Source organism: Streptomyces sp. NPDC002265 (assembly GCF_040296125.1).
Classification (GTDB): domain Bacteria; phylum Actinomycetota; class Actinomycetes; order Streptomycetales; family Streptomycetaceae; genus Streptomyces.
In genome coordinates, this window is the sequence record NZ_JBEOWS010000043.1 from 1 (window position 1) to 41,393 (window position 41,393).

At 70.0% G+C, this 41,393-nt stretch carries 25 protein-coding genes; 18 read left to right on the top strand and 7 right to left on the bottom strand.

Going from position 1 to position 41,393, the window contains the following annotated elements; all coding sequences use genetic code 11:
• Positions 1 to 471 precede the first annotated feature (471 nt).
• Positions 472 to 1,950, top strand: a complete 1,479-nt coding sequence (locus ABT085_RS10775; RefSeq protein ID WP_351604528.1) for a HAMP domain-containing sensor histidine kinase — start codon at positions 472 to 474, stop codon at positions 1,948 to 1,950.
• Between the two features lie 42 nt (positions 1,951 to 1,992).
• On the opposite strand, the gene ABT085_RS10780 is transcribed toward ABT085_RS10775, so the two are convergent.
• On the bottom strand, positions 1,993 to 2,682 hold the full coding sequence (locus tag ABT085_RS10780; RefSeq protein ID WP_351604486.1) for an SMI1/KNR4 family protein: 690 nt from the start codon (positions 2,680 to 2,682) through the stop codon (positions 1,993 to 1,995).
• A gap of 220 nt (positions 2,683 to 2,902) precedes the next feature.
• Here ABT085_RS10780 and ABT085_RS10785 point away from each other — a divergent pair, with 220 nt between their 5' ends.
• The 3 genes from ABT085_RS10785 (at position 2,903) to ABT085_RS10795 (ending at position 8,118) form a co-directional block, all read left to right on the top strand.
• A complete protein-coding gene (locus tag ABT085_RS10785; protein WP_351604530.1) occupies positions 2,903 to 3,988 on the top strand; it encodes a lytic polysaccharide monooxygenase auxiliary activity family 9 protein in 1,086 nt (361 codons plus the stop codon).
• 373 nt (positions 3,989 to 4,361) lie between these two features.
• The gene (locus ABT085_RS10790) at positions 4,362 to 7,652 is read left to right on the top strand and encodes a GH92 family glycosyl hydrolase (protein WP_351604488.1); all 3,291 of its coding nucleotides are present in this window, start codon (positions 4,362 to 4,364) and stop codon (positions 7,650 to 7,652) included.
• 79 nt (positions 7,653 to 7,731) lie between these two features.
• Positions 7,732 to 8,118 carry a hypothetical protein gene (locus ABT085_RS10795; protein ID WP_351604490.1) on the top strand — a complete coding sequence of 129 codons (387 nt, stop codon included), beginning with the start codon at positions 7,732 to 7,734 and terminating at the stop codon, positions 8,116 to 8,118.
• Between the two features lie 75 nt (positions 8,119 to 8,193).
• Here the strand turns inward: ABT085_RS10795 and ABT085_RS10800 are convergent, their stop codons facing one another.
• Positions 8,194 to 11,997, bottom strand: a complete 3,804-nt coding sequence (locus ABT085_RS10800; RefSeq protein ID WP_502982707.1) for a GH92 family glycosyl hydrolase — start codon at positions 11,995 to 11,997, stop codon at positions 8,194 to 8,196.
• Between the two features lie 349 nt (positions 11,998 to 12,346).
• Here ABT085_RS10800 and ngcE point away from each other — a divergent pair, with 349 nt between their 5' ends.
• The 10 genes from ngcE (at position 12,347) to ABT085_RS10850 (ending at position 26,090) form a co-directional block, all read left to right on the top strand.
• Positions 12,347 to 13,795 (top strand): N-acetylglucosamine/diacetylchitobiose ABC transporter substrate-binding protein, encoded by a 1,449-nt coding sequence (gene ngcE / locus ABT085_RS10805; protein WP_351604492.1) that lies wholly within the window; start codon positions 12,347 to 12,349, stop codon positions 13,793 to 13,795.
• 73 nt (positions 13,796 to 13,868) lie between these two features.
• Complete coding sequence (locus tag ABT085_RS10810; RefSeq protein WP_351604494.1) at positions 13,869 to 14,804, top strand: carbohydrate ABC transporter permease; 936 nt, start codon at positions 13,869 to 13,871, stop codon at positions 14,802 to 14,804.
• A gap of 18 nt (positions 14,805 to 14,822) precedes the next feature.
• Positions 14,823 to 15,746 (top strand): carbohydrate ABC transporter permease, encoded by a 924-nt coding sequence (locus tag ABT085_RS10815; protein ID WP_351604496.1) that lies wholly within the window; start codon positions 14,823 to 14,825, stop codon positions 15,744 to 15,746.
• Positions 15,747 to 15,937: 191 nt separating this feature from the next.
• Positions 15,938 to 17,137 (top strand): ROK family protein, encoded by a 1,200-nt coding sequence (locus tag ABT085_RS10820; RefSeq protein ID WP_162468295.1) that lies wholly within the window; start codon positions 15,938 to 15,940, stop codon positions 17,135 to 17,137.
• 121 nt (positions 17,138 to 17,258) lie between these two features.
• Complete coding sequence (locus ABT085_RS10825; protein WP_351604498.1) at positions 17,259 to 18,359, top strand: sugar ABC transporter substrate-binding protein; 1,101 nt, start codon at positions 17,259 to 17,261, stop codon at positions 18,357 to 18,359.
• A gap of 247 nt (positions 18,360 to 18,606) precedes the next feature.
• Complete coding sequence (locus tag ABT085_RS10830; RefSeq protein ID WP_152886235.1) at positions 18,607 to 19,398, top strand: ATP-binding cassette domain-containing protein; 792 nt, start codon at positions 18,607 to 18,609, stop codon at positions 19,396 to 19,398.
• Entirely contained in the window at positions 19,395 to 20,717 is a 1,323-nt protein-coding gene (locus tag ABT085_RS10835; protein ID WP_351604504.1) for a sugar ABC transporter permease, read from the top strand. The genes ABT085_RS10830 and ABT085_RS10835 overlap by 4 nt, the downstream gene beginning before the upstream one ends.
• Before the next feature lie 243 nt (positions 20,718 to 20,960).
• Positions 20,961 to 22,880, top strand: coding sequence for a 1-deoxy-D-xylulose-5-phosphate synthase (dxs, locus tag ABT085_RS10840; RefSeq protein WP_351604506.1), 1,920 nt, complete (start codon positions 20,961 to 20,963; stop codon positions 22,878 to 22,880).
• A 176-nt stretch (positions 22,881 to 23,056) separates the two neighbouring features.
• Positions 23,057 to 24,568, top strand: coding sequence for an amino acid permease (locus ABT085_RS10845; protein WP_351604508.1), 1,512 nt, complete (start codon positions 23,057 to 23,059; stop codon positions 24,566 to 24,568).
• 73 nt (positions 24,569 to 24,641) lie between these two features.
• Positions 24,642 to 26,090, top strand: coding sequence for an ArnT family glycosyltransferase (locus tag ABT085_RS10850; protein WP_351604510.1), 1,449 nt, complete (start codon positions 24,642 to 24,644; stop codon positions 26,088 to 26,090).
• Positions 26,091 to 26,102: 12 nt separating this feature from the next.
• On the opposite strand, the gene ABT085_RS10855 is transcribed toward ABT085_RS10850, so the two are convergent.
• Positions 26,103 to 26,480 (bottom strand): PIN domain-containing protein, encoded by a 378-nt coding sequence (locus tag ABT085_RS10855; protein WP_351604512.1) that lies wholly within the window; start codon positions 26,478 to 26,480, stop codon positions 26,103 to 26,105.
• A 71-nt stretch (positions 26,481 to 26,551) separates the two neighbouring features.
• Between ABT085_RS10855 and ABT085_RS10860 the strand changes: the two genes are divergently transcribed.
• Complete coding sequence (locus ABT085_RS10860; protein WP_351604514.1) at positions 26,552 to 27,568, top strand: DUF8189 domain-containing protein; 1,017 nt, start codon at positions 26,552 to 26,554, stop codon at positions 27,566 to 27,568.
• A gap of 52 nt (positions 27,569 to 27,620) precedes the next feature.
• Here the strand turns inward: ABT085_RS10860 and ABT085_RS10865 are convergent, their stop codons facing one another.
• Positions 27,621 to 28,715 carry an LCP family protein gene (locus tag ABT085_RS10865; protein WP_351604516.1) on the bottom strand — a complete coding sequence of 365 codons (1,095 nt, stop codon included), beginning with the start codon at positions 28,713 to 28,715 and terminating at the stop codon, positions 27,621 to 27,623.
• 367 nt (positions 28,716 to 29,082) lie between these two features.
• On the opposite strand from ABT085_RS10865, the gene ABT085_RS10870 reads away from it, so the two are divergent.
• From ABT085_RS10870 to ABT085_RS10880, 3 genes are all read left to right on the top strand, one after another.
• Complete coding sequence (locus ABT085_RS10870) at positions 29,083 to 32,949, top strand: bifunctional glycosyltransferase/CDP-glycerol:glycerophosphate glycerophosphotransferase (protein ID WP_351604518.1); 3,867 nt, start codon at positions 29,083 to 29,085, stop codon at positions 32,947 to 32,949.
• 162 nt (positions 32,950 to 33,111) lie between these two features.
• Positions 33,112 to 34,596, top strand: coding sequence for a hypothetical protein (locus ABT085_RS10875; protein ID WP_351604520.1), 1,485 nt, complete (start codon positions 33,112 to 33,114; stop codon positions 34,594 to 34,596).
• A gap of 32 nt (positions 34,597 to 34,628) precedes the next feature.
• Complete coding sequence (locus tag ABT085_RS10880) at positions 34,629 to 35,777, top strand: hypothetical protein (protein WP_351604522.1); 1,149 nt, start codon at positions 34,629 to 34,631, stop codon at positions 35,775 to 35,777.
• 107 nt (positions 35,778 to 35,884) lie between these two features.
• On the opposite strand, the gene ABT085_RS10885 is transcribed toward ABT085_RS10880, so the two are convergent.
• The 3 genes from ABT085_RS10885 to ABT085_RS10895 form a co-directional block, all read right to left on the bottom strand.
• Positions 35,885 to 38,023 carry a 3-hydroxyacyl-CoA dehydrogenase NAD-binding domain-containing protein gene (locus tag ABT085_RS10885; protein ID WP_351604524.1) on the bottom strand — a complete coding sequence of 713 codons (2,139 nt, stop codon included), beginning with the start codon at positions 38,021 to 38,023 and terminating at the stop codon, positions 35,885 to 35,887.
• The gene (locus tag ABT085_RS10890) at positions 38,020 to 39,237 is read right to left on the bottom strand and encodes an acetyl-CoA C-acyltransferase (protein WP_162468301.1); all 1,218 of its coding nucleotides are present in this window, start codon (positions 39,235 to 39,237) and stop codon (positions 38,020 to 38,022) included. The genes ABT085_RS10885 and ABT085_RS10890 overlap by 4 nt, the downstream gene beginning before the upstream one ends.
• A gap of 818 nt (positions 39,238 to 40,055) precedes the next feature.
• Positions 40,056 to 41,345, bottom strand: coding sequence for an HRDC domain-containing protein (locus ABT085_RS10895; protein ID WP_351604526.1), 1,290 nt, complete (start codon positions 41,343 to 41,345; stop codon positions 40,056 to 40,058).
• Positions 41,346 to 41,393: the final 48 nt, after the last annotated feature.

Sequence of the window (41,393 nt, forward strand, 5' to 3'; positions counted from 1 at the left end):
CGCCCTACCCCCCAACCGGCGCCACCTGGCTGCTGGGGGGGCCCCACCTCCCCCCCACGTCGCCCCCGCCCCACGGGCTGCGGCCCCAACCCCCCCCCCGGGTTTTGCCGCCCGCCCCCGCGTCCGGCCGTCCGCGTGGTCCGGCCGGCTCCGTGGTCCGGGCGTCCCGTCCGGTGAGGTCATCGCCGGCCCTCAGGGTGAACACAGGGTTCCCCCAGCGGACCGGGACAGGATCGCTACATGACTGGCACCTCCGGGCTCCGAAGCGGCCGTGTCCGTGTGCGGACCGTCGACGACGAGCCCCCGTTCGACCTGCCCGGCCGCTTGCCAGGCCGTCGGCCCAGCCGATTGCCCGGCAGATTGTCCGGCAGATTGTCCGGCCGTCTGCCCGGCAGGCCGTCCGGCCGCCGCTCCCTCCGGGACCGGCTGCTCCTGTTCATCTGCGCCACCCTCGCCGCCGTGTGCGCCGCGATGGCACTCACCACCGTCCTGGTCCAACGCGCCTATCTGCTGGGGAACCTGGACGACCGGGTCACCGACGCCGCCGAACACAGCCTGGGCGGGGCCGCGCTCCACCCGGAGCTCGACCGGGACCTGACGTTCCTCGGCGAGCGCGGGCACCCGGCCGGGATGCTCGCCGCCCGGCTCGACGGCCACGGCCGCGTGCTGGCCGCCGCGCTGGTGGACGAGGGCGCGCCGCCACGGAACCTCACCGGCGCCCAGAGCGCGGCCCTGGCGCACCTCGCGGCCGACGGCTCCCCGCACACCCGCAGCGTGCCCGGTCTCGGCACCTACCGGGTCACCGCCCTGGAGGCGGACGGCGTCCGGGTCCTCGCCGGACTGCCGATGGACGACGTCCAGGACCTGATCGGCCGGCTGGTGAGGGTGGAGGGCGGGGTCGCCGCGGCCGGCCTCACCGCCGCGGGCTGCGTCTGCGCCGTGGTCATCCGGCGCCAGCTGCGCCCCCTCGGCCGGATCGCCGCCACCGCCGTCGCCGTCTCCCACGCCCCGCTGGGCCGGGGCGAGGGCCTCACCCGGGTGCCGGAACGGGACACCGACCCGGGCAGCGAGGCCGGCCAGGTCGGAGCCGCCCTCAACCGCATGATCGACCACGTGGAGTCCTCGCTCGCCGAACGCCGGCGCAGCGAGGAGCGGGTACGCCACAGCGAGGAACGGATGCGCCGCTTCCTCGCCGACGCCAGCCATGAACTGCGCACCCCGCTCGCCTCCATCGCGGGCTACGCGGAGCTGATGAACCGCGGCCCCGGGCGGGGCGAGCCGCTGCTGGCCTGGCGCCGGGTCTCCGCCGAGTCGGCCCGGATGACGGGCCTGGTCGAGGATCTGCTGCTGCTCGCCCGGCTCGACGAGGGCCGTCCGCTCCAGTCCGCCGAGGTGGACCTCGCCTCGCTGGTCGCCGGGGCGGTGCGGTACGAGCGGGCCGCGGCCGACGGTCACGACTGGCGGCTGGACCTGCGCCTGGGCGTACCGGCGATGGTGGTCGGCGACGAGGCGCGGCTGCACCAGGTCGTGGCCAACCTGCTGGCCAACGCGCGCACGCACACCCCGGCAGGTACGACGGTCGTCGTCACCGTGGAGGCCACCGCGGGCGCCCGCGGCGCGACCTGCGCGGTCCGGGTCCGCGACGACGGCCCCGGCATCCCGCCCGGCCTGCTCCCGACGGTCTTCGAACGCTTCACCCGCGGCGACGCCTCCCGCAGCCGCGCGACCGGCACGGCGGGCGGCTCCGGTCTGGGCCTCGCCGTCGCCGCGGCGATCACGGCGGCGCACGGCGGCCGCATCGACGTACACAGCGAACCGGGCCGTACGGAGTTCACCGTCGAACTCCCGTTCGCGGACGACGTCGTGACCGACGCCGAGGACGTCGTACGACCGGACGGTGCCCGCCGGGCCGACCGCCCCGTCGGCCGGGCGGTACGGACCGACGGGTGACCGCGCCGGCACGAGAGCCGGTTCGCCCGCCGGCCGACGGTGTCAGCAGTACAGCCAGTCCGCCGTTATCGCCGACCGCACCGCGTCCAGCGCCTGCGGGGTACGCGCCCGGACGTCCAGGAACCAGCCGTCCACCTCGCGCAGCAGGACGTCGGGGCCGGCGAACCAGCGCAGGCTCCGGCCCACGGCGGGCAGTTCCGTGAACGTGCCCGCCAGGTCGAGGTCCTCGTCCGCCTCGGCGTGGTCGGTGAGTCCGTCGTCGAGCTGCATCAGCTCGGACATGACCATCGACACGAAGGCCGTCGACAGCGCGGGCTCCCAAGGCTCCCAGCGCTCCTGCGACTTGTCCGCGAGGTCCGGCCGCATCACGGTCGCGGGGTCGTCCTGCTCCAGGTCCGTCAGGAGTACTCCCCAGAACGCGGCCCCCTGATTCTCCGCCTGGTACACGAGCGCCCCGTCGTGCACGTACAGGGAGTCCGGGCCGAGGAGGGTGTCGTGATTGCTCGTCAGGTCGGACCGGCGCCCGAACAGCCCGTACGCCTCGCGCAGGGCCGCGGGCAGCGGCATCCCCAGCCGCTGCTCGGCCGCCGCCAGTTCGGCCTCGCCGAATCCGTCGGCCGGCTCCAGGGGCCGCTCCCAGCAGGCGGCGAAGTCCCTGATGAATTCCCAGGCCTGCTCGCGGCCGTCCAGGGCCCGGGCCAGCCCCTGGCGGAGGTCGAAGACGTCGTTCATGACCGCACCGTACGACACCCCACCGACAATCACGGACCGGGCCCGTTTACAACCGCGCCGTACGGCGCTACCTTCCGCACCAGTGGGGTGGGAGCGCTCCCATATGGTGGACCGGAACCCGCCCGGCAGTGCTCCCGCCCCCTGTCGTCCCCGTGCACACGTTCCCCACGACCGTCGAGCGAAGGGATGCACCTCCGTCATGCGTATATCTGTCATGCATATGACAATCACGCCCAAGGCGATCGCGCGTCGATTACCGCGGCGCCCGACCTCCCGCGGCGCCCTGTTCCTCGTCCTGCTGGCCCTGCTCACCACCGTCCCGGCCCTCGGCCTGATCCTCACGGCCGGCGGCCCGGCGGAGGCGCACGGCACCCCGATGAAGCCCGGCAGCCGCACCTTCCTGTGCTGGCAGGACGGGCTCACCGACACCGGTGAGATCAAGCCGGTCAACCCGGCCTGCAAGGCCGCGCAGCAGGTCAGCGGTACCACCCCGTTCTACAACTGGTTCTCCGTGCTGCGCTCGGACGGCGCCGGCCGCACCCGCGGCTTCGTGCCCGACGGTTCGCTGTGCAGCGGCGGCAATCCCAACTTCACGGGCTTCGACCTGCCGCGCAACGACTGGCCGCTGACCCACCTCACCTCGGGTGCGACCGTCGACTTCTCGTACAACGCCTGGGCCGCGCACCCCGGTTGGTTCTACGTCTACATCACCAAGGACGGCTTCGACCCGGCCAAGGCCCTCACCTGGAACGACATGGAGGCCCAGCCGTTCCTGACCGTCGACCACCCGCCGCTCAACGGCACCCCCGGCACGGTCGAGGCCAACTACTCCTGGACGGGGAAGCTCCCCGCGGGCAAGTCGGGACGGCACATCGTCTACATGGTCTGGCAGCGCTCGGACAGCGCGGAGACCTTCTACTCCTGCTCCGACGTCGTCTTCGACGGCGGCAACGGCGAGGTGACCGGCATCCACGACCCGGGCAACCCGACCGACCCGGTCCCGGGCACCTGCACCGCCGCCCGCCGGACCACCAACAGCTGGAACGGCGGCTACCAGTCCGAGGTGACCGTCACCAACTCGGGGAACGTCCCGATGCTGGGCTGGATGGTCGACTGGACGCTGCCGGGCGGTCAGTCGGTGGCCAGCCTCTGGAACGGCAACGCCACCTACAGCGGACAGGACGTGATGGTGCACAACGCCGACTGGAACGGCTCACTGAGTCCGGGGCAGAGCACGACGTTCGGATACGTCGTCTCGGGCTCCGGAGGGGACAGCGCGGCGGCTCTGCCCTGTCAGGTGGGCTGAGCCGCCGCTCTGGGCGGACCCGTGGGGCCGAGCCGGTGCCCTTCGGGTCCGCGGGCCGGTCGGTCCCGTAGGGGGGGTCGGTGCGACCGGGCGGAACATGGCTTGGGGATCCGTGATGCGACAACGTTGTCTTCTGATCTGCGTATGACTCTACCGCTTCAGCGGACAACGATGTCAAGAGCCGGGGACATCATTCCCGGCGAGCCCGGCAGCCTCCTCGCCGGGCGGACGGGCCCTGCTCCGCCCGGGTGAGCGCGGGACGAGCCCACACGTCCGGACGCGCCCTTCCGTGGTACGGCTGGCGCACGCTACTGTCCCTGCGGCTTGTGCGACCCGTGGTGCGCGACCCGTCCGGAGGAGGAGGGGCCGCGTCATGCGTTTCCGTCCCGTGTCACTGTCGCTGTTACTGGCCGCCGCGCTCGCGGCCGGCGGCAGCACCCCCGCGCTCGCGGCGACCGCCGCGACCACCGCGCCACCGTCCGTCCTGGTCGACGACCCGACCCCGTACGTCGACCCGCTCATCGGCACCAGGAACGGAGGCGACGTCTTCCCCGGCGCCGTCACGCCGTTCGGCATGTTCTCCTTCAGCCCCGAGAACACACGGGGCGACGCCACCCGCACCGCGGCCCCCGGCGGCTACCAGTACGACGCCACCCGCATCCGCGGCTTCAGCCTCACCCACATGTCGGGCACCGGCTGCGCGGGCGGCAGCGGCGACATCCCGTTCTTCCCGTACGCGGGCGAGGTCACCTCGTCCCCGGCGAGCGACACCAAGGACGCGGTGTACGCCTCCGACTTCAGCCACGCCGACGAGACGGCCGGACCCGGCCACTACCGGGTGGGCCTCGCCTCCGGTGTCACCGCCGACCTCACCGCGACCGCCCGTACCGGCTCGGCCCGCTTCGACTACCCCGCCGGCAAGCCCGCCTCACTGCTGGTGCGCACCGCCAACTCCGAGGTGGGCTCCACCGATTCGACGGTCGAGATCGACCCCGTGACCCGTACCGTCTCCGGCTCGGTGACCTCCGGCAACTTCTGCGGCTACCTCGACCCGGAGGGTCGACGGGCCTACTACACCCTGTACTTCACCGCTCGCTTCGACCGTCCGTTCAAGGCCACCGGCACCTGGCAGGACGACCGGCTCACCCCGGGATCCACCTCCGCGAGCGGCGGCACCGGCGGCTTCTCGGCGGGCGGGCGGCCCGTCGCGGGCAAGGGGGCGGGCGGCTACGTCGAGTTCGAGCCCGGCACCGGCCCGGTGAACGTCAAGGTCGGCATCTCCTACGTCAGCCGCGCGGGCGCCGAGGCCAACCTCAGAGCCGAGAACCCGCCGGGCCGCTCCTTCGACGCGGTGCGCGGGGCGGCCCGACGGGCCTGGCGCGACCGGCTGTCCGCGATCCGGGTCGGCGGCGGCACGGACGCGGAACGCACCACCTTCTACACCGCGCTCTACCACGCGCTGCTGCACCCGAACGTGATCAGCGACACCGACCGCCGCTACCGGGGCTCCGACGGCAAGGTGCACCGGGTCGGCGGCGGTCACCGGGCCCAGTACGGCACCTTCTCCGGCTGGGACGTCTACCGCTCCCAGGTCCAGCTGCTCACCCTGCTCGACTCGCGCACCGGCTCGGACATCGCGCAGTCGCTGTACGAACTCGCCCGGCAGAACGGGGGAGTCTGGGACCGCTGGCTGCACGGCGCGAGCGGCACCCATGTCATGAACGGCGACCCCTCGCCCATCGCGCTGGCCGGCATCCGGGCCTTCGGCGGCACGGACTTCGATCTGCGCGGCGCGCTGGCCTCGCTGGTGAAGGCGGCCACGGTGCCGACCGAGCAGGACCTGTCGGCGGCCGGCAAACCGGTGCTGTCGGCCGGGCAGCGCCCGTCCCTCGACAAGTACCTGGACCTGCACTACATGCCGTCCGTCTCCAACGCCTGGGGCGGCGCGGCCGAGACCCTGGAGATGTCCGGCGCCGACTACGCGCTCTCCCGGCTCGCCACGGCCGCGGGGCAGAAGGACACCGCGGCCGGCTTCGCCCGCCGCGCCCAGTGGTGGCAGAACAGCTTCAACCTCGCCGCCGACCCCGGCGGCGGCTACATCGCCAACCGCAAGGCCGACGGCAGCTGGGTCACCGGATTCACCCCGGCCACCGGCAACGGCTTCGTCGAGGGCACGGCGGCCCAGTACACCTGGATGGTCCAGCACGACCCGGCCGGGCTGTTCGCCGCGATGGGCGGCCGCGACAAGGCCCTCGCCCGGCTCGACACCTTCTTCCACGACGCCGACGGCGGCTGGGCGTTCACCGGCAACGGCGGCGAGAAGTCCGAGCTGGACAACGAGCCGTCGATCAACGTCCCCTACCTGTACGACTACGCGGGCGCCCCGTACAAGACCCAGGAGACCGTCCGCGCGGCGATGACCCGGCTGTGGTCGACCCAGCCCGGCGGCATCCCCGGCAACGACGACCTCGGCGCCATGTCGTCCTGGTACGTCTTCTCCGCCCTCGGCATGTACCCCCAGGTCCCGTCCCGGGCCGAACTCGTCCTCGCCTCACCGCTGTTCGAGCGCATCGAGATCCGCAGACCGCACGCCGGCGACATCTCGATCCGGGCGAGGGGAGCGGCGGCGGACGCGCCGTACATCAGCTCGCTGAAGGTCGACGGCCGCAGCACCGAGCGGTCCTGGCTGCCCGCCTCGCTGGTGCGGGACGGCGGCCGCCTGGACTACACGCTCTCCACCACCCCCGACCGCGGCTGGGGCAGCGACCCGGCCGACGCCCCGCCTTCCTTCCGGGCCGGCGAACAGCCGTACCAGATCGGGGTCGGACCCACCACGGCGACGCTCGCGCCGGGCGGCAGCACCGAGTTGGCCATCCGGGCGCTGGCGCTGAACGGCGGCACCGGACCGCAGGTGCGCTACCGGGTCGAGACGCCCGCCGGGGTCACGGCGACCCCCGCCGAGGGCACGGTGACCGACGGTTCCCAGGGCATCAGGCTCACCGTCGGCGCCTCGGCGCACCAGGGCTTCTACGACGTGCAGGTCACCGTGACCTCGGACGGCACCTCCTACCGGCAGCCGATGGCGCTGACGGTCGCCGCCCCCGGCACCCTGCTCGCCGCCTACAACAACACCGGTGTCTCGGACGACAGCGGTGACCACGACGAGGCGGACTACGACGGCGGCGGCTGGAGCTACTCGCGCCAGGCCCTCGCCGCCGCCGGACTCACCCCGGGAGCGGCGGGCACGGTGAACGGACTCGCCTTCACCTGGCCCGACTCGCCGAGCGCGCGCCCGGACAACGTCTCGGCCGCCGGACAGACCATCGAACTCGCCAGGCCCGCCTCGACGTTGTCGTTCATCGGCAGCGCCGTCAACGGCAACCAGCGGACCAGGGCGACCGTCACCTACACCGACGGCGGCACCGACACCGTCGACCTGTCCTTCACCGACTGGACGGCCGGCGGCGGCGGGGGCACCGTCCAGTACGGCAACACGGTCGTGGCCAGGACCGCCTACCGCAATGTGGCGGGCGCGGACCGGGATCCGGTGGTGACCTACGTCTTCGCCACCGAGCCCTTCACGGCCCCGGCCGGCAGGACCGTCGCGTCGGTCCGGCTGCCGGACGACACCGATCTCCACGTCTTCACCGTCGCCGTCGGCTGACGACGCCGGAAAAGCCGAAAAGATGTGCCCTCGCCCGTTGCGGTGGCGGGGGCACATCGCCGCGTGCAAGCATCCCCGGATGGGGAAACGGCCGCTGTTGCCCGAGGAGTTCCGGGCCGAAGCGCGTACGGCTTTCGCGTTCCTGGTGGACGGCGAGGGCTTCTGTCCTGCGGAGGACATCGACGGGGGGCTGCGCTACCGGCGCGAGGACCTGATGGTCCGCGTCTGGTTCCTGGGCGGCGCCGAGTCCGAGGTGCTGACCCGGCTGATACCGGTGGCGCCGGACGGCACCAGAGGCACCGGTGCCTGGCTGGACGACCTGTACGCGGCCGCCGAGTGCGGCCCGTCCCGCGACGTCCCGGTCTTCGCGGCGACCCGCAGAGCGGTGCTCCGGCGGGTCCATCAGCACGCGGACGCGCTGCGCAGACTGCTGCCCCGACTGCCCCGGCAGCCCGTCGCGCCCTGAGCGGCGCCCCGGACCGCGTACACGAAGGGGGCGGGCCCGTCACCGGACCCGCCCCCTCGGAACTCCGTCAGGCCGTCACGCCAGCAGTTCCACCTCCGCCAGCGTCGACTCGCCGTCCAGGACCAGCCGGTAGTGCGCGTACGAGCCCGGTGACCCGACCGAGAAGGCGCGGGTCTGCCGGTCCCAGGCAAACAACTCGCCGGTGCGCCGGTCCAGGGTCTTCCAGGTGGTGCCGTCGGACGAGCCCTGAAGGGTCCAGCCCGTCGGGGCCTTCGTGTGGTCGGCGGACGAGGTGAGCGTGTACTGGACGCCCTTGGTGCTCGCGCCGACCGGCAGGTCCACCGAGGTCACCGTCGCGTCGGTCGCCGAGGTGTTGTCGAACAGGGCGCCGCCGCCCTTCAGGACGTCCGCGCGCGGGGTGGGCACCTGGTCGTCCCGGGTGATCGACACGGGCCCCGCGTTCTTGCCGCTGCCCCAGGAGGACGCCTTCGGCCCCATGGCGAAGTCCAGTGTCCCGCCCTTGGCGAGCAGCGAGTGGGGGAGCGAAGTCGACGTCCAGGTACGGCCGTTCACCTTCAAGCCCTGAACGTAGACGTTCCGCGTGCTGTTCCTGGGCGCCTTGACGACCAGGTCCTTGCCGTTCTCCAGATGGACGGTCGCCTTGGTGAACAGCGGTGAGCCGACGGCGTATTCGCCGCTGCCCATCACCAGCGGGTAGAAGCCGAGCGCGGAGAACAGGTACCAGGCCGACTGCTCGCCGTTGTCCTCGTCGCCGTGGTAGCCCTGGCCGATCGAGCTGCCGGTGTAGAGCCGGGTGAGGACCTCGCGGACGTTCTGCTGCGTCTTCCAGGGCTGGCCCGCCGCGTCGTACATGTAGGTCACGTGGTGCGCCACCTGGTTGGAGTGCCCGTACATGCCCATCCGCACGTCCCGGGCCTCGGTCATCTCGTGGATGACACCGCCGTACGAGCCCACGACGTCCGACGAGGCGGTCTCGGGGGTGGCGAAGTAGGTGTCGAGCTTCTTCGCCAGGCCGTCACGGCCGCCGTAGAGGTTGGCCAGGCCCCGGCTGTCCTGCGGGGCGGTGAAGGCGTAGCCCCAGCCGTTGGTCTCGGTGTAGTCGTAGCCCCAGACCCGCGGGTCGTACTGTGCCGACGCCACGCGCCAGTCGCCCTTGGCGTCCCGGCCCTGGAAGAACCCGGCCTGCGGGTCGAAGAGGTTCACGTAGTCCCGGGCGCGGTTGAGGAAGTAGGCCGACTCCTCCTGGTACCGCTTCTGGCCGGTCTTCTTGTAGAGGGCCTGTCCCATCTCGGCGATGCCGTAGTCGTTGAGGTAGCCCTCCAGCGCCCAGGACAGGCCCTCGTGGGTGTCGGTGCTGGTGTAGCCGAGGAAGGGGGAGGTCGCCATGCCCTTGCGGCCCACGCCCGAGGACGGCGGTACCACCGTCGCGTTCTTCACGGCGGCCTCGTACGCCGCCTTCGCGTCGAAGCCGACACCCTTCACGTATGCGTCCGCGAACGCGACGTCGGAGGACGTGCCGGTCATCAGGTCCGCGTATCCGGGCGAGGACCAGCGCGAGGTCCAGCCGCCGTCCTTGTACTGCTGTACGAACCCGTCGACCATCTCCCCGGCCTGATGCGGTGTCAGCAGGGAGTAGGCGGGCCAGGTGGTGCGATAGGTGTCCCAGAAGCCGTTGTTGATGTACACCTTGCCGTCGACGATCTTCGCGCCGGTGTGCGTGGGGGTGTCGGCCGAGGGCATCGGCGAGAACGGCGAGGCGTACTGGTACTTGGAACCGACCTTCTCGAAGCCGGAGTTGGGGTACAGGTACAGCCGGTACAGGCTGGAGTAGAGGGTGGTCAGCTGGTCCGGCGTGGCGCCCTGGACCTCGACCTTGCCGAGCAGCCTGTCCCACTGGCTGCGGGCCCGGTCGCGGACCGTGCCGAAGGAGGTGCCGTCGGGGATCTCCTGGCGCAGGTTGTCCTTGGCCTGGTCGAGGCCGATGAGGGAGGTGGCCAGGCGCAGCGTGACGGTGCGGTCGGCGCCCGCGTCGAACCGCAGATAGCCCTTGACCCCGCTGGACGAGCCCTCCTTGACCGGCTTGTCGAAGACGCCGTAGACGAACAGCCGGGTCGCGCCGGTCGACAGCCCGGACTTCACGTCCGAGTAGCCGCTGACGGTGCCGGTGGCCGGGTCGAGGGTGAGCCCCGCCTGCTCGGTGACGTTGTCGAAGAGGACGCTCGCGTCGTCGCCGGGGTAGGTGAAGCGCAGGACCGCGGCGTGGTCGGTCGGCGCCATCTCCGCCTTGAGCCCGTTCTCGAACCGCACTCCGTAGTAGTACGGCCGCGCGGTCTCGTTCTCGTGCCGGAAGGCCAGTTGGCGGGCCGTGCGGCCGGTGTCCGGGGTGCCGGCGGCGGCCGACGGCATCACCTGGAAGGTCTGCCGGTCGCCCATCCAGGGGCTCGGCTCGTGGCTCGCGCTGAACGCCTGGATCGTCGGGAGGTTGTCGGCGTTGTTCGCACGTGCGTAGTCGTACAGCCAGCTGAGCGAGGACGCGTTGGTCACCGGCGTCCAGAAGTTGAAGCCGTGCGGCACGGCCGTCGCGGGGAAGGTGTTGCCGCGGGAGAAGGAGCCGCTGGAGTTGGTGCCGCGGGTGGTGAGCGCGTGGTCCGCCAGATGGGCCTTCGGCTTCTGCGGTGCCGCGGTGCGGATCTTCACGTCGTCGAGCCAGCCGCGGAACTTCGCCGGGCCGCCCGGGGAGTCGTACGCCACCAGGATCCGGTCGACGGTCTTGCCTGCCGCGACCGATCCGATCCGCGCGACGACGTCGTTCCACTGGTTGACGTAGAGCACCTTGGCGGCACCCTGCCCCTGGGGCGACAGCGCGAAGCCGTGCTGGTCGGTGGCGCCCAGATCGCTCAGATAGGTGCCGTCGGTGAAGGCCAGGTCGACGGAGACGTCGGTGGCGTCGTAGTCGCGGTCGCCGTCCGCCATGGACGGGAAGATCCGGTAGGCCAGCTCGGTGTCGCGGCCGACGGCCACGTTCACGTCGAAGAGCTTGTTGTACGAGTACGCCCGTCCCGCCGCGGTGTGCCGTCCGGCGTAGCGCAGGGCCCGCGTGCCGGTGTACCCGGCGCCCGCCTTGGCGGTGGGCGAGCCGCTCGGGCCCCGGTCCACCAGCGAGAGCATCGCGGGCGGGACGGGCCCGCTGCCGCCGCCGGTGGAGAACTGCACGTCGGCGAGCTGGAGGATGCCGGAGGCGCCGTTGTTGCGGGTGACCTCCAGCCGGAAGTGCCGGTAGCCGGCGGCCGGTTCGGCGAGATCGTAGGACTTCGTCTGGAACCGTTCGGCGAAGCTCTCGCCGGAGCGGGTGTCGAGGGTCGTCCACTGCGTGCCGTCGGCCGACCCCTTCAGGGTCCAGTCCTGCGGGTCGCGTTCGGCGTAGTCGTTGGCCGAGGTGAGGGCGTACGTCACGAGGGTCAGCGGCTTGTCCAGGTCGAACTCGACCCAGCCGGTCGGCTCGAAGGTCAGCCACTTGGTGCCCGGTTCACCGTCGACGAGGTTCTCCTTCACCTCGCCCGCGCCGGTGTTCTCGCCGCTCGCCCGTAAGTCGGTGACGTGGTCGGTGGCGTTGCCCGGGATGCCGGTGCTGTAGCCGCCGTCGACGCCCGAGGCCCGGTCGCTGCCGTCGGCGGCCGTGTCGACGGTGCTGGACCAGTCCGGGGCCGGGTCGCCCGCCTCGAACGAGGAGCTGAACTCCCGGTCTGCCGCCGCGGTCGCGGGCTGCGCGACCGCGGCTCCCTGTGCACCCACCGCCATGACCAAGGCGGCTGTCAAGGCGACCGCCGCACCCCATCCGTGCCGAGTTCTGTGCCGCATCCGGGGATGTCCTCCCTGCTTTGGACAACGTTGTCAACTTTCAGGCGCAGGGACCAGTAGTGGTGCAAGTGGCCCGTGCTGTCAAGGGTGTTGACTGGGGCATTCGGGGGCTGTGCAGCGGATTTTCCGGGCAAGGCGCGCACAGGCGGCTCATATTTCCGGGAGGTCTCAACTCGGAAAAGACCGATGACCAACGTTGCATTCGATCTTGCCCTGTTGGCGGGAAGTGGACTATACCTGTCGGCGATTCGAGGAACTGCACGTCCTGTACGACCCTGCTTGACCTGACCGCGGTGCCGGGAGGATCCGGTTCACCGCCTGAGTCCTGTGAGAAGGCGAGGACTTGAGCATGGGATCCACTTCCGCAGAGAACCACGGTTCCGAAGGTGTGGGCCGTCGCGCCCTGATTCAGCGGTCGGCCGCACTCGGCCTGATCTCCGTACCGACGATGAGCTTCCTGTCCGCCTGCGCCAGCGGTGGCGGAAGCGACGACTCCGCCAAGGACGACACCAAGGGGAAGACCAGCAAGGACAATCCCTTCGGAGTGGAGAAGGGCAGCAAGCTCGACGTCGTCATCTTCAAGGGCGGCTACGGCGACGACTACGCCAAGGCGTGGGAGGCGACCTTCCAGAAGACGGCCGGCGTCACCTCGACCCACACCGGCACCCAGGAGATCAGCGGCAAGCTCCAGCCCCGCTTCAACGCGGGCAACCCGCCGGACATCGTCGACGACTCCGGCGCCCAGCAGATCAAGGTCGACGTCCTGTACAAGAACGACCAGCTGCTCGACCTCGCCGAGGTCCTGGACGCGCCCTCGGTCGACGACCCCTCCAAGAAGGTCCGCGACACCCTCATCCCCGGCACCACCGACCCGGGCCTGCAGGAGGGCAAGGTCGTCGCCCTCAACTACATCTACACGGTGTGGGGCCTGTGGTACTCCGGCAAGCTCTTCAAGGAGAAGGGCTGGACCGAGCCCAAGACCTGGGACGACTTCCTGGCCATCTGCAAGGACGCGAAGTCCCAGGGCATCGGCGGCCTCGCGCACCAGGGCAAGTACCCGTACTACATCAATGTCGCCATCATGGACATGATCGCCAAGAAGGGCGGTCTGGACGCCATGAAGGCGATCGACAACCTCGACCCGAAGGCGTTCGTCGGCTCCGACGCCGCACAGGCCGGCATCGAGGCGATCTACGAGATCGTCGAGAAGGGCTATCTGATGCCCGGCACGAACGGTCTGACCCACACCGAGTCGCAGACCCGCTGGAACCAGTACAAGGCCGCCTTCATCACCTGCGGTTCCTGGCTGGAGAACGAGCAGCTCAAGCAGACCCCGGACGACTTCGACATGAAGTTCATGCCGATGCCGCTGCTGCCCGGCAGCGCGATGCCGTTCGAGGCGATCCGGGCCGGCTCCGGCGAGCCGTTCATCATCCCCAAGAAGGCCAAGAACCTGCCCGCCGCAAAGGAGTTCATGCGGCGGATGCTGTCCAAGGAGTGGTCGACCTCGTTCGCCAAGGAGGCCAACTCGCTGACCATCCTCAAGGACGGCGTCGACTCCGCCGTCCAGCTGCGGCCGGGCACCCAGTCCACGGTCGAGGCGTCCAAGGCGGCCGGTGACAACACCTTCCGGTTCCTGTACACCGAGTGGTACAGCGAGATGGGCGCGTCCATCGAGGCGGCCTCCAACGAGCTCATGTCCAAGCGCATCCAGCCCAAGGAGTGGCTGAAGCGGGCGCAGGCGGCGGTCGACAAGGCGGCCAAGGACCCGGCGTCCAAGAAGAACCACCGCGACTGACCGCGCTCGACGAGGCGGACCCCGGGCCGGAATCCGCTCCGGCCCGGGGGAGGACACCAGGGGCAGGAACGCCATGCGCAAAGGGCAGTACAGGTTCGTCGCGGGATTTCTCCTCGTTCCCGTGGCGCTTTATCTGATCTTCGTCATCTGGCCGTACATCCAGACGTTCGGCTATTCGCTGACGAACTGGAAGGGACAGTCGCAGACCTTCGACTTCGTGGGCCTGGACAACTACAAGACCCTCTTCCAGGACGACGTCTTCCTGAAGGCCATCTGGCACAACATCCAGTTCCTGGTGTTCATCCCGGTGATCACCATTCTGCTGTCGCTCTTCTTCGCCTTCATGGTGAACGTGGGCGGACGCAGCCGTGCCGGCGGCGTCAGCGGGGTCGCCGGGTCGTCGTTCTACAAAATCGTCTACTTCTTCCCGCAGGTGCTGTCGCTCGCGATTCTCGCGGTCCTCTTCAACGCGGTGTACCGCAGCGACGGCGGCGGCATGCTCAACGGCCTGCTCATCAAACTGGGACTGGTCGACCCCGACAGCCCGGTGGAGTGGCTCAACGAGCCCGGCATCGTGCGCTGGGCGCTCATCCTGGTCGTCGTCTGGCACGGCGTCGGCTTCTACCTGGTGCTGTTCTCGGCCGCCATGCAGTCGATCCCGAGGGACGTCTACGAGGCCGCCCTCATCGACGGGGCCGGCCGCGCCCAGTCCTTCTTCCGCATCACGCTGCCCCTGCTCTGGGACACCGTCCAGACCGCCTGGGTGTACCTGGGCATCGTGGCCATGGACATGTTCGTCCTGGTCTCCTCGATGACCGCGAGCATGGGCGCCTACGGCGGCGGGCCCGACCACGAGAGCGACGTCATGTCGACCGTGATGATGCGCAACTTCCTCTACTTCGGCAAGAGCGGCTACGCCTGCGCGATGGGCGTGATCATGCTGCTGCTCACCCTGGTCCTGTCCGTGGTCACACTGCGCGCCACCCGCCGTGAGCGCATCGAGTTCTGAGCGGGAGAGACGACGACGATGAGCACCCCCATCAAGGAGACCACCCAGGTCCCCGCCCAGCGCTCCGCGGGCAGGGCCCCGGTCCGCGCCGACGGCCGGCCCCGCGAGGGCGTCGTGCTGAACGCCTTCTCGCACGGCTTCCTCGCCCTGTGGGCGCTGCTGATCGTGCTGCCGCTGGTGTGGCTGGTCCTCAGCTCCTTCAAGACCGACGCGCAGATCGGCGGCTCGGCCTTCGGCTGGCCGCAGCACTGGTCGCTGGACGTGTTCTCCCGGGCCTGGAAGACGGGTATCGGCGACTACCTCCTCAACACCGTCATCGTGCTGGCGTTCTCGGTGCCGCTGACGATGCTCTTCGGCTCGATGGCCGCGTACGTGCTGGCCCGCTACCGGTTCCCCGGCAACCGGTTCCTCTACTACTTCTTCGTGGCCGGCGCGATGTTCCCGGTGTTCCTGGCCCTGGTGCCGCTGTTCTTCATGGTCAAACGCCTGGACATGCTGAACACCTACCAGGGCCTGATCCTGGTCTACGTCGCCTACTCGCTGCCGTTCACGGTGTTCTTCATGCACGCCTTCTTCCGGACCCTGCCGTCGGCCGTCTTCGAGGCGGCCATCCTCGACGGGGCCTCGCACACCCGGACGTTCTTCCAGGTCATGCTGCCGATGGCGAAGCCGGGTCTGATCAGCGTCGGAATCTTCAACACGCTGGGACAGTGGAACCAGTTCATCCTGCCGACGGTCCTGATGCAGCCGCAGAGCGGCGACGATCCCGAGCGCTACGTGCTCACCCAGGGACTGATCCAGCTTCAGCAGCAGATGGGCTACGCGACCGACCTGCCGGTCCTCTTCGCGGGCGTGACCATCGCGATGATCCCGATGCTGGTGGTCTATCTGTCCTTCCAGCGCCAGGTACAGGCGGGACTGACCTCGGCCACCCTGAAGTAGTGAAGTAGCGCTCCGCAGGCGCCCGTGCGCACACCGTTCCCGTGGCCGGGAGCGGTGTGCGCTGCTGCACCCAGTACCCCCGAAATTGTTCAACCTCTTGACGGGAGGCGACCCGAACGGCTCAGCTTAGAGTTCACTAGTTGGACATAGACGGGGCCTCATCGCGGCGGTCCCGTGCGCAGGAGGTCGTCGTGGAGACTCCAGGGTCGCAGTCGTCGCTGCACCGAGCCAACCTGGAGCGGGTCGTCCGTGCCGTCCGGCTGGCGGGATCGCTCACCCAGGCGGAGATCGCGAGGACGACGGGCCTGTCGGCGGCGACGGTCTCCAATATCGTCCGTGAACTCAAGGACGGCGGGACCGTCGAGGTCACGCCCACCTCGGCGGGCGGCCGCCGGGCCCGCAGCGTCTCGCTGAGCGGCGCCGCCGGCATCGTCATCGGCGTCGATTTCGGGCATACCCACCTACGGGTCGCGGTGGGCAATCTGGCCCATCAGGTCCTGGCCGAGGAGTCCGAGCCGCTGGACGTCGACGCCTCCTCCGCCCAGGGCTTCGACCGGGCGGAAGAGCTGGTCAACCGCTTGATCGCGGCCACCGGCGTGGACCGTTCGAAGATCGCGGGCGTGGGCCTGGGGGTGCCCGGGCCGATCGACGTGGAGTCCGGCACCCTGGGCTCGACCGCGATCCTGCCGGGCTGGACCGGCAGCAGACCCGCCGAGGAGATGCGGGGGCGGCTCGGCGTGCCCGTCCACGTGGACAACGACGCCAACCTGGGCGCCCTCGGCGAGCTGGTCTGGGGCAGCGGCCGCGGGGTGCGTGACCTTGCTTACATCAAGGTCTCCAGCGGTGTCGGCGCGGGGCTGGTGATCGACGGGAAGATCTACCGGGGTCCCGGCGGGACAGCAGGAGAAATCGGACATATTACACTCGATGAATCAGGTCCCGTCTGCCGCTGTGGCAACCGGGGCTGCCTGGAGACCTTCACGGCCGCGCGCTACGTGCTGCCACTGCTCCAGCCCAGTCACGGCATGGATCTGACCATGGAGGGTGTCGTGCGGCTGGCCAGGGACGGAGACCCGGGCTGCCGTCGCGTGATCGGCGACGTCGGCAGGCATATCGGCAGTGGTGTCGCAAATCTCTGCAACCTGCTCAACCCCAGCCGGGTGGTCCTCGGCGGCGATCTCGCCGAGGCCGGTGAGCTGGTCCTGGGGCCCATCAGGGAGTCCGTGGGGCGCTATGCCATCCCCAGTGCCGCCCGCCAACTGTCGGTGCTTCCTGGGGCACTTGGGGGCCGTGCCGAGGTGCTCGGGGCGCTCGCTCTCGCACTCAACGAGATGGGCGATTCGACCCTTTTGGACGGGTCGCTGTCTACCGCGGCACCCGCCTTCACTTAGAGAACGAAACACGCCGTTGCCAACCCGTTAAGTATTTACTTCTTGACGTCGAACCTGCGGCCGAGTTGACTCCAACCCACCTCGGCCGCAGCGTTGCGGCCCTGTCAGGGAGGCACCACCAATGAACAACACGATGCGTAGAGTCGTCATCGGTACCGCTGCCGTTTCCATGGCCCTTTCGGTGGCCGCTTGCGGCAAGGCCGGCGACAAGGACTCCGGCAGCAGCAGCTCCTCCTCGTCGGACAGCAAGACCATCGGTCTCCTGCTCCCCGACAGCGTGACCGCGCGCTACGAGAAGTTCGACAAGCCGCTGTTCGAGGCCAAGGTCAAGGAGCTGTGCTCGGACTGCAACGTCGAGTACGCGAACGCGGCCGGCGACGCTGCCAAGCAGGCGCAGCAGGTCAGCAGCATGATCACCAAGGGCGTCAAGGTCCTCGTGATCTCCGCTCAGGACTCGGCCGCCATCAAGTCCTCCATCCAGACCGCGGTGGACAAGGGCATCAAGGTCGTCGCGTACGACCGTCTCGCCCAGGGTCCGGTCTCGGCCTACGTGTCCTTCGACAACCAGAAGGTCGGCGAGCTCCAGGGTGAGGCCCTCCTCGCCGCCCTCGGCTCCAAGGCCACCCCGAAGTCGAAGATCGTCATGATCAACGGCGACGACGCCGACCCGAACGCCGGTCAGTTCAAGGCGGGTGCCCACAAGGCCCTCGACGGCAAGGTCGACATCGCGTACGAGCAGTCCGGTCTGTGGAAGGACACGGTCGCCGCTCAGAAGGTGTCCGCCGCCATCACCCAGCTCGGTGCCAAGAACATCGCGGGCGTCTACTCCGCCAACGACGGCATGGCCGGTGGTATCGCCAACACCCTCAAGGGCGCGAAGATCAGCGGCATCCCGCTGACGGGCCAGGACGCCGAGCTCGCGGGCATCCAGCGCATCGTCGCCGGCACCCAGTCCTCCACGGTCTACAAGGCCTTCAAGCCGGAGGCGGACGCCGCTGCCCAGCTCGCGGTCAACCTGCTCCAGGGCAAGGACATCAAGTCCCTGGCCACCCAGGAGCTCACCAGCGGCTCCGGCGACAAGGTGCCCTCGCAGCTGCTGACCCCGGTCTCGGTCACCAAGGCCAACATCAAGGACACGGTGATCAAGGACGGTCTGTACTCCGTCGCCGACATCTGCACCGCGGACTTCGCCGCGGCCTGCAAGGCGGCCGGCCTTCAGTAAGCAGTTCGTCTCGGGCGACTACCCGCACCACGGGTAGCCGCCCGAGTCACGACCGCCCGGCGGTCCCGCGAACCTGTCCGACGCCTGCCCCACCTTCACACCCCGCTGCGGGGCGGGCGTCGGATGGAACCGTTGCGAAGCGCGACGGATTCGCGCATGTTCATCTTGTAAACCTTGTGCTTTTCGCACATCCCTCCGCGCCTGTTTGATCGAGCGCGGCATCCCCGCCGGTCAGGCGGCGAAGGAGATGGTTCACGTGTCCGCTACGCCCGTGCTGGCGTTGCGCGGAGTCTCCAAGCGGTTCGGTGCGGTTCAGGCCCTCACCGACGTCGAGCTGGAGGTCCACGCCGGAGAAGTGGTCGCCCTGGTGGGCGACAACGGCGCCGGAAAGTCCACCCTGGTCAAGACGATCGCGGGTGTCCACCCCATCGATGAGGGCGTCATCGAGTGGGAGGGCAAGGCGGTCAGCATCAACAAGCCGCACGACGCCTCGGGACTCGGCGTCGCGACGGTCTACCAGGACCTCGCCCTGTGCGACAACCTCGACGTGGTGGGCAACCTCTACCTCGGTCGCGAACTGAAGCACCGTGGTGCGATCGACGAGGTCACCATGGAGCAGAAGGCGCGCGAGCTGCTGAGCACGCTCTCCATCCGCATCCCGAGCGTGCGCATCCCGATCGCGAGCCTCTCCGGTGGTCAGCGCCAGGTCGTGGCCATCGCCCGCGCCCTCATCGGTGACCCCAAGGTCGTCATCCTCGACGAGCCGACCGCCGCCCTCGGCGTCGAGCAGACCGCGCAGGTCCTCGACCTGGTCGAGCGGCTGCGCGAGCGCAACCTCGGCGTCATCCTCATCAGCCACAACATGGCCGATGTGAAGGCCGTCGCGGACACCGTCGCCGTCCTGCGCCTGGGCAAGAACAACGGTTCCTTCTCCGTGAAGGACACCAGCCACGAAGAGATCATCGCCGCGATCACCGGAGCCACGGACAACGCCGTGACCCGTCGTGCGGGGCGTCGCAGCGCGGAGGCCGCAAAGTGAGCGACACGTCCAAGGTTTCCAAGGCGGAGGCCGAGGTGGAGGGCCAGAGCACGGTCGCTCCCGCCGATGACCCCACCGCCGCGCCGGTCGCCGTCGTCGACCCGCGTCTGCTGGTCCGCGAAGAGGGCCTCAAGGGCTACGTCACCGAGTTCAAGCGCAAGATCAAGGGTGGCGAGCTCGGCTCGCTGCCGGTCTTCGTCGGCCTGATCGTCATCTGGACGATCTTCCAGACGCAGAACGACCGGTTCCTGAGCGCCGACAACCTCTCGAACATCAGCTACTTCCTCTCGGCCACCGGCATGCTCGCCATCGGCCTGGTGTTCGTCCTGCTGCTCGGTGAGATCGACCTCTCCGTCGGCTCGGTCAGCGGCCTGGCGTCCACGGTCTTCGCGGTGTTCGTGGTCAACCACAGCATGAACCCCTGGCTGGCCCTGGTCCTGACCATCGCCACCGGTGCCGCCATCGGTGCCCTCCAGGGCTGGTTCTTCGCCCGGATCGGCGTGCCCGCCTTCGTCGTGACGCTGGCCGGCTTCCTGGGCTGGAGCGGTCTGATGCTGTGGCTGCTCGGTTCGAGCGGCACCATCAACATCCCGGCCGAGGAAGGCCCGGTGCACCTGCTCGGCCAGAGCTCCTTCTTCATGGACCAGGCCATCATCGGCGCCTACGTGCTGGCCGGCCTCGCCGTCCTGTCGATGCTCGTCGGTTCCTTCATGGAGCAGCGCCGCCGCAAGGCCGCCAACGTGCCCTTCCGTCCCACCAGCGAGATCCTGCTGCGCGTCGGCGCGCTCGCCGTGGCCGCCTTCGCCGCCGCTGCGGTGCTGAACAACGCCTCCGGTGTCTCCAACGCCCTGGTGATCTTCCTTGCCTCCCTGGTGATCGTGGACTTCGTGCTGCGCCGCACCACGTACGGCCGCAAGATCTTCGCGGTCGGCGGTGGCATCGAGGCGGCCCGCCGGGCCGGCATCAGCGTCCCGATGGTCCGCATCACCGTCTTCGCCATCTCCGGTTCCTTCGCGGCCATCGGCGGTATGTTCTTCGCCGGCCAGACCGCGAGCGCCACGCTCAACGCCGGTGGCGGCAACACCCTGATGCTCGCCATCGCGGCGGCCGTCATCGGTGGTACCAGCCTCTTCGGCGGTCGCGGAAACGTCTGGTCGGCCCTCCTGGGCATGCTGGTCATCCAGTCGATCCAGACGGGTCTGGACCTGCTCAACATGAACACCTCCATCCAGTACATGATCACTGGTGCGGTGCTCCTGGGCGCGGTCGTCATCGACTCCGTCTCCCGCAAGAGCCAGAAGGCCGCGGGTCGCGCGTAACACCGCACAGGCGCCGCCACGGAATCCCGCGACGGCGCCCGCGGAAGATCCTGTGCCCGGCACCAACGGCGGTGCCGGGCACAGGTATGTCACAAGCCTGCATGTCATAAGCCGGGCCGTCGTGGGTACGGCCGTCCGTGTGACCCACGACGAAGGGCCCGGGCGTCACGCGCCGGGACGGAACATTAGACTCGACGAGCCCGGCAACAGCTCGATCAGCTTTTTAAGTGCAAGGAGGCACGGGTGCCGCTGCTGACCCGCATCAGGGGACCGCGCGATCTGGACCGGCTCAGCCTGGAGGAGCTGGACCAGCTGGCAGGGGAGATCCGGACCTTCCTCGTCGACGCCGTGTCCAAGACAGGCGGCCACCTCGGCCCCAACCTCGGCGTGGTCGAGCTCACCATCGCCCTGCACCGCGTCTTCGAGTCCCCGAAGGACAAGGTCCTGTGGGACACGGGCCACCAGTCCTATGTGCACAAGCTGCTCACCGGACGCCAGGACTTCTCGAAGCTGAAGATGAAGGGCGGCCTGTCCGGCTACCCCTCGCAGGCCGAGTCCGAGCACGACGTCATCGAGAACAGCCACGCCTCCACGGTGCTCGGCTGGGCCGACGGCCTCGCCAAGGCCAACGAGCAGCGCAAGCGCGACAGCCACGTGGTCGCCGTGATCGGTGACGGCGCGCTGACCGGCGGCATGGCCTGGGAGGCGCTCAACAACATCGCCGACGCCAAGGACCGCCCGCTGGTCATCGTCGTCAACGACAACGAGCGCTCGTACGCGCCCACCATCGGCGGTCTCGCCAACCACCTCGCCACGCTGCGCACCACCGACGGCTACGAGCGCTTCCTGGCCCGCGGCAAGGACCTCCTGGAGCGCACCCCCGTCGTGGGCAAGCCGCTCTACGAGACCCTGCACGGCGCGAAGAAGGGCCTGAAGGACTTCATCGCCCCGCAGGGCATGTTCGAGGACCTGGGCCTGAAGTACGTGGGCCCGATCGACGGCCACGACATCGAGGCCCTGGAGTCGGCGCTGGCCCGCGCCAAGCGCTTCGGCGGCCCCGTCATCGTGCACTGCCTCACCGAGAAGGGCCGCGGCTACCAGCCCGCCCTCCAGGACGAGGCCGACCGCTTCCACGCCGTCGGCAAGATCCACCCCGACACCGGCCTGCCGATCGCCTCCTCCGGCGCCGACTGGACCTCCGTCTTCGGCGACGAGATGGTCGAGCTCGGCAAGGAGCGCGAGGACATCGTCGCCATCACGGCCGCCATGCTCCAGCCGGTCGGCCTGGACAAGTTCGCCAAGACCTTCCCCGAGCGCGTCTACGACGTCGGCATCGCCGAGCAGCACGCCGCCGTCTCGGCCGCGGGCCTGGCCGCCGGCGGTGTCCACCCGGTCTTCGCCGTGTACGCCACCTTCCTCAACCGCGCCTTCGACCAGGTGCTGATGGACGTGGCGCTGCACAAGTGCGGAGTCACCTTCGTCCTGGACCGGGCCGGGGTCACCGGCACCGACGGCGCCTCCCACAACGGCATGTGGGACATGTCGATCCTCCAGGTCGTCCCCGGCCTCAGGCTGGCCGCGCCGCGCGACGCCGACCAGGTCCGCGCCCAGCTGCGCGAGGCCGTCGCCGTCGAGGACGCGCCCACCGTGGTCCGCTTCTCGAAGGGCGCCGTCGGCCCCGCCGTACCGGCCGTCGGCCGGGTCGGGGGCATGGACGTGCTGCGCGAGCCGGGCACCGGCACCCCCGACGTGCTCCTGGTCTCCGTCGGCGCGCTGGCGCCGATGTGCCTGGAGATCGCCGAACTGCTGGAGAAGCAGGGCATCACCACCACCGTCGTCGACCCGCGCTGGGTCAAGCCCGTCGACGAGGCCCTGGCCCCGCTCGCCGAGCGGCACAGCGTGGTCGTCACCGTCGAGGACAACTCCCGCGTCGGCGGTGTCGGCTCCGCGATCGCGCAGGCCCTGCGCGACGCAGGCGTCGACATGCCGCTGCGCGACTTCGGCATCCCGCCGCGCTTCCTCGACCACGCCTCCCGCGCCGAGGTCATGACGGAGATCGGGCTCACCGCGCCCGACATCGCCCGCCAGGTCACCGGCCTGGTCTCGAAGCTGGACGGACGCTTCGACCGGCCGACCGCCGAGATCGAGCCCGCGCGCGACTGACGGCCGCACAGGCCCCAGGCGCGCCGAGCGCAACACCGACACGGCCGGACGGGCCGGTTTCACCATCGCGAAGGGTGGTGGAACCGGCCCGTCCGCGTGAAAGCTCCCGCGTCGGGGCACACGGACTAGGCCCCCTCTCGATCATGTCGAGGACGACAAAGCGTGGGAGGTCCGCCGTGAGCAGCACCCTCTTCCGGACGAAGAAGGTCGAGCAGTCCATCCTCGATACCGAGGAGCCCGAGCACGCGCTCAGGAAGTCCCTGTCCGCGCTGGACCTGACCGTCTTCGGCGTCGGCGTCATCATCGGCACCGGCATCTTCGTCCTGACCGGCAAGGTCGCCAAGGAGAACGCGGGCCCCGCGGTCGCCCTGGCCTTCGTCGTGGCCGGCGTCGTCTGCGCCCTGGCCGCGCTGTGCTACGCCGAGTTCGCCTCCACCGTCCCGGTGGCCGGATCGGCGTACACCTTCTCGTACGCCTCCCTCGGCGAGCTGCCCGCCTGGATCATCGGCTGGGACCTGGTGCTGGAGTTCGCGCTCGGCACCGCGGTGGTCGCCGTCGGCTGGTCCGGCTACATCCGCTCGCTGATGGACAACGCCGGCTGGCATCTGCCCGCGGGGCTCGGCAGCCGGGAAGGGGCCCACGGGTTCGGCTTCGACATCCTCGCCGCCGCGCTGGTCCTGGTGCTGACCGGGATCCTCGTGCTCGGCATGAAGCTCTCCGCGCGCGTCACCGAGGTCGTCGTCGCCATCAAGGTCACCGTGGTCCTCGTCGTCATCGTCGCCGGCGCCTTCTTCATCAAGACCGCCAACTACCACCCGTTCATCCCCAAGGCGGAGCCGGTACCGGCGGGCGGCGGCTTCCAGGCCCCGCTGATCCAGCTGATGGCCGGCTGGGCCCCCTCCAACTTCGGCGTGCTGGGCATCTTCACCGCCGCGTCCGTGGTCTTCTTCGCCTTCATCGGCTTCGACGTGGTCGCCACCGCCGCCGAGGAGACCAAGAACCCCCAGCGGGACATGCCCCGCGGCATCCTCGGCTCCCTGTTCGTCTGCACCGTCCTCTACGTCGCCGTCTCGATCGTCGTCACCGGCATGCAGCACTACAGCAAGCTGTCCGTGGACGCCCCGCTCGCGGACGCGTTCAAGGCCACCGGGCACCCCTGGTTCGCGGGCATGATCAGCTTCGGTGCCGCCGTCGGCCTGATCACGGTCTGCATGATCCTGCTCCTGGGCCAGACCCGGGTGTTCTTCGCGATGAGCCGCGACGGACTGCTGCCCCGCTTCTTCTCCCAGGTCCACCCCCGCTACAAGACCCCGCACCGGCCGACCATCCTGCTCGGCGTGATCATCGCGATCCTGGCGGGCTTCACCAGCCTGAGCGAACTCGCCGAACTGGTGAACATCGGCACGCTCTTCGCCTTCGTGGTCGTCGCCCTCGGCGTGATCGTCCTGCGCCGCACCCGCCCCGACCTGCACCGCGCCTTCCGCACCCCCTGGGTGCCGTTCCTGCCGATCGTCTCGGTCCTCGCCACGCTCTGGCTGATGCTGAACCTCCCCGCCGAGACCTGGATCCGGTTCGCGGCGTGGATGGTGATCGGCTTCTTCGTCTACTTCCTGTACGGCCATTCGCACAGCCGTCTCGGACGCCACGAGGAGATCACGGCCGACCAGATCCCCAAGCACGAGCAGTGACGGAGCCATCCGGCAACCCGGCCTCGTATGTCCCGCTTCGGCGGGAGATGCGAGGCCGGATAGCGTGCTCCCCATGTCTGCCGCGCCACTCGTCACACCACGTTCCGTAGTCACGGCCGAAGCGGCGGTGTCGTACTGGAGGCGCCTGTTACCCCTGCTCGCGGTGCTGGCCTGCGTCACCCGGGTGCCGTCCTTCGTCCCGCCCCTGTGGAACCCGGACGAGGGCTATCTCGCCGTGCAGGCCCGCCTCCTGGCCCACGGCGGACAGCTCTACGAGACGGTCGTGGACCGCAAGCCGCCGCTGGTGCCGTGGCTCTACCAGGGGGCGTTCGCCCTGTGCGGCTCGCACTCCCTCACCTGTGTCCGGGTGCTCGCCGTGCTGGCCCAGCTGCTCACCGCCGCGATGCTCGCCTCGCTCGCCCGGCGCCGCTGGGGCGACCGCGCCGGCCGCACCGCAGGCGTGCTCTACCTGCTGGTCTCCGTCGGACTCAACCCCGAGGACGCGCAGGCGGCCGGCTTCGAGGTGTTCATACTGCCCTGTACGGCAGCCGCGATGTGGTGCGCCGACCGGCGCCGCTGGGCGGCCGCCGGTGCCGCCGTGGCCTGCGCCTTCCTCACCAAGCAGACCGGCGGCGCGGTACTGCTGCCGGTGCTGTGGCTCTGCGGCACCGCACGGCCGGCCCTGCTGCGGCTGGCCACCGGGGTAGCGCTGCCGGTGCTGGGCGCCGCCCTGCTGACCGACCCGGCGGGCTTCGTCTTCTGGACCGTCACCGGCTCCGCCGCCTACGCCACGTTCACCGGCTCCGAACTGCACGTCCTGGGCCGGGGACTGGTCAACACCGCCATCCTCGCGGCCGCCTGCGCGGGCCTGCTCCCACCCGCCGTACGGGCCCTGCGCGGCGCGCGCACGGGCGCGGCCGACCTCTGGCTGTGGCTGGCCGCGTCGGCGGGAGCGGTACTGCTGGGCTTCCACTTCTTCGGCCACTACTACCTCCAGCTGATCCCGCCCCTCGCGCTGCTGGCCACCTGCGGGCTCCAGCACCTGCCCCGGGACCGGGTCCCGGCCGCCGTGCTGACCTCGTCCTGCTGCTGCGCCCTGTTCCTGGTCTGGGGACTGCTCGCCCCACGCCCCGAACTCGCCCACGCCCGGCGTCTCGCCGCCGCCGTCGCCCACCGCACCGGCCCCACCGACCGGGTCCTGCTGTGGGGCATGCACCCGGAGACGTACTGGCTGGCCGACCGCACGCCCGCCAGCCGCTACCTGACGGCCGGCCTGCTCACCAACTTCAGCGGCGGCCGGGACGGCCCCCAGGTCGGCGAGAAGTACGCGGTCCCCGGCACCTGGCCGGTCTTCCGCGCGGAACTGGCCGACCGCCCGCCGTCGCTGATCGTCGACGACTCCCGCGGCTGCCCGTACGGCCCGGACCGCATCCCGGGACTGCGCCATCTGCTGGCGGCCGGGTACGAGGAGGCGGGGAGGGTGGACGGGGCGGTGCTGTACCGGCGGTCGCCGGGGCGGTGAGCGGGCCCGCCGTCACCCCCGTACCGCCCGCGGCCCCGTCACCTGCGCGCCCAACTCCGCCACCCGGCGCCGTAGTTCACGATCGGCGGTGACGACCAGGCAGGGGCGGCCGACGGCACCGGCGACGACCTCGACGAGATGGTCGTCGCCGCTGCCGGGCGCGGGCTCCACCCGTACCCCCGGCACGGACTCCACCCCACGGGCCGCGCCCTCCACCACCAGGACGATCTCGACCGGACCGTCGTACCCCGGCAGTCCGTGCACCGCCAGCCGGTCGCGCAGCCGCTGCGCGGCGCCGTGCCGGTCGCGCCACCATCCGTCGGGCACCGACCCGACGACGTTCGCCGCGTCGACGATCACGAGCAGAGTACGGGCGTCCTGGTCGCTCATACGCCCCAGCCTCGCACGGCGGATCACCCCAAGACGACCATGGCCTGTGGCCGCGGCATTAAGGTGATCCGGTGAACGGCGACTGGTTCATACGCGGCCGCGACGGCCTGCTCAGTGTCTACCTGCTCTCGGGCGACGCGGTCCTGTGCCGTGCCGAGCGCGTTCCCGGCGGCGCCTGGACGGTGTCCCGCAGAATAGGCGGCGAGCAGAGACTGCACCCCGTCCTCGGGACCGGACAGGGCATCGACGGCTATGCCCATCTGGTCTCCTGGCGGCCCACCGCGCCCGGCGAGTCCGGCCTGGTGCACTCCACCCACTTCCAGCCCCGGCTCGCCGCCCTCGACTGGACGCCGATCGGGCACCCCGACAAGAAGGGCGACCGCACCGGCACCCCCACGGTCGCGGTGGACGCCCAGGGGCGCGCCCACGTCTTCGTCCGCAACGCGGCCGGCGGGATGAGCATGCGCGCCCAGAAGGAGGCGGGCGGCTGGGAGCCCTGGCGCGACCTGAAGGGGCACGACATCCAGGGGGAACCGGCCGCGGTGACGGGGGAGTCGGGCCGCGTCGAACTGTACGCGGCGGTGCCGGGCGCCCTGTTGCACTGGCGGCAGGAGGAGGAGGGCGCCACGCCGGTCCTGGAGGAGGCGATGGAGGCCACGGCCCGCCCGGGCACGCTGCGCGCGCTGGCCACCTCGCCGGAGAGCACCACCCTGCTCTTCACCGACGACTCCGGCGAACTGCGCGCCTGGCGCCCCGGTGGCGAGCCCGTCACCGTGCTGACCGCCGCCGGCCCGGGCCGGGTCTCCGCGGTCCGCTGCGAACTGGACGGCCACGACTGCACGTTGCTGGCCCAGCGCGCCGACTCGGGCCGGATCGCGTTCGCCGCCTACCCGACCGAACAGGAGACGGCCGGGGCCTGGTGGACCGAGTCGGGCACACAACTGCCCGGGGACGCGGAGGTGAGCCTCACCGTGGACCGGGACGGCCGGGTGGCCGCGGCCGCCCTCTCCCCGTCGACCGGCGAACTCCGCCTCACCCGCCGCAAGACCGAACCGGGCCTGGCCCTGGAGGCGTGGCGCACGGTCTGACCGTGGAGGGCGCGGGTCCGCGCCCCGCCCTCCACCGCAACCGTCCCTCGGACTACGAATCGCCGCCGGTGGCGGGGGACCTCTTCGCCGACTCGGGGATCTCGGAGTCGGAACGCAGCGCCTTCCACAGCTTCGAGGCCTGAGGCTCGGCGGCCACGACCCGGTTCGGGTCGACTCGGTCGTACGACACCGGGAGCATGATGGTCTCCATGGTGGACGGGTCGACGCCGTTCATGCTCCGGCCGAACTCGGCCAGCGCCGTGAGCGAGGCGAGTTCGGAGTCGGTGGTGAGCGCCTGGGTCAGGCTGTCGGCGATCCTGTACGTCTTCGTGGGGCTGCCCAGCAGGTCCTGCTTCTTGATCTCGGAGAGCAGCGCGGTCATGAACTGCTGCTGAAGGCCGATACGGCCGAGGTCGCTGCCGTCCCCGATGCCGTGCCGGGTCCGTACGAACTCCAGGGACTGGGTGCCGTTGAGCCGGTGCGTGCCGGAGGTGAGGTCGAGGCCGCTGGAGGAGTCGTGGATGTCCTGGTCGACGGTGACGTCCACCCCGCCTATCGCATCCACCAGTTCCTTGAAACCGGCGAAGTCGATCTCCATGTAGTGGTCCATCCGGATCCCGGAGATCTTCTCCACGGTCTTCACCACGCAGGCCGAACCGACCTGGGAGTAGATGGAGTTGAACATGACGCGCTGCGCGGACGGAACCTTGGAGCCGTCCGCACGGGTGCACTCGGGTCGGGTCACCAGCGTGTCGCGAGGGATGCTGACGGCGACGGCCTGCGTGCGCCCCTCGGGTATGTGCATCACCAGCGCGGTGTCGGAACGCGCCCCCGAGACGTTGCCCGTCTTGAGCGCGGCGTTGGCGCCGGCGCGCGAGTCGGAGCCCAGGATCAGGAGATTCTGCCCGGAGGTGGGCAGCTTCGCCGGGCGGTCGTCACCGATCGCCCGGTCGAGGTCGATCCCCTTGATGTTGCCGTCGAGGTCGCTGTAGAGCCAGTAGCCGGTGCCGCCGACAGCCAGCAGCAGGACCAGGAGCGACATCAGGACGATGCGGCCCCGGCGTCTCCTGCGTGGCCCGGCGCCGTGCTGTCCGGCGTCGTCCGACTTGCTGTTCTGTCTGTTTTCGGTCGTGGTGCTGTGCGTCATCGGATTCGGTTCTCTCCTCACGAGCTCCGCGCACGCGGAGTTGCGGGGTCCGGGAGGGGGAACCGGCCCAACTGATACGAAGCAGTGCAGTGCGAGCACTATAGGCATCCCCATGACCATGCTTTAAGGGGGGATGACCTGCGGATGAACCATAGATGTACATCACATCACTTCTTCTTGACCAAGGTAGAGTCTTGGCTAAGAATGTGGAAATCCTGTGATCTTCGGTGGAGGGGGCTCGTATCCGAGTTCGCAGGGACGGCGGTGTCCACGCGGCAAGGGGGCTGCGGATCCGCCGAGACGCGGGGCGCCCAGTGTCGGCTGATCGATGGACTCATTGGGTGAGTTGTCTCGGTAGGAGTGAAAGTTGACGCATCATCCGCGTCTCGGTGTTGTTGTTCCGTTTCAGAACGTCGAGACCTATCTCGCCGAGTGTCTGGAATCGATAGCACGTCAGTCGTTCCGTGACTTCGAGGTGATCCTCGTCGACGACGGCTCCACCGATGGTTCGACACGTATCGCGGCCGAGTTCTGCGTCGCCGACCCGCGCTTCCGGCTGATCCGGCAGGAACCGCACGGGCCGGGACACGCCCGCAACACGGGTCTGCGGGCCATGCATCCGCGCGCCGAGTTCATCGCCTTCGTCGACGGTGACGACGTCATCCCCGAGTATGCCTACGAGCTGCTGGTGCGCACCCTGCAGGAGTCCGGCTCGGACTTCGTCTCCGGCAACGTGCAGATGATGAACTCCACCCAGAAGTGGCAGTCCCCCCTGCATCAGAGCCCGATGCAGAAGAGCCGACGCGGGACCCACATCACGAAGTTCGACGCGCTCATCTACGACCGGACGGTGTGGAACAAGCTGTTCCGGCGGTCCTTCTGGGACTGTCACTTCATCAAGTTTCCCGAGGGTGTCCTTTACGAGGACTCATGGGTCAATATGTACGCCCATTTCCGGGCGGCCAAGGTCGACGTCGTCGCCGACGTCGTCTACTTCTGGCGGCGTCGCGAGGGTGGCGCCGCCCCCTCGATCACCCAGCGTCACACCGAGCTGTCCAACCTGCGCGACCGGGTCGCCGCCGTGCAGTCCGTGAGCCGCTTCCTCGCCGAACGGCGCTCACGGCTCTACGAGGAGAGCAAGCGCAAGTACGACCTGGCCTGCCTCAAGTCCGACCTGATGCTCCACCTGAAGGTGCTTCCGGAGGCCGACGAGGAGTACCGCCAGGCGTTCATGGAGTGGGCCAACGAGTTCCTCGACGAGGCCGACCCCACCGTGATCGACGCGTTGCCGGCCGACGCCCGGGTCAAATGGCTACTGGTGCGCGAAAGGCGGCTGGCCGAGTTGCTGGAGGTCATCCGGTTCGAGCGGAGCGGTGGCCCGATGCCTGTCCAGCGGGGCTTCCGCCGCTATCTGAAGTACCCCTACCTCGGTGACCGGGAGGTCGGCCTCGACAAGAAGGCCTACCGGCTGGACAAGGAGTTCTCGCTGCACGGGTCGCTCGACGGCGCCCGGTGGAGCACCGACGGTCATCTGCTCACCCTCACAGGTGCGGCATATGTCCGTTACATCAATGTCCACAAGAAGCACATGTCGGTCAAGGCGATCGCTCTGCGCAACAAGAAGCAGGGGCGGATGCTCCTTGCCGCCGCGAAGACCACGTACGCACCCCAGGCCACCGAACACTCCAAGCAGAATCGTTACTGCTACGACTGGGCCGGCTTCGAGACGCACATCGACACCACCCGGCTCAAGCGCAAGGGCGAGTGGGCCGAGGGCACGTGGGATGTCGCCGTCGGCGTCCTCAGCCGTGGACTGTTCCGCTACCGCGGCATCGACCGCGGCGGCGCCGGAACCGCCGCCAACCCGCCGTACCGCTACGTCGACCGCAACACCCGCGTGCTGCCCGTGTTCCTGCAGGGCAAGCTCAAGCTGCGGGTGGAGATCGTGCGCTGCCGGATCACCAGCCACCGGGTCAGCGGTGACCAACTGGAGCTCAGCGGCGTCTATCTCGGCCCCAAGGTGCCCGAGTGGGGCAAGCTCCGGGTCACCAGCATGAGCGGCGCCGGCCGCCACGACGCCGCGGTGCAATTCCGGCCCGGCGGCGACGGCTGGTCCACCTTCACCGCCCGGATCCCGTTGCGTGCCCTGGTGCCGGGACACCGCGCCGACGCCGTGTCCGGCCTGGACGTGCCCCAGTCCTGGAGCATGGGCAGCAACGGCTGGAAGACCACCTTCCACGTCGAGGGCCGCAAGATGACCATCTACCCGGTGGTCGCCGAGCAGGTGCCCGACGGGCACTACCGCATGCCCGCCCCGCTCCAGACCCGCGAAGGCGACCGTGAGGTCGTCGTCCACCGCAACGGCTCCGGCTACCTGGTGCTCTTCGAACGCGCCACCCTGCCCGAGGCGACCGGCTTCGCATGGCGCGAGGACGGCTCCCTGGAGATCACCGGCCGCTACCTGGCTGCCGACCGGCTCACCGAGCGCGAGTACCGCGACGCCCACCTCGTGCTCCGTTCGCGCGCCCACGGCGCCGAACGCCCCGTCCCCCTCCAGTGGGACGGCGACGAGTTCCGGTCCGTCCTGACCCCGGCCGCCATGCGCACCCTGGCCGGGGACATCCCGCTCGCGTCCGGACGCTGGGACTTCTTCCTGCGCCGCCAGGACCTGTCAGCGGTGGCCCGCGAGGACCGGCTCGAAGACCTCACGGTGAAGATCGAGCAGGACATCGTGGCCGCCTTCCCGGAGGAGTACGAGGCGGACGAGCGCCGCTACGAACTCCAGGCCGAGGCCTACGACAGGCTCTCCCTCCTCGTCCACTCCGCCATGCCGGACCACGCCCGCGGCCCCTACCGCCAGAAGCTGCTGCGCACCAAGGCCTACCCGGCGGCACGCCACGAGAAGGTACGACCCGCGATCCTCCTGGATGCCTTCAAGGGCACCCAGTACTCGGACAGTCCGCGTGCCCTGCACGAGGAACTGGTGCGCCGGGGCGTGGACCTCGAACACCTGTGGGTCGTCCGGGACGACCAGGTCCAGGTCCCGCCGACGGCCACGCCCGTGCGCATGTGGTCCCCGCAGTGGTACGAGGCTCTGGCCACCAGCCGGTACGTGGTCGCCAACAACCACCTGCCCGACTGGTTCCAGAAGCGTGACGGCCAGGTCGTCGTACAGACCTGGCACGGTACCCCGTTGAAGAAGATCGGCCACGACATCGAGGCCATCCACTTCGCCGATCAGCGCTATCTGGAACGGGTCGAGAAGGAGGTGCAGAACTGGGACATGCTGGTCTCGCCCAACAGCTTCTCCACACCGATCCTCCGGCGCGCCTTCGGATTCCCGGGCGAGATGATCGAGTGCGGCTACCCGCGCAACGACGTCCTGCGCCGGCCCGGCACGGAACACCAGGAGCGGGAGATCCGCCGCCGTATCGGACTGCCCGACGGCAAGCGGGTCGTGATGTACGCGCCGACCTGGCGTGACGACCAGTACTACGCGCCCGGCAGGTACAAGCTGGACTTCCGCATCGACCTGGAGGACGCGCGCACCCGACTGGGCGCCGACCACGTCCTCCTGGTACGCCGTCACCCCAACGTGGTGGACCCGGTCCCCGGAGCCGGCGACGGCTTCGTCTTCGATGTCTCCGACTACCCGGACATGGCCGACCTGTCCCTGATCGCCGACGTGATGATCACGGACTACTCGTCCCTGATGTTCGACTACGTCAACACCGGCCGTCCGATCCTGTTCTTCACCTACGACCTGGACCACTACCGCGACACCCTGCGCGGTTTCTACTTCGACTTCGAGCGCAGGGCGCCCGGACCTCTGGTGCACACGTCCGAGGACCTGGTGAGCGCGGTCCGGGACATCGACCGGATCCAGGACGCCTATGCCGAGCGCTACCGGTGGTTCCAGCAGGAGTTCTGCGACCTCGACGACGGTTTCGCCGCGGCCCGCCTGGCGGACCGGATGCTGATCGCCGGAGGAGATCTCGCGCCCGAGGAGGCGCGGGCCCCCGCGGTGGGCTCCGCGGACATCCGCCACCAGGGACGCCCGCTTGCGCCGCTCGGCCGGGACGCTGGGCGCTGCCTCGCACCGCAGTCGACTCCGGCGGAGCCGGGGGCGGGGCCCGACCGGATCGTGAACGCCCTGCCCAGCCAGCCCGCGCGGGGTGACGCTGTCGGCGGACAGGTTCCCCAGGACAGGTCCGTCGAGGGCCTGGTCGTATGACCCCGTACGGCCGTGACCCCGTACGGCCGTGACACCGCACGGCCGTGCCCGCGCTCCCGCCTCAGGCCGTCGGCGCACCCGTCGAGGGCCTGAAGCGGGAAGCGCTGAGCCCGCTCGGCCGCGTCAAACGCTATATATTCTTACAAATAGGGAAAGTGCAGTATGTCTGAATCAGCCGCCAAGGGCCGCCCGGTGATCCGGGGGATCGACGCCTCGGGCGCTTGTCCCGTGGAGTACCGGTTCGCCCACGCGCGAGGCGGCAACCGGCATCTCACGGTCGTCTTCGCCAACATCCACGCGCCGGACGACTACGGCTGGGCCACCGGCATCTTCGACAACCTGCGCTCCAACATCCTCTGGATCCGCGACCGGTTCGACGGCGGCAACACCTACTACCTCTGCAGGAACGGAGACTTCGGGGTCGAGCAGTCCGTGATCGGGCTCATCCAGAAGGTGGTGAAGGCCCTCGGGCTGACCCCTGCCGACGTGACCCTGTGGGGCAGCTCGAAGGGCGGCAGCGCGGCCCTCTACTTCGGTCTCAAGTACGGCTTCCGCAACATCGTCGCAAGCGTCCCGCAGCTGCGGATCGGCACCTTCGTCCGCGACGTGTATCCCCGTACCGGCCGGCACATGCTGGGCGAGACGATGCCGGAGGACACGGTCCGGCTCCTCGACTCGGTCCTGACCGACCTGTTGGTCTCTGAAGCCAACCCGGGCGCGCACCTCTACCTGGTGTCCTCGCCGCAGGACGAGCAGTACGCCACGCAGATCGAACCGTATCTGGGACTGCTCCAGCAGTATCCGAACTTCAACTTCCTCTTCAGCGAGTCCCCGCACATCACCGGCCACGGCAAGGTCACCCAGCGCAACACGCCTCCGTTGCTGGGCATCGCCGGCCTTCTCGTGGAAGGCATCAGCCCGAGGCTGGGCGTCACCCGGCACGGCTACGAGGAACCCGACGCCGACCGGTCGGGCATCACCGAATTCCTCACCTCCACCTCGGTCGTGCAGGACCGGCTCGCGCCGCCGGTCGTCACCATGCCGCTCCCGCAGGAGCCGCTGCCCGTGACCGGCGTCGCCCTCACCGGCCGGGCACCCGGGGCGGTGCGCGTCAGTATCTGGAAGAACGGCGAGTACCTGGGCTCCGCACCCGTCGGCACCGACGGCGACTGGACCTGGAGGAGCGCGGGGTCCTGGAGCACCGGCGAGCACACGGTGCGGCTCTTCGCCGTCGACCGGAGCGGGATCCAGTCGCCCCGCACCGACGTGACGTTCACGACGTCGGACCGGACGACGGTCCCGGACGCACCGGACATCACGCCACCCGGGCAGTTCCTCGACGCCGAGGGGGCTCGGGTGGTCCTGCTGCCCCCGCTGCTGCACACGCCCGAGCCCGGCCAGCAACTCCTCGCCACCAGTATCCGTTTCACCGGCGCCTCCAACGCCGCCACCCACGTGGGATTCCGGGAGAACGGTGTCCTGCTGGGATCCTGCCCGGTCGCCCACGACGGCCGCTGGCTCTGGAACGCGGACAACGACTGGCTCCCCGGTACGCACACCGTCGAGGTCGTCGCTGCGAACGAGGCGGGAGAGGCGTCCCCGCCCGCGACCCTCACCTTCGCCGTCATACCCGTCCCCGGTCAGTGAACCGGGACATGCCCCAGGAGTGGAATCAGCCCATGTCCCCAGCACCCACCAGCGGGAGGCAGCTGCACACCGGCATCGAGACGGAAGGGGCGTTCCCGGTCGAGTACCGGTTCACCCATGCCCAGAAGGGCAACCGGCACCTGGTCGTCGTCTTCGCCAACTTCTCCGCACCGTCCGACTACGGCTGGTCCAACGGCGTGTTCGACAAGCTGCGCGCGAACATCCTGTGGATCCGGGACAGTTTCGAGGGAAACCAGAGCTACTACCTCTGCAAGGACATGGACTTCGCTCTGGAGCAGTCCGTCGCAACGCTCATCTCGAAGGTGATGAAGGCCCTCGACCTCACCGCGGGCTCCGTGACGCTGTGGGGCGGTTCGAAGGGCGGCAGTGCCGCTCTCTACTTCGGCCTCAAGTACGGCTTCCGCAACATCGTCGCCATCGTGCCCCAGTTCTCGATCGGCACGTACGTGAAGAACGTGCATCCCGGTACGGCCCGGTTCATGCTCGGTGAGGGGGTACCGGAGGAGAACGTGCGGATCGTGGACTCCCTCGTCCCCGACCTGGTGCGCTCCGGCGCCAACCACACCGCCAACATCTACCTGCTCTCCTCGCCTCAGGACGAGCAGTATCCGGTCCAGGTCGAGCCTTTTCTCAGCTTGTTCTGGCGCTACACGAACTTCAACTTCGTCCTCAGCGACTCGCCGCACATCGCCGACCACACCCAGGTCACGGGACGCAACGTTCCCATGCTGATGGGAATCGTCAACTCCCTGATCGACGGCATCGCGCCACGGCTGGGCTTCGTGCGCAACGGGTTCGAGGAGCCGGACCGCGACCGGTCCGCGATCGATTCCTACCTGGCTGACACAGCCGTCGTGCGCGGCGACGAGTTCCCGCCCCCGGCGGTCGTGGCACCCGTGCCGCGGACCCAGGTGCGCAGGGACGCCGTCCGGTTCGAAGGCCGCGCTCCGGGCGCCGCACGCGTGGCCGTGTGGGAGCAGGGCAAGTATCTCGGCCGGACCGATGTGGCCGCCGATGGCACCTGGTCCTGGGAGCCGGGCAGGCCCTGGAGCACGGGCGAACACCAGGTGAAGCTGTACGGCGTGGACGCGATGGGCTTCCAGTCCCGGCGTACCGAAATCCGTTTCACGGCTGTGGACGGTAACGGGGCGAACTCCTGACCCCGGCCACGCTCCCGGCGTGACACGCAGACCGCCCCCGCCGCTGTGGAAGCGGCGGGGGCGGTCTGTGGTGTGGCACCGGTGTCAGGACCGGTGCGCGGTGGACGTCACGCCGGAACCGAAGCCACCCCAGGCTCCAGGAACGGCTTGCCGTTCACCCGCTGCGAGACACCCTCACGGTCCAGGTACGGCGTGATGCCGCCCAGGTGGAAGGGCCAGCCGGCGCCCGTGATCAGGCAGAGGTCGATGTCCTGGGCCTCGGCCACGACACCCTCGTCGAGCATGAGCCCGATCTCCTGGGCGACCGCGTCGAGGACCCGGGCGCGCACCTGCTCCTCGGTCAGGACGACATCGCCCTGCTTCAGGAGCGCGGCGACCTCGGGGTCCAGCTCCGGCTTGAAGCCGTTCTCGGCGGAGTAGACGTAGAAGCCGCGCTTGCCCGCCTTGACGACGGCCGCGAGGTTCGGGGAGACCGTGAAGCGGTCCGGGAAGGCCCGGTTGAGGGTCTCCGAGACGTGCAGACCGATCGCGGGACCGACCAGCTCCAGCAGGACCAGCGGGGACATCGGCAGGCCCAGGGGCTCGACCGCCTTCTCCGCGACCTCGACGGAGGTGCCCTCGTCGATGACGTTCTGGATCTCGCCCATGAAGCGGGTGAGGATGCGGTTGACGACGAACGCCGGGGCGTCCTTCACCAGGACCGCGGTCTTCTTCAGCTTCTTGGCCACCGCGAACGCGGTCGCCAGCGACGCGTCGTCGGTCTGCTCGCCGCGGACGATCTCCAGCAGCGGCAGGACCGCGACCGGGTTGAAGAAGTGGAAGCCGACGACCCGCTCGGGGTTCTTCAGCTTCGAGGCCATCTCGGTGACCGAGAGGGACGAGGTGTTGGTGGCGAGGATCGCGTGCGCCGGGGCGACCGCCTCGACCTCCGCGAACACCTGCTGCTTGACGCCGATCTCCTCGAAGACCGCCTCGATGATGAAGTCGGCGTCGGCGAAGCCCTCGGCCTTGTCCAGGACACCGGAGACCAGCGCCTTGAGGCGGTTGGCCTTGTCCTGGTTGATCCGGCCCTTGCCGAGCAGCTTGTCGATCTCGGCGTGGACGTAGCCCACACCCTTGTCGACGCGCTCCTGGTCGATGTCCGTGAGGACGACCGGGATCTCCAGGCGGCGCAGGAACAGCAGCGCCAGCTGAGAGGCCATCAGGCCCGCGCCGACCACGCCGACCTTGGTGACCGGGCGCGCCAGGTTCTTGTCCGGGGCACCGGCCGGGCGCTTGCCGCGCTTCTGCACCAGGTTGAACGCGTAGATGCCGGAGCGCAGTTCGCCACCCATGATCAGGTCGGCGAGCGCCAGGTCCTCGGCGTCGTAGCCCTGCTGGAGGTCGCCGTTCTTGGCGGCGGCGATGATGTCCAGCGCGCGGTAGGCGGCCGGGGCCGCGCCGTGCACCTTGCCGTCGGCGACGGCCCGGCCGCGGGCGACGGCCTGGTCCCAGGCCTCACCGCGGTCGATCGCCGGACGCTCGACCGCGATGTCGCCCTTGAGGACGTTCGCCGTCCAGATCAGCGACTGCTCCAGGAAGTCCGCACCCTCGAAGAGGGCGTCGGCGATGCCGAGGTCGAAGACCTGCTGCCCCTTGAGCTGCTTGTTCTGGTTGAGCGAGTTCTCGATGATCACCGAGACGGCCTTGTCCGCGCCGATCAGGTTCGGCAGGATCGTGCAGCCGCCCCAGCCGGGGACCAGGCCGAGGAAGACCTCGGGCAGCGAGAACGCCGGCAGGGCCTTGGAGACCGTGCGGTAGCTGCAGTGCAGGCCGACCTCGACGCCGCCGCCCATCGCCGCGCCGTTGTAGTACGCGAAGGTCGGGACCGCGAGGCCCGCGAGGCGCTTGAAGACCTCGTGGCCGCCCTTGCCGATGGCGAGCGCGTCGTCGTGGTTCTTCAGGAGCTCGACGCCCTTGAGGTCCGCGCCGACCGCGAAGATGAACGGCTTGCCGGTGATGCCGACGCCGACGATCGTGCCGGCCGCGGCCTCCGCCTCGACCTGGTCGATCGCGGCGTTGAGGTTCGCCAGCGACGCCGGGCCGAAGGTGGTCGGCTTGGTGTGGTCGAAGCCGTTGTCCAGCGTGACGAGCGCGAAGCGCCCGGCGCCGTAGGGCAGGTCGAGGTGGCGTACGTGCGCCGACGTCACGACCTCGTCCGGGAACAGCTCGGCCGCACCCTTCAGAAGCTCAGCGGTGGTGCTCACTTGTCCCCCTCGAAGTGCGGGTTCTCCCAGATGACCGTCGCGCCCATGCCGAAGCCGACACACATGGTGGTCAGGCCGTAGCGGACGTGCGGCTGCTCCTCGAACTGGCGGGCCAGCTGCGTCATCAGACGCACACCCGACGAGGCGAGCGGGTGGCCGTAGGCGATCGCGCCGCCGTACTGGTTCACGCGCGCGTCGTCGTCGGCGATGCCGTAGTGCTCCAGGAAGGCGAGGACCTGGACGGCGAACGCCTCGTTGATCTCGAAGAGGTTGATGTCCTCGATCGTCAGGCCGGCCTGGGCCAGGGCCTTCTCGGTGGCCGGGATCGGGCCGTAGCCCATCACCTCGGGCTCGACGCCGGCGAAGGCGTAGGAGACCAGGCGCATCTTGACCGGCAGGTCGTGCTCGCGGGCGAAGTCCTCGGAGGCGAGGATCGAGGCGGTGGCACCGTCGTTCAGACCGGCCGCGTTGCCCGCCGTGACCCGGCCGTGCACCCGGAACGGGGTCTTGAGGCCGGCCAGGCTCTCCAGGGTCGTGCCCGGGCGCATCGGCTCGTCGGCGGTGACCAGGCCCCAGCCCGTCTCACCGGCTTCCGCGTTGGTGCGGCGGACCGAGATCGGCACCAGGTCCTGCTGGATCTTGCCGTCGGCGTACGCCTTGGCGGCCTTCTCCTGCGAGCGCACGGCGTATTCGTCGGCGCGCTGCTTGGTGATGGTGGGGTAGCGGTCGTGCAGGTTCTCCGCGGTCATGCCCATGAACAGGGCGGACTCGTCGACCAGCTTCTCGCTGACGAACCGCGGGTTGGGGTCGACGCCCTCACCCATGGGGTGACGGCCCATGTGCTCGACACCACCGGCGATCACGGCGTCGTACGCGCCGAAGGCGATGGAGCCCGCGGCGGTGGTGACGGCGGTCAGCGCGCCCGCGCACATGCGGTCGATGGAGTAGCCGGGGACCGACTGGGGGAGACCGGCGAGGATGCCGGCCGTACGGCCCAGCGTCAGACCCTGGTCGCCGATCTGCGTGGTCGCGGCGATGGCGACCTCGTCGATCTTCTTGGGGTCGAGGCCCGGGTTGCGGCGCAGCAGCTCCCGGATCGCCTTCACGACGAGGTCGTCGGCGCGGGTCTCGTGGTAGATGCCCTTCGGGCCCGCCTTGCCGAACGGGGTGCGGACGCCGTCGACGAAGACGACGTCCCTGACGGTACGAGGCACGATGGCTCTCCTCCAGATGCGGGATGGCACTGCAGCGCGGCACACGCGCTGAGCGCGCGCTCACCTCCCCATGCTACTTACGAGTAACCATGCTGCCCAGTCCCGGGGGCTGGAGCGGCGAAGGTCACATTCCCCCGCGCGCCGGAGCCGCTTCCCCGAGGGCGCCGAAGTCACGTCGCCGGGTGCGCCGGGGCATTCCCGCGGGGACGCCGGGGCCGCGTGTGCGCCGCGCGCCGAAGTCGCCTTGCGAGGTGCGCCGGGGTCGCCTTGCCGGGCGTGGTCACGCTCGGTGCGCACGCGTCGCGCGCCGGCGCGCGTTCTGGTCGGCCCGCCGTCGGTCGCTCCGGTGCCGCCCGGCAGGGGCGAGCCGTCGGCTGTCCACGCCGGATCTTGGCGTGATCTCGACGTACGTACACCCCTGCTCCGGTGCCGCCGCCCCTCCGAGGTGCACCGGGAGACACGGGGTGGGGCAGGGGTAAGGGGGTGCGGGCGCGGGCCGCCCGCGTTCCGGGGGTCCCTGGACGTTCGCCGGGGACGCGGCAACCTGTGGCGCCCCGCGGCGGTTCGTCAGTCCCCGATGGTCCGTGTGGGGGTCCGCCGGGGGCCCCGGGCGTTCGTCGGGGACGCGGCAACTTGTGGCGGCCCGCGGCGGTTCGTCAGTTTCCGATGGTCCGTGTGGGGGTCCATCACCGTCCCCGATGGTCCGTGGGGGTCCGCCGGGGTCTCGGTGTGGGCCGGGGGCCGGCAGGGTTCCGGGCCGTGCGGGTGTGTGGTGGGCGGTGCCGGGCCCTCGGGGGCCCGGCGGGCAGCGGAGTTGCTCAGGCGCCCTGGACGGACAGGGCCTCGGCCAGTGCCGGGGCCACCAGTTCCACCTGCCAGGGGCGTGCGCCGTAGGCGGCCAGGGCGGCCGCGGTGGATTCGACGTCCGTGCTCTTCGGCGGTTCCCAGCAGACCCGGCGCACCGTGTCCGGTGTGATCAGGTTCTCCTGGGGCATGTCGATCCGCTCGGCCAGCGCCGACACCGCGGCCCGCGCGGCCGACAGCCTGGCCGCCGCGGCCGGGTCCTTGTCCGCCCACGCGCGCGGCGGCGGCGGGCCGGTCACCTGCTGTCCCGGCTGCGGCAGCTGTGTTTCGGGAAGCGTCCTGGCGCGGTCGACGGCGGCCTGCCACTGGTCCAGCTGCCGACGCCCCATGCGATGCCCGAACCCGGTCAGCGCGGCGAGGGCGTGCACCTGGGACGGCAGCGCGAGGGCGGCCTCGACGATGGCCGCGTCGCTGAGCACCTTGCCCGGGGAGACGTCCCGGCGCTGAGCGATCCGGTCGCGGGTCTCCCACAGCTCGCGCACCACCGCGAGCTGGCGCCGCCGGCGGACCTTGTGCATACCGGACGTACGCCGCCAGGGGTCCTTGCGGGGCTCCGGCGGCGGAGCCGAGGCGATCGCGTCGAACTCCTGCCGGGCCCACTCCAGCTTGCCCTGCCGGTCCAGCTCCTTCTCCAGCGCGTCGCGCAGGTCGACGAGGAGCTCCACGTCCAGGGCCGCGTAGCGCAGCCAGGGCTCGGGCAGCGGCCGGGTCGACCAGTCGACCGCGGAATGGCCCTTCTCCAGGACGAAGCCGAGCACGCTCTCGACCATGGCGCCCAGGCCCACCCGGGGGAACCCGGCGAGCCGTCCGGCCAGCTCGGTGTCGAACAGCCGGCTGGGAACCATGCCTATCTCGCGCAGGCAGGGCAGGTCCTGGGTGGCCGCGTGCAGCACCCACTCCACCCCGGACAGCGCCTCGCCCAGCGCGGAGAGGTCCGGGCAGGCCACGGGATCGATCAGGGCGGAGCCCGCGCCGGCGCGGCGCAGCTGGACCAGGTAGGCGCGCTGGCCGTAGCGGTAGCCGGACGCGCGCTCGGCGTCCACGGCCACCGGGCCGGTCCCGGCGGCGAAGGCGGCGATCACCTCGGCGAGGGCGGCCTCGTCGGTGATCACCGGCGGAATGCCCTCGCGCGGTTCGAGCAGGGGGACGGGCGCCCCGGTCGCAGAAGATCCGCCGTCGTCCGGAGGGGCGCCTCCGGTGGTTCGCAGTGACGTGGCTGCTGCGGTCTCTTGGGCGTCGGTCACATGTCAAGGGTATCCGTGTCTTGACAGCGCCCGCCGACGGAACGTTCC

What these genes read in the sequence shown, in the direction of transcription:
- ABT085_RS10790 (WP_351604488.1), top strand. Translation starts at nt 4,362, where the DNA reads ATGCGTTTCCGTCCCGTGTCACTGTCGCTGTTACTGGCCGCCGCGCTC.
- ABT085_RS10775 (WP_351604528.1), top strand. Translation starts at nt 472, where the DNA reads ATGGCACTCACCACCGTCCTGGTCCAACGCGCCTATCTGCTGGGGAAC.
- ABT085_RS10810 (WP_351604494.1), top strand. Translation starts at nt 13,869, where the DNA reads ATGCGCAAAGGGCAGTACAGGTTCGTCGCGGGATTTCTCCTCGTTCCC.
- ABT085_RS10785 (WP_351604530.1), top strand. Translation starts at nt 2,903, where the DNA reads ATGACAATCACGCCCAAGGCGATCGCGCGTCGATTACCGCGGCGCCCG.
- ABT085_RS10825 (WP_351604498.1), top strand. Translation starts at nt 17,259, where the DNA reads ATGAACAACACGATGCGTAGAGTCGTCATCGGTACCGCTGCCGTTTCC.
- ABT085_RS10850 (WP_351604510.1), top strand. Translation starts at nt 24,642, where the DNA reads ATGTCTGCCGCGCCACTCGTCACACCACGTTCCGTAGTCACGGCCGAA.
- ABT085_RS10815 (WP_351604496.1), top strand. Translation starts at nt 14,823, where the DNA reads ATGAGCACCCCCATCAAGGAGACCACCCAGGTCCCCGCCCAGCGCTCC.
- ABT085_RS10865 (WP_351604516.1), bottom strand. Translation starts at nt 28,715, where the DNA reads ATGACGCACAGCACCACGACCGAAAACAGACAGAACAGCAAGTCGGAC.
- ngcE (WP_351604492.1), top strand. Translation starts at nt 12,347, where the DNA reads ATGGGATCCACTTCCGCAGAGAACCACGGTTCCGAAGGTGTGGGCCGT.
- ABT085_RS10795 (WP_351604490.1), top strand. Translation starts at nt 7,732, where the DNA reads ATGGGGAAACGGCCGCTGTTGCCCGAGGAGTTCCGGGCCGAAGCGCGT.
- ABT085_RS10830 (WP_152886235.1), top strand. Translation starts at nt 18,607, where the DNA reads ATGGTTCACGTGTCCGCTACGCCCGTGCTGGCGTTGCGCGGAGTCTCC.
- ABT085_RS10780 (WP_351604486.1), bottom strand. Translation starts at nt 2,682, where the DNA reads ATGAACGACGTCTTCGACCTCCGCCAGGGGCTGGCCCGGGCCCTGGAC.
- ABT085_RS10800 (WP_502982707.1), bottom strand. Translation starts at nt 11,997, where the DNA reads ATGCGGCACAGAACTCGGCACGGATGGGGTGCGGCGGTCGCCTTGACA.
- ABT085_RS10855 (WP_351604512.1), bottom strand. Translation starts at nt 26,480, where the DNA reads ATGAGCGACCAGGACGCCCGTACTCTGCTCGTGATCGTCGACGCGGCG.
- ABT085_RS10880 (WP_351604522.1), top strand. Translation starts at nt 34,629, where the DNA reads ATGTCCCCAGCACCCACCAGCGGGAGGCAGCTGCACACCGGCATCGAG.
- ABT085_RS10875 (WP_351604520.1), top strand. Translation starts at nt 33,112, where the DNA reads ATGTCTGAATCAGCCGCCAAGGGCCGCCCGGTGATCCGGGGGATCGAC.